A 53,852-nucleotide genomic window follows, 5' to 3' on the forward strand; every position below is an offset into this window, starting at 1 on the left:
GGCGGTGCCGATGGTGGCGCCGACCGCCTCATACGCGCCGTCGGGCTGGCTGGCGCTTACGCCGGCGCCGGCCTGCATGACCACCTTGTGGCCCTGGGCCACGTATTTCTTCACGGTCTCCGGCGTTGCGGCAACGCGCGCCTCCCCCGCCCGCGTCTCAGTCGGGATCCCTATCTGCATTTCAATCTCCTTTGTTCCCGTGCATTCCGTGCGTCGGGGGTGGACGGGCAACCTGTGTGCCGGGCGCCGCATGCCGGATCAACGGCAAGGCGCGGCGCCGGTTTTTGGCGGTACAGCTCAGCGGGGCACTTCCCCTTCCAGCGTGACGCGGTTCAGTACACGATCGGCATTGCCATAGTCGTGCACGGCGTAGTGCATGGTGCAGCGGTTGTCCCACATCACCACATCGCCCTCCTGCCACATATGGCGGTAGACGTTGTCCGGCGTCACCGAGTGCTCATACAGGAAGTCGAGCAGCGGGCGGCTCTCCGCTTCGGTCATGCCTTCGATGCACTGCGCGGTGTCGGGGTGGCCGACATAGAGCGCCTTGCGCCCGGTCTCCGGGTGCGTGCGCACGATCGGGTGCACCGCTGTCGGCACCTTGTCCGAACCCGTCATTTTGGCCAGCCGCGCGCCCGAGAAGCGGGCCCGCAGCCCGTCGATCATGCGCTGCATCGCCGGCGACAGGCGGTCGTACGAGACGTACTGGTTGCACCACATGGTGTCGCCACCGATGGGGATGGTGACGGCCGACAGGATGGAGATCTTCGGCGGCACCTCGGTATAGATCGAGTCGGAATGCCAGGCCTCGGTCGAGGCGGTTTCCTTCGGGATCCTGGTGACCTGCGCCAGTTCCGGGAACTCGGTCAGGCCCTTGAGCAGCGGGTTGCCCTGCACCGGCTTGCCCCAGCGCCGGGCGAACGCGACCTGCGCGGCCGGCTGCAGCTGCTGGCCGCGGAACACCAGCACGCCATGCTCCAGGAATGCCCGGTGCAGGACCTCGAAGCTGGCGTCGTCGAGCGGCTGGTTCAGGTCGACACCGGTCACGGCTGCGGCCACGGAGCCGGTCAGCGGCTTGATCTGGATTGTCATCATGTCTCCTCTTATCTATCGCTTCTCTGTGGAATCAGTCGACCAGCAACACGATCTTGCCGACGTGCTGGTCTTGCTTCATGTATGCATGCGCGGCGTCGATGTCGGTCATGGCAAAGGTCCGGTCGATCGGCAGCCGCACGCGGCCCGCGCGCAAAAAGGGCAGCATGTCGCGCGCGCAGGCCTGGATGCATTCCAGCCGCTCCTGTTCCGTGCGCGTGCGGAAGGTCACGCCGATCAGCTGCAGGCGCTTGAGCCAGAGCTGCGCCAGGTCGATCTGGGCGGTCGCCGAGCCCAGCCGCGCGATATTCACCAGGCGGCCCTTGACCGCCAGGCTCTTCATGTTGGCCTCGAACACCGGGCCGCCGACGGTATCGATGATGATGTCGACGCCCTTGTTGTCGGTGGCCTGCAAGACGGCCTCGACCTGGTCGTCCTGCGAGGCGTCGATGCCGACATCCACGCCAAACTGGATGATCTTGTCGAGCTTGGCCGCCGAGCGCGAGGACGCGATCACGGGCCGGGCGCCCATCAGCGAGGCGATCTGGATCGTCGCCATCGCCACGCCGCCCGAGGCGCCGTTGACCAGCACCGACTCGCCCGCCACCAGGCGGCCGTTGGTAACCAGAGCGTCATGCGCGGTGATAAAGACGTTGGGGAACGCCGCGGCATCGATCCACGACATGCCGTCCGGCACCGGGATCAGCGCCAACGGATCGGCCACCACATACTCCGCCTGGCAGCCGCGGCCGTGGCCCATCACGCGGTCGCCCTTGCGCCAGCCGCTGACGCCTTCACCGACTTCGGCGATCTCGCCGGCAAATTCGACGCCGGTGGTGATGGTGTTGCCCGAGCGCAGTTCCTTCGCCTGGTTGATCTCGCCACGGTTGAGGCCGGCAGCGCGCACCCTCACCAGTACCTGCCCCGCTGCCGCCACCGGCACGGGGATAGCCTGCACTTCGACCTTGCCGCCCTCGGGGCCCGGCACTACACGGACTGCCTTCACTGTTGTCTCCTTATCCTGTCTCTCGACGTGTCTCTTGCTGTGTCTGAACTTGCTATGCGCGTCCCAGCGCCGTCGCGCGGATCAGCGACAGCAGTTCCAGCGCCCGTTCGGCAGCAGCTTCTCCACCCGGATGGTTGCCGCGCACAAACGGCGCCCGCGTGTCCTCGATGGCGGCCAGCGCGTGCAGCGGCTTCTCCGCCGCCACCGCCAGCCGCCGGAATTCATTGACCGTCAGCAGGTAGGTGTGGAACACATCCGCCTGCGGCGGCGTCGCGCCCAGCTTGTGCAGCAGCGCGTTCAGCCAGTGCGTGCCCGCCAGCATCGCGCCTTCGATAGTCATCTCGTAGTCGGCGCTGGTGCACTTCTGCAGCGACGCCTCGAGACTGCGCGCCATCGCCATGTGCTGCTCAATGTCCATGGCGGTCTCCTTCCAGGCGCGCTTCCAATAAGTCCAGGCAGCGGCGCAGCGCGGCATCGCAACCCTCGGCAATCTCGGCGGTGGGTGCCAACCCTTCGCGCAGACAGGGATCACGGTAGTGCTCGATGTGCTCCATCGCTTCCATCATCCCGGCGATATCGGCAGGCACCAGCCCCTCCACTTTCGGGCGGCCGACATGCAGTACGTCGCCGAGCGGCCGGAACGCCGGCTTCAGGCTGCCGTCGGGCTGCGGCACCAGGTAGACGCCGGGTTGCGTGGGGAACCGGTCGTCGTCCAGCGTGATGCCGGCCTGGTGCAGTGCTGCATTGACGGCATGGGTGCCAGCGGTCATGCCTGCCCAGAACCACAGGCCGAAGTCCTGCAGCGGATCCAGGCGTGCGCGCAGGACCTGCAGCTTCGCGATCTTCTCCTTGTGTGACATGACGTTCATGTCCGCCTTCTCCATTGATTCACTGCGTCAATGCTCCGGCGCAAACAACATCGCCGTTGTCATGACGATAGACAGCGGCCGGACTGATGTCAACAAACTTCTATATAGGACTTCAACTGTAGGAGTAGTGGTTTTCTCTGAGTTCCGCTGTTTTATCCTTGACTATATGGCAGCCGACTCCCTACATTTGACCTCAACACCTATACAGGAGTTGATCAATGCCCCGAGCCATCGTACTGAACCCGGCCGACAATGTGGCCACCCTGCTGGACGCCGGCCAGGCCGGCGAAGCCTGCGCACTGGAAGGCGAGCGACAAGGCAGGCTGGTGCTGCTGCAAGACGTGCCGTTCGGCCACAAGATCTGCATCGCCGACACGGCCGAGGGACAAACCATCGTGAAGTACGGCCAGGTCATCGGCCGCGCCAGCCGCGCGGTGCGCGCCGGAGAACACATGCATGTTCACAACATCGAGTCGGCGCGTGCCCGCGGCGACCTGCAAAAGGGGTAATGCAGATGACAGCAACCTTCCTCGGATACCCGCGCGAGAACGGCGCGGTCGGTGTGCGCAACTGGGTCGCGGTGGTCTCCGTGATGGACAACTGCAATCCGGTCACCCGCACCATTGCCCGCACCGTGGGCGGCTGCATCCCGGTCACGACGCTGTTCGTGCGCGGACAGTTCGGCGCCGACCTGGATTTCGCATTCGAGTCGCTGGCCGGCCTGGGCCGCAATCCCAATATCGCCGCGGTGCTGCTGGTGGGCCTGGAGGAATCGTCGACGGAAGAAGTCGCGCGCCGCATCCGCAGCACCGGCAAGCCGGTCGAATGCGTGCACCTGCAGCCCGACGGCACGGTCGCATGCATTGCCGAAGGCACGCGCAAGGCCAGCCGTCTGTCGCTGGCCGCGTCGAAGGCGCGCCGCGTGCCATGCCCGGTGTCGTCGCTGGTGATCGGCGTCGAGTGCGGCGGTTCTGACACCACTTCCGGGCTGAGCTGCAACCCCGTGATCGGCCGCATGGCGGACATGGTGGTCGCCGGCGGCGGCACCGTGATCATTTCCGAGACCTCGGAGTTCATCGGCGCCGAGCACCTGTTCGCCGAGCGCGCGGCTGATGGCCGGGTGCGCGAGGCCTTCGTCACGGCGGTGCGCAACATGGAAGACCTGGCGATCTCGCGCGGGGTCGACATGCGCGAGGACCAGCCTTCGCCCGACAACAAGCGCGGCGGCCTGACCACGGTCGAGGAAAAGGCGCTGGGCGCGATGGCCAAGGCCGGCACCAGCCCGCTGGTGGGCGTGCTGCGCTACGGCGAGGCGCCGCAGAAGAAGGGGCTGCATTTCATGGACGCGCCGGCCGCGGCAGTGGAAAATCTGACTGCGCTGGCTGCCGGCGGATGCCAGCTCACCTTCTTCGGCACGGGGGTGGGCAATCCGATCGGCAGCATGGTGGCACCGACCGTCAAGGTGTGCGGCAACGTCAATACCCTGCACACCATGGCCGACAACATTGACTTCGACGTCAGCGGAGTCCTGCAGAACGGGGACAAGATCTCCGACCTCGGCGAGCAGCTGTTTGGCTATGCGATGGACGTCGCATCCGGCACGCGGCTGACCAGCGAGGTGCTCGATATCCGGGAGACCGCGGTCAGTCGATTCGCACTGAGCCTCTGAACAACCATGACCAAACTTAGCAGCGTCTCCGACGCGATCATCCGCTCCATCGAATCCGGCGACCTGCGCGAGGGCGACCGCCTGCCCTCCGAGGGCGAGCTCGCCAGCTTCCATGGAGTCAGCGTCGGCACGGTCCAGAAGGCATTGGCACGGCTGACGCATTCCGGACTGATCACGCGCGAACAGGGACGGGGCACCTTTGTTTCCGGGACGCGCGTGGCGCCGGCGGATGTCCGTTACCTGCGCTTCCGCGATGAACAGGGCAACGAACTGCCGTCCTACGTCCATGCGCGCTCGGTAAAGCGGATCAAGCGCAAGGGTCCGTGGTCGGAGTTCCTCGCCGGTGACGGCTACGTGCGCATCGAGCGCGTGATCAGCGTCGGCGGCCGCTTCGACCTCTACAGCGAGTTCTGGCTGCGCGAGGAAGACTTCGCGCAACTCGGCGGGCTGGACCGCGATGCCCTGGAGAAGAACCTGCGCGAGCTGATCGGCCAGCGCCTGTCGCTGCCGACGCTGCGCGTGGACCAGTGGATCCGCTTCGGCCCGGCCCCGGCCGTGGCCGCGCAGGAACTTGGTCTGGACCCCGAGGCGCCGGCATTCATCATGGAGTTGCGTGGCTACACGCTGCGCGACCAGCCGCTCTACTACCAGTCGGTCTACGCCGCCCCGTTCGCGGAGCGCCTGATGATCGTGCGGGAGAAATCGACATGAGTATCCGCTGGAACACTGACAGCCTCGCGCGCTGGACTGCCGCCGTGTTTGAGTCATGCGGCGTGGCGCCAGACCAGGCGACCCAAGCCGCCGCCGCGCTGGTGCGCAGCGAGCTGCGCGGCTACAAGACGCATGGCCTGACGCGGGTCCCCTCCTACGTCGAACGCCTGCGTGCCGGCGATTTCAACCCACGCCCCGAGATGTCGCACAAGACCTTCCCGGGCGGCGTCGTGCTCGACGCCGACGGCGCCATGGGCCAGATCGCGGGCCCGCGCGCCGTGCAACTCGGACTGGAGGCGCTGCAGTCGAGCGCGTCGGTGCTGGTTGCGGTGCAATCGTGCGGCCATCTCGGCGCACTCGGTATCCCGGCATTGCTGGCCGCCGAGGCCGGGGCCTTCTGCATGGTCGGCCAGCGCACGCCGCCCGTGCTGGGCATGGAAGGCTTTGCCCGCGCCGCGATCGGGCACAACCCCATTGCCTTCGGCTGCCCGTTGCCGGGTGCGGCACCGATCGTGTTCGACGTGGCCTGCAGCGTTGCCGCACGCGGCCATATCCTGCTGGCCGCCCGTGAAGGCAAGCCGATTCCCGCGGGCTGGGCGCTCGACGCCGACGGCCACCCGACCACCGATGCGCAACGCGCGCTGGAAGGCTCGCTGCTGCCCACTGGCGGGCACAAGGGCATCGGCATCGCCATGATGGTGGAGTGCCTGGCCGGCGCCATGGCCGCCACCGCGGACTCGCTTTCCCCGGCGCGCAACACTGTCAGCGGCGCCGGCGCGGTCGGCCGCCAGGGCGGTTTTGTGTGGCTGGTCAAGCCGGACGCCTTTGCCGGCAAGGAGCTGTTCGCCGACTACATGGCGCAGTGGACCGGCAACTATCTTGCCGCCGGCGGCGCCGACGCCCGGCTACCCGGACACCGTGGCGAAGCGCTCGAGCGCGAAGGCCGCGAGCAAGGCATCACCCTGCCCGACGCGGTCGTCCGGGCACTGGATACGCTCGGCCGGGAACTCGGCATCCCCCTCCCCGGCTAGCGCCGCTTCCGTCACCAGTATTGCCAGGAATCCGGGTGCCAACGCACGCCGGCAGCCCCCGCTCAACCCTGTTTGCCTGAAATCGCCCCTATGAATGCTCCAATTCTCCCCGACGCGGCCCGGCAGGCCCTGCGAGCCGTGTCGATCGACGACAAGTACGCGCTGGACTCCGGCCGTGCCTACATGAGCGGCGTGCAGGCGCTGGTGCGCCTGCCGCTGCTGCAGCGCAAGCGCGATGCCGCGGCCGGCCACAACACCGCCGCCTTTATTTCCGGCTACCGCGGTTCACCCCTGGGCACCTATGACCAGGCGCTGTGGCAGGCAAAGAAGCATCTTGCCGACAACCACGTGGTCTTCAAACCCGGCGTCAACGAGGAACTCGGCGCCACGGCGGTCTGGGGCTCGCAGCAACTGGAGTTCGATACCGCCAGCAAGCGCTACGACGGCGTGTTCGGCATCTGGTATGGCAAGGGCCCCGGCGTCGACCGCAGCGGCGATGCGCTCAAGCATGCCAACCTCGCCGGCACCTCGCCGCTGGGCGGCGTGATCGCGCTCGCCGGCGATGACCACGTCTCCAAGAGCAGCACGCTGGCCCACCAGAGCGACCACACCTTCATGGCGTGCGGGCTGCCGGTGTTCTTCCCGTCCAATGTGCAGGACATCCTCGACCTGGGCGTGCATGCCCTGGCCATGAGCCGCTTCAGCGGGCTGTGGGCCGGCATGAAGACCGTGCAGGAGGTGGTGGAATCGGGCGCCTCCGTGACCACCGACTCGGATCGCGTGCACATCGTGCTGCCGGAAGACTTCACCCTGCCAGACGGCGGCCTGCATATCCGCTGGCCCGACGATCCGCTCGCGGCCGAGGCGCGCATGATGGAATTCAAGTGGCCGGCCGCGCTCGCCTATGTGCGCGCCAACCGCCTGAACCACAACGTGATCGAGGGATCCAACGACCGCCTTGGCATCATCGCCAGCGGCAAGGCCTACAGCGACACGCGCCAGGCCCTGCTCGACCTTGGGCTTGACGATGCCACCTGCCGCGCGCTCGGCGTCCGGCTGCACAAGGTCAGCGTGGTATGGCCGCTGGAGCCCGACAGCGTGCGCGACTTTGCGCGCGGGCTGCGCGAGATCCTGGTGGTCGAGGAAAAGCGTCCCGTGATCGAGCAGCAGTTGAAGGACGAGCTGTACCACTACCCACCCACCTCCCGCCCGGCCGTCTTTGGCAAGTACCACCACGCCGACGGCGCCGGCGGCGAATGGAGCCACCGCAAGCCGGCCGAGGACTGGCTGCTGCGCGCCAAGGCCGATCTCTCTCCCGCGCTGGTGGCCAAGGCCATCGCGCAGCGGCTCAAGGCGCTGGGCGTGCCGGCCGACGTGGCCGCGCGCATGGACGTGCGCCTGCAGGAAATCGACGCCAAGGAACGCGCCACCGCCCAGGGCGATGCGCGCGCCACCGACCGCCTCCCGTGGTTCTGCCCGGGCTGCCCGCACAACACCAGCACCCGCGTGCCGGAAGGCTCGGTCGCGACGGCTGGCATCGGCTGCCATGGCATGGTGGTGTGGATGGACCGCTCGACCACCTCATGGTCGCAGATGGGCGGCGAAGGCGTGCACTGGATGGGCCAGGCACCCTTCAGCAAGCGCACCCATATGTTCGCCAACCTGGGCGACGGCACCTACAACCACTCCGGCCTGCTGGCGGTGCGCCAGTCGATCCACGCCGGCGTGAACCTGACCTACAAGATCCTGTTCAACAGCGCCGTGGCCATGACCGGCGGCCAGCCGGTGGACGGCCAGCTCGATGTACCGGCGATGTCACGTGAACTGGCCGCTGAAGGCGCCCGGCAGATCATCGTTGTCACGGACGAGCCGGGCAAGTACAAGGGTGTCGACGACCTCGCAGCCGGCGTCACCGTGCGCCACCGCGACGAACTCGATACCGTGCAGCGCGAGCTGCGCGAGGTGTCCGGCGTGACCGTGATCATCTACGACCAGGCCTGCGCCACCAAGAAGCGCCGCGAGCGCAAGCGCGGCACCATGATCGATCCGGCCAGGCGCGTGGTCATCAACGAGCTGGTGTGCGAAGGTTGCGGCGATTGCTCCGTGCAAAGCAACTGCCTGGCGGTGCAGCCGGTCGAGACCGACTTCGGGCGCAAGCGCAAGGTCAACCAGGACACCTGCAACAAGGACTTCTCCTGCACCAAGGGCTTCTGCCCGAGCTTTGTCACGGTCGAAGGCGGCCAACTGAAGAAGCCCGCCACCACCGCGAGCGGCCGCGCCACGCCCCCGGCCATCCCGATGCCCACGCTGCCGGACGCCGGCAAGCCGCGGCGCATCGTGGTGGCGGGGATCGGCGGCACCGGCATCGTCACCATCGGCGGCGTGCTGGGCATGGCCGCCCACCTCGAAGGCAAGGGCGTGATCACCCAGGACGCGACCGGCATGGCGCAGATGGGCGGGGCCACCTGGAGCCACATCCAGATCGCCGCCAGCCCGGACGCCCTGCATGCGAGCCGCGTCGACATGGCAATGGCCGACCTGGTGATCGCCTGCGATACCGTGGTCGCGGCCAGCAAGACCTCGCTGGCCGCGATGTCGCCGGCACGGACCTATGTGGTGCTGAACAGCCATATCACCCCCACCGCGGCTTTTGTCCGCAACCCCGACTGGGATCCCCAGGTCGGCGAGGCCGTGGGCAGGATCGCCCAGTCCGTCGGCAAGGGCCAGCTCGCCGGCTTCGACGCCGAACAGGTGGCGAAGCAGCTGCTCGGCCAGTCGATCTACGCCAACCTGCTGCTGCTCGGCTATGCCTGGCAGAAAGGCAAGGTCCCGCTGTCGCACGCGGCCCTGATGCGCGCCATCGAACTCAACGGCGTGCAGGTCGACAGCAACAAGGCGGCCTTCGAATGGGGCCGGCTGTGCGCCCACGATATGTCGAAGATACCCGCGCAGCCGGCCGGCTCGCAGGTGATCCAGTTCGTGCGCAAGGTGCCGGTGGAGGAACTCATGAAGAAGCACGCCGAATTCCTGACCGGCTACCAGAACCGGACCTACGCGGCGCAATACGAGTCGTTTGTCGGACGCGTAAAGGCGGCGGAATCGGTCGTCGGCGGCACCCGGCTGACCGAAGCCGTGGCCCGCTCGCTGTTCAAGCTGATGGCCTATAAAGACGAATATGAGGTGGCTCGCCTGCATACCGGAGCCGCATTCCGCCAGCAGATCGCGTCGATGTTCGAAGGCAAGGTCCGGCTGGTGCACCACCTGGCCCCTCCCCTGTTTGCGCGGAAGAGCCAGGCCGGCGAACTGGTCAAGGGCACCTATGGCCCGTGGATGCGCACCGCATTCGGTGTACTGGCCCGCTTCAAGGGCCTGCGCGGCACGGCATTCGATCCTTTCGGCTACACCCTGGAGCGCAAGGAGGAGCGGGCCCTGATCGGTGAATACCGGCGCAGCGTGGAAGCCTTGCTGCCGGCACTTTCCGCGCAAAAGCTCGAGCTGGCGCTGGAGATTGCCCGGCTGCCGCAGGAGATCCGCGGCTACGGCCACGTCAAGGCGCGCAACCTGGCGGCCACGCGCACGCGCTGGGAGCGGCTGATGGCGCAATGGCATCAAGGGAGCGCAAAGCCGGGACAAATCAAAGCTACTGAAGCGGCATAAACCAAAGACTGAACCAACGAAAGCCCCGTCACCTTCACCGGGGCCCGTCAGAGACAGCGAGGAGACAACAGATGAAATCCGTATTGAACCGTTTTGGCCGTACCCTGGGCGCGATCGCATTGGCTGCCTGCGCCACCAGCGCGCTGGCACAAGGCGGATATCCCAACCGGCCAATCCGCATCATCGTGCCGTGGCCGGCAGGCGGCGGCGTCGATGCCGTCACCCGCACGGTGGCCGAGAAGATGACCGCCAGCCTCGGGCAGCAAGTCGTGGTCGACAACCGCCCCGGGGCGACCGGCAATATCGGCGCCGGCATGGGCGCCAAGGCGGCGCCGGATGGCTACACGCTGCTGGTCGCCAGCGCGCCGATGGCGATCAACGCCAGCCTGCATAAGAACCTGCCCTTCGACATGGGCAAGGACTTCGCGCCGCTGGGGCTGATGGCAAGCTCGCCGTACATGTTGGTGGTCAACCCGTCCGTGGGCGGCTCGGTCAAGGAACTGGTGGCACGGGCCAAGGCGGAGCCCGGCAAGCTCAGCTATGCCTCGCCCGGCCCGGGCACCCAGCAGAACGTGATCAGCGAGGTGTTCAAGGAAACCGCGCATATCAACGTCGTGCACGCGCCGTACAAGGGCGGACCCCAGGCGCTGACCGACATGGTGGGAGGCCATATCCACATGATGTTCCACGGCGTGCCGGCGGTGATGCCGTTCGTCAAGGGCGGCCAGCTCAAGGGCATCGCCGTGGCCAGCAAGCAGCGGCTGCCGTTGTTCCCCGACGTGCCGACCATGGCGGAAGCCGGCTTCCCGGGCATAGAAGCCAGCGAATGGTATGGCCTGGTCGCGCCTGCCGGCACGCCCAGGGAGATCGTTGCGCTGCTGAGCAAGGAAATCGACAAGGCGCTGAATGCGCCAGGTGTGCGCCAGCAGCTTGTCAGCAAGGGCTATGAGCCGGCCAGCCAGAGCTCTCCGGACCAGTTTGCGACGTTCATGGCGGCAGAGCAGAAGAAATGGGCGCTCGCCATCAAGCAGACCGGGTTCCGGCTGGAGTAGCCGGCGCGCGGCGCAACCAGCCTGGACCGTAACGGTTCAGGCTGGCTTGTCGACGTAGTCATCCACCGCACTGCCCACCGTGGGGTGGAAGTTCTTGTCGCCGATCGCTTCCATCAGCTCGAAGCGCTTGAGCTTGTCGCGCACCGGGTCCTTCATCTCGGCAAAATGCAGCGCGATGCCGCGCTCGCGCAGGATGCCGCTCAGTTCACGCAGCATGTCGGCCGAGGTGACGTCGACGCTGGTCACCGGTTCGGCCGCCACCACCACCCTGCGCACGGGTGTCGGCGATTCGTCGATCGCTTCCATCAGCCGCGCCTGGAACAGCTCGGCATTGGCGAAGAACAGCGGCGCATCCCAGCGGAACAGCAGCAGCCCGTCGATGCGCTCGGCATCCGGGTAGCGCTTGGTGTCGTGGTAGCCGCGCAGGCCCTCGACACGGCCGAGCACGGCATAGTGTGGCCGCCAGCCGTCCCAAAGGAATTCGATCACTGCAAGGACCACGGCCAGGATGATCCCCGGGATCGCCCCGAACACGGCAACCGCGGCAAAGCAGACCATCGACAGCCAGAACTCCCACTGCTGGATGCGGTAGATGCGCTTCAGGTCCGCGAACTCGAACAGGCCTATGGCCGCCGCGATCACCACCGCGGCCAGTGCGCTGTTTGGCAGGTACTGCAGCAGGTTGGGCGCGAACATCAGCAGCAGCGCCACGGCCAGTGCGCCCACGACTCCGGTGAGCTGGGTCTTCGCGCCCGCGGCTTCGGCCACCGGCGTACGGGACGCGCTGCTGCTGATCGGAAAGCCCTGGAAGAATCCCGCGGCCAGGTTGGCGGCGCCCAGGCCGACCATCTCCTGGTTCGGGTCGACCCGGGTGTTGGTGCGCGCGGCAAAGGTGCGCGACAGCACGCTGGTATCCGCGAACGAGATCAGCGCGACGGCAATGCCGCCCAGCAGGATCGCAACCAGGTCCGCGCCACTGACCCAGGGCACGACAAAGCCCGGCAGCCCTTGCGGGGTCTTGCCCAGCACTTTCACCCCGTTCTGGTCGAGATCGAACATGCTGACGGCCACCGTCGCGACGATCACGGCAATCAGGATGCCGGGCACGCGCTCGAAGCGCTTCAGCAACAGGATCAGCACCAGGCTGCCCGCGCCGACCGCAAAGCTGTACCAGTTGGTCTCGCCGCCCAGGATCGCCCGGCCGAGGCTGATCATCTCCCGCAGCGGGCCGGCGTCTTCGATCGAGATGGCGAACAGCTTGGGCAACTGGCTGACCAGCACGGTGAGCGCGATCCCGTTCATGTAGCCGTAGCGGATCGGCTTGGACAGCAATTCGGTAATGAACCCCAGCCGCAACAGCCCCATCACGATGCAGACCACGCCCGACACGATCGCCATCATGCTGGCCACCATGACCGCGCGCCCCGGATCGCCGCCGGAGACCTGCAACACCACCGCCAGGATTGGCGCCGCCAGCGCCGAATCCGGCCCCAGCACGAGGATCCGGCTCGGGCCAAGCAGGGCATACACCAGCAGCGGGACCATGGTGGCGTAGAGCCCGTAGACACCGGGCACGCCGGAGGCCTCGGCGTAGGCGATGCCGACCGGCACCAGCATGGTCGTGAGCACCAGACCGGCGGCGAGGTCTTTCGGCAGCCAGGCCGGCTGATAGTTCTTCAACACCAGCAGTCCCGGGAGCCAGCGCAACCATCCGGGTGCCTTGTCGACTTCGCGCTGCGCGGCGGGGGTCAGGTTCTGGGGCTGCATGGGTCGAGTTATGCCCTGGGCAGGCAAGGAGTATGCATCGACTATAGGAGGTCGCGCTTCGACAAATGTGCATCGAAGCAAAGAAAAAAGGATTTTGGATTGCGCTGGCGGCACCAGGCCGAGGCCCCCGCGAGCCGCTCCGATGCTGCATCGCAACACCTCCTCGTGCTGCCATGCTGCCTGCGCAGGTCTGCGCGCTGTCGACAACCATCAGGTTCTGACAATCCCGCGACGGGCACATATGATGGTTGTCTGGCGGGCATGCCCGTTATCCATCACCGGGGAGAGAACGATGCCGATATCCAAGAGATGCCTGGTAGCCGGCCTGGTGGCACTGGGCTGCGCCTCGGCGGCGCTGGCGCAGCGCGCATCGACCGAGGGTGCCGCGAGCGCCATATCGGATGCCGTTCAGGGCGGGACCAATCCCTATCGCCCCCCGTCGGCCGCCACCCAGGATCCCGAAGAGGCCGCACGCGCGAAGTGCGAGGAGCTGAAGGAGCAGTACAACGCCACATCAAAAAGGCGTTCGTACCATTCCGCCCCGGGCACGCAGAACGCGCAGGGCCGGACCATTCCCAAGATCGAACGCGACAAGACGCGCAAGCAACTGCAGCAGGCGTACCGCGACAATTGCACGTAGCCGGGATCTGTCTGAACGGCGTGGTGGAAGTGGCGGACGGTTCGCTGCAGGATGCAAATCGGAGCCTGCGCCCTGCCGGCCAACGTCAGCCCTTCAGTTCGATCAGCAGATCCTTCGCCGCCACGCGATCCCCCTGCTGAACATGGACTGCGGCGATCTCGCAGTCCCGCTCCGCCGCGATATGGGTTTCCATCTTCATCGCCTCCAGCGCCAGCAGCGTCGTGCCCGCGGCCACGCGCTGCCCCGGCTGCACCGCCACCGTCACGATCGAGCCCGGCATGGGCGCGGCGACATGCAGCGGATTGTCGGGTTCGGCAACCGGACGGCTATGGCGCGCTGCCGCCGCTTGCGTCGTGCTGCGCTGCTCGACCAGCGTGGTGCGCGACTGCCCGTTCAGCTCGAACTGGACCTTGATGACACCCTCTTCGGCATCGGGGTGCGTGCCTTGCAGCGAGACCAGCAGGGTCTTGCCGGCAGCGATGTCGATCGCCACTTCTTCCTGCGGCTGCAGGCCGTACAGGTATGCCGGCGTGGGTACCACCGAGGTGTCGCTGTAGTTGCGCACATGCGCGTGGTACTCGCCGGCCTGCTTCGGGTACATCAGGTACGAAGCCAGCTGGCGGTCGTCGAGCGGCTGCTCGCACGCCGCTTCGGCCGCGGCGCGCGCCGCGTCGAGGTCGACCGGCGGGATCTGGTCGCCGGGCCGGTACGGCACGGGCGGCTCGCCGCGCAGCACCTTGCGCGACAGTTCCGCGGGGAAGCCGTCCGGCGGAAAGCCCAGCTCGCCCTTGAACAGCGACACCACCGATTCAGGGAAGGCAGTCTCCCTGGCGGGATCGCACACATCGGCGGCGCTCAGGTCGTTGGCCACCATCATCAAGGCCAGGTCGCCGACCACCTTGGACGTCGGCGTCACCTTGACGATGTCGCCAAACATCTGGTTGACCTCGGCATAGGCCCGCGACACCTCGGTCCAGCGATGCTCGATGCCGAGCGAGCGCGCCTGCTCGCGCAGGTTGGTGTACTGGCCGCCGGGCATCTCGTGGCGGTACACGTCGGCGGTGCCGGCGCGGATTTCGGATTCGAACGGCGCGTAGTAGCGGCGCACCCCTTCCCAGTACATCGACGCCTCGTGCAGGCGCTCCAGGCTGAGGCCGGGATCGCGCTCGCTGCCGGCCAGGGCCGCGGCGATGCTCGACAGGTTGGGTTGCGAGGTCAGCCCGCTCATGGCGTCGAGCGCGCCGTCGACCGCATCGCAGCCGGCCTCGATCGCGGCCAGCGCCGAAGCGGCCGAGATGCCGCTGGTATCGTGAGTATGGAAATGCACCGGCAGCCCGGTCTCTTCCTTGAGCGCCCTGACCAGTGCCGCCGCGGCCTGCGGACGGCAGATGCCGGCCATGTCCTTGATGCCCAGCACGTGCACGCCGGCCTGCTTCAGCTCGCGCGCGATGCCTACGTAGTACTTCAGGTCGTATTTGGCGCGCGACTTGTCGAACAGGTCGCCGGTATAGCAGATCGCGCCTTCGCACAGCGCGCCGCTCTCGCCGACAGCATCGATCGCCACGCGCATGTTGCGCACCCAGTTCAGTGAATCGAACACGCGGAACACATCCACGCCGGCGCTGGCCGCCTGGCGCACGAAGAAACGCACCACGTTGTCCGCATAATTGGTGTAGCCAACCGCGTTGGAGCCGCGCAGCAGCATCTGGAACAGCACGTTGGGAACGCGCTCGCGCAGTTGCTCAAGGCGCTGCCACGGGTCTTCCTTGAGGAAGCGCAGCGCCACGTCGAAGGTGGCGCCGCCCCAGCACTCCAGCGAGAACAGCTGCGACAGTTCGCGCGCATAGAACGGCGCGATCGGCAGCATGTCGGCGGTGCGCATGCGCGTGGCGAACAGCGACTGGTGCGCGTCGCGCATGGTGGTATCGGTCAGCAGCACCTGCTTCTGCTCCAGCATCCAGCGCGAGAACTTCTCCGCGCCCAGCTCGCGCAGCCGGTCGCGCGTACCGTAGGGCAGCGCGCCGCCGGTGTCGAAGGCGGGCAGCACCGGTGCGGGCAGCGGCAGCGATGGCAGCGTGCGGCCGCTCATCTCCGGGTGCCCGTTGACGCTGACCTCGCCCAGGTAGCGCAGCAGCTTGGTGGCGCGGTCCAGGCGCTTGGTGAACGCCAGCAGTTCCGGCGTCAGGTCGATAAAGCGCGTGGTGACGTCGCCGGACCGGAACGAGGGATGGTTGATGACGTTCTCGAGGAACTGCAGGTTGGACGCGACGCCGCGGATGCGGAACTCGCGCAGCGCGCGGTCCATGCGCCGGATCGATTCGGGCGCGGTCGGCGCCCAGGTGGTGACCTTGACCAGCAGCGAATCGTAGTACGGCGTGATCACCGCGCCGCCGTAGGCGGTGCCGGCGTCCAGGCGCACGCCGAAGCCGGCCGCGCTGCGGTAGGCGGTGAGGCGGCCGTAGTCCGGCAGGAAGCCGTTCTCCGGGTCCTCGGTGGTGATCCGGCATTGCAGCGCGTGACCGTTGAGCGAAATCGCTTCCTGCACCGGCACGCCCGCGGCGCGCACGACGATCTCGCCGTTCTCATTGCGCGTGTTCTCGGTCATGCCGAGATGGCCGCCTTCGGTCACGCGGATCTGCGCCTTGACGATATCGATCCCGGTGACCATCTCCGTGACCGTGTGCTCGACCTGGATGCGCGGATTGACCTCGATGAAGTAGAACTGGCCGGAGTCGGCATCCATCAGGAACTCGACCGTACCGGCATGCGTGTAGCCGACCGCGCGCATCAGCCGCAGGGCCGATTCGCACAGCGCGGCCCGGCCGGCATCGTCGAGGTATGGCGCGGGCGCCCGCTCCACCACCTTCTGGTTGCGCCGCTGCACGGTACAGTCGCGCTCATAGAGATGCACGAGGTTGCCGTGCGTGTCGCCGAGCACCTGCACTTCGACATGGCGCGCGTTGCGCACCAGCTTCTCGACATACACCTCGTCGTTGCCGAACGCAGCCAGCGCCTCGCGCCGCGCCGCGGCGAGCGCCCCCTCAAGGTCCTGCTCGCTTTCCAGGACCCGCATGCCGCGTCCGCCGCCGCCCCAGCTTGCCTTGAGCATCAGCGGATAGCCGATGCCGGCGGCGAGGCGCTTGCTCGTGTCCAGGTCATGCGGCAGCGGATCGGTTGCCGGCATCACCGGCACGCCCGCGTCGATCGCCGCGTTGCGCGCCGCCACCTTGTTGCCAAGCTTGCGCATGACCTCGGGCGACGGGCCGATCCAGCGGATACCCGCGTCGATCACGGCCTGCGCGAAGTCCGGGTTCTCTGAAAGGAAGCCATAGCCCGGATGAATGGCGTCGACCTTCGCCTGCCTGGCAATGCGCAGGATATCGTCGATGTCGAGGTAAGCCGCCAGTGGCTTCTTGCCCTCGCCGACCAGGTAGCTCTCATCGGCCTTGAAGCGATGGAGCGCGAGCCGGTCTTCCTTCGAATAGATTGCCACCGTGCGCACGTTCATCTCGGCGGCCGCGCGCATCACGCGGATCGCGATCTCGGAACGGTTGGCAATCAGCAGGGAGCGGATAGGGGCGTAGTCCATGGGATGCAGGGAAGCGAACCAGCCGCGCGCAACCGCCACGGCAGGATCAGGTGATCGGGGATGCAGCACGGGCGCAAGGCTTGCCCGGGCTGCTAGTCGTATTGGGCAAATGGGACGTGCGAGTCCATCCAGTCATAGTGCGCCGATGCAGCGGCCCACGCCCAGTTGGCCCGCTTTGGCGACTGCTGGTCCCGATCGCCATGCTCGCTTCGGTTCTGGCCGGCAAGTGGCTGATCGCCGTCCCCGGCAAGCTCGCGGCTGTGCGCGCGGGCTCCGATTCTTCCGTAGTACATCGTGGTGCCTTCCTCATCAAGACCAGGTTCGCCTGCCCACGACGCAGCGCGATGCAGGGCGACGGCAGGTTTGCAGGCACGATGAAATACGCGCCCGTCCCGTCCTGCTGCCGCAAGAACCGGGCCACGGCCGGTTCAGGCACCATCCCTTTGATTTGGCAGAAGATTTTCTTCCGAGGCTGGCTTAACGAATTTCAGAAATGAAATTTTTCATTTCATGGGTGCCGCGGCCAATGCGCGATGCAGCACCTGTGCCTCGCGGCAACCGGGAGGGCCGGCGTGGGCAACGTGGCCAGGCTGACGACGCCCGCCCGGCCACGAATGCAGGCCTTCAGCAGGCCGCGGCCTGGGGCGAAGCCAGTGCGCAGTATGCGGGGGCGCCGGCCGTGGCAATGCGGGCGCAGTACGCCGGCTCTTCCGCCCTGGCGATACGTGCGCAATACGCGGGCTCTTCCGCCCTGGCCATGCGCGCGCAGTACGCAGGTTCGTCCGTCCTGGCGATGCGTGCACAGTACGCGGCCTCTTCCGCCTTGGCCATGCGTGCGCAGTACGCGGCCTCTTCCACCTTGGCCATGCGCGCGCAGTACGCCGGTGCCTCCGTCCTGGCAATGCGTGCGCAGTACGCGGGCTCGTCGGCCGCTGCCCGGGCACAATATGCGGCAGACGTCAGCGGGCTGCCGAATTCGCGCATGCTCAGCGCATCGCTCGCAGCGGCCATTTGCAGGAGGCGGGCCTCGTCCTCCGGACCGTCGATGCCAACGTAGGGGTCATGGTGAAGGACATAGCCGAAGATGCGCTCGCAATCGCTCGCATAGCGCCTGGTGTCCAGGATGTGGGCATGCCAGAAGGCATCCACCTGCTCGCTGGGGACGGCGGGCGTGTCCGGATGCTTCGCCGCCAGCTTGAGGAATTGCCGGTAGCCGCTCTCCGCCTGCTCCAGCGATTCCGGCGACCAATGCGCATGCTTCTGATGCAGCAGCTTGGCCTTCATCCTGGAAAAGTCCAGGGCGTCGATGGCCTGCCACATGATTTCAATAGTACGGTCCTGCATGATCTAGCTCCCTGTTATTGGACTGCTTAAGCACGCACCGGACTGACGGGCAGTCAGGCGCGCATCGGTTGCGGTCCATGCTCGAGAGCGGGACCGTTCTCCATGCGGCTGGCCAGGAAGGCAGTGATCTTCGCCGGCGGCAGCGGATGGCTGAAGTAGTAGCCCTGCACTTCGTCGCAGCCTTCGCGGCGCAGGAACTCGAGTTGCACCTCGTTTTCCACGCCTTCGGCGACCACTTCGAGGCCAAGCCGGTGGCCAAGGCCGATCACCGCGCTGGTAATCTGCGTGTCGCTGCGGCTTTCCGGTATGTAGCGGACAAAGCTGCCGTCGATCTTGACCGTATCGATCGGGAAGCGGCTCAGGTAGGCGAGCGAGGAGTAGCCAGTGCCGAAGTCGTCGATCGCCAGCCGGACACCGGTGCGCTTCAGGCGCGAGAGCCAGCTGGACGCCTGTTCGGCATCGCGCATGACCATGCTCTCGGTGAGTTCAAGCTCCAGCAGGTTGCCGGGCAGCCCGGCTTGCCGCAGGGCATCGATGATGGTCAGCCTGAGCGACTTGTCGGCGAACTGCCGTGCCGAAAGATTGACTGAAACACGCACCGGCGGCAGTCCCTGCGCGCGCCATGCGGCATTCTGCCGGCACGCTTCGCGCAGGGCCCAGGCACCGATCTCGACAATGGCGCCGCTCTGCTCCGCGAAGGGAATGAAATCTCCGGGCATGACCAGGCCGAGTTCCGGGTGGCGCCAGCGGATCAGTGCCTCGACCGCCGTGCACGCTCCCGACGCGAGCGCAATGCGCGGCTGGTAGTAGAGGATGAATTCGTCCTGCTCGAGCGCGCGGTGCAGGTGCGACTCCATGTCGATGCGCCGCTGCAGCGACGCGCTCATGCCCCGGCAGTAGAACTGGTAGCCGTTCTTGCCGAGCTGCTTGGCACCATACATGGCCAGGTCGGCATGCTTGAGCAGGGTCTGCCAGTCGCTGCCGTCCTCGGGGAAGGAACTGATGCCGATGCTTGCCGTCATGCGCAGTTCCGACTCGTTGACGACGAAGCCTGGCGCGAGCGCAGCCTGGATCCGGGCAATGGTCCGGTCCAGGATCGTCGAATCGCCCTTGGGGTCCAGCAGCACGACGAATTCATCGCCGCCGAAGCGGGTGATCAGCTCCACCTCCTCCAGGCTGCCGCGCAACCGGTCGGCCATCTCGCGCAGCACGATGTCGCCGGCATTGTGGCCGATGGTGTCGTTCACGACCTTGAATTCGTCCAGGTCCACGAAGATGACATGCAGGGCCTGGCCGCTGGCGCGGGCACGGGTCAGCGCCTGCTCGAACTCGGCCTTGAACATGAGGCGGTTGGGCAGCCCGGTAAGGGCATCGTGATTGGCGATGAAGCGCAGGTTTTCCTCGGCCTGGCGCCGCAGCAGGAAGTGCCCGGTCTGATTGGCAATGCCGCTCGCCATCGCGAGCGCATGCGTATCGGGGCTGCGCTTGCCGCGGGAATAGAGTTCGACCACGCCGAGGCTCACGTGGCCCCGGCTCAGCGGGAAGGCGAACACCGTCCGGATACCGCCCGCGTCGAGCCACCTGGCTTGCGGATGCCGGGCCATCGCGCTGCGGCTTGCATACCATTGCGGCGCCGGCAAGACCGCGGCGCCGGCCGGCCCTGCAGGGCGCTCGGCGAGCCACGGCTGCAGCGTCTTGACGCGGGCCAGGTAGACCGGCGGCAGCTTCAGCCCCTGGCTGTCATCGCCCGGCCAGAAGGCACCGGCCTCCCAGTCCATGCCTTCGAGCAGCGTGTGGACAATCCCCTCCAACACCTCGATCTCGCTGGTGGCGGTGGCCAGGTGCAGGGCAATCTGGTGTTCCTGCGTCCTGGCCTGCTCGGCGGACCTGCGCTGGCTGATGTCCTGCGCGGTGCCCCGCAGCACTGCGCTGTCCGCCGCTCCATGCGCGTGGCCGATCAGGTGCAGCCAGCCCCGGCGTCCGCGCCGCGACCGGTACGGGCACTCGAACTCGAACGGCTGGCGATCCTGCAGGGCTGTCCGCATCCTTTCCCGCAGCACGGCGCGATGGCCGGCGTCGATCGCCTGGAACAGCGCTTCCGGAGTCGGCTTGTCGCCGCGCAAGCCTAGCAGGCGCGCCATTTCCTGGGAAAAGTGCGCGATGTCCTGGTCCAGGTCGATGCGCCAGTCGCCCAGGTGGGCAATCTGCTGCGCCTCGGCAAGCGCGGCCTGGCTGTCGCGCAGGCTGTGCGTCATCTGGTCGGCCACGGCCACGGCGCGCGCGCGCGAACTCGACAACGCGTAGGCCAGCCACCCCAGCAGCACGCTGATGATCAGGCCGGAAATCACCACCAGCCCCGGCAGGTAGCGCTGCGGACCACTGATGGCCTTGGCATCGGCAGCAAACGCAATCACCCAGCGCCGTCCGCCGAAATTCCGCACCACGCTCTTGGCCAGGTCATGCTGGCCCGGGGCCGCCTGGGCGTCCGCCAGTGCGGTCGCGCCATGCGCGGCACTGGCGTGGACGGTGCTGCCGCCAGCAACCCGGCTGCGTTCCCTGGCCGCCAGGCCGGTCACGCTGTCATAGAGCAGGTTGGCTGCAGAGAGCGGAACCGCCGCCTGCGCGAAGTCTCCGGCATCATGCACGCGGAACCGGATCCGGCGCAGGTTCTCATTGCTGACCAGGTCCTTCAGCAGGTCGTCCACCCGGATCCCCGCGCCAACCGAGCCGACATAGGCGCGCCGGCGCGCTTCCACGGAATCCAGGTCGGGCACCTTGCGGTACACCGGCAGGCGCAGCGCGATGCCCACATGCGGGTTCTTTGCCTCGCTGAAGATCAGGCGCCCGCTGCTGACTGGCTGCCCGGTATCGCGCGCGCGTTCCAGCGCGGCCAGGCGGCGTGGCTCGGCGCCCATGTCGATGCCGATCGACGCCAGGTTGAGGGCGAGCGGTTCGACATAGGTCAGCACGAAATGCCCCGGCCGCTGGCCGGGAGGGCGGACGTTGAACGTCACGCCGGCCTCGCGCAGGATCGGATCGCTGCGCTGCCGGGCGACAAAGGCGTCGATCTCGGCCGCCGGCACGTAGGGCGCGTAGTTCAGCGTCTGGAAACCGGGATAGCGCTGCGGCAGGTTCAAGCCGCTGACGAAATCGCGAAACTCGCCGCGCGAGACATGGTCGCTGGCGCCGAACAGCGCCTGCATGGTCACCAGAACATCGGTATAGAGGCGGATCCGTGTATCGATCTGCTGGATCACGTCGCCGGTATCGTTCTCAAAACGCAGGCGGACGTCCTTCTCAAGCAGGTCGGTGCAGAACGCATAGACGACAGCCGTCGTCATCACGCCAAGCAGCAAGGTGCCCGCGGTGATGGTGCGCGACCCAAGGCGTCCAAGCGGGCGCAGCGCGCGCGCAAGCGTCTGGCGCAAGATTGTTTCCCCCCGGATGTCGATGGCAACCATGCGGCTGAACGGCCGTCACCAACGACTGATGCTAATAGTGCACTTATTGGCTGGGGTTCTATGCGAAACCCACGCTCTTATATGTCTTAACAATCTATAACAAGCGGCGAAAAACGGGCCCTGATTTTCGCGGCGCAAACCCCCAACTTAAGTGGGGTGGCAGTTCTGCGAGATATGGAAATGAACATTCAGGTTCAGCCCCAGGGTGGCAAGTGTCGCGCTGCGGTGCGCGTCATGGCTTGCCAGCCGGCGCGGCAGCGCGTCGGCATGGTCCAGGCAATGGATGATGAAGTACGTGTCGTCCGGGTCCATCGGTGCTGCTCCGCATGCTGCCGTCAAGAGGCTACGGGCACGGGCGGCGCGCTCGCGGCCGGCATCGGCGTCGAGGCCCAGGCCAGCATCTGCCACGCGCCCTGATGGCGCCTCCACACGCTGAGAAAGCGGTTGTCGAGCGTGCGCTCCGTCCCGTCGACCACGGCCCTGAGCAGGGCCTTGCCCTGCATCACGGCCATGTCGCCGTAGACCGCCTGCCCCACCTCCGCCAGGCTCGCTTGCAGGTAGCGCACCCGCCCGCTGCGGATCGAGCCAAGGTACTCCGCCTTGCTCTCGCGCAATGCCGAGGAGTGCGTATAGGAAAGCTCGTCGGCCAGCAGGGCATCGAGCGCAGCCAGGTCGCCGGACAGCATGGCGCGATAGCGCGCCTGATCGGCTTGCGTGAGTGCGGCAAGGTCCGCAGCTTCGCCCAATGCCATCGTCGTGGTCTCCAGGTCAGCCATGAAGGTAAGCCTTCACCAGGGTCTTGTCGTTCAGCAGCGCCTGCCATTCGCCGCGCCGGACTTCATGGATCACGCGCCCCACTGACAGCACGTAGGCGCGATCCGTCATGTCCGCGGCGATCGCCACGCTTTGTTCGACCAGCAAGATGCTCAGCCCGCGCGCGCGCAGCTGGTTCAGCACCGCCAGGATCTCCTTGACGATGCGGGGCGCCAGGCCGGTGGTGAGTTCATCCATGATCAGCAGGTCGGGCTGGAGCAACAGCGCGCGCGCGATCGCCACCATCTGCTGCTGCCCCCCGGACAGCAGCCCGACCGCGCTGTCGGCACGTTCGCGCAGCAGCGCAAACAGATCGCATACATCGTCATAGGTGTAGCGCAGCGCGCCGCCGCGGGCGCGCTTGCCGGCCTGCTCGGCCAGGCGCAGGTTGTCGCGCACCGACAGCTCGGCAAACAGGTTGCGGTTTTCCAGCACTACGCCGATGCCATGCCTGAAGCGGCGATGCCCGGGGACATGGCCGATCTCCGCCCCGTCCTTGACGATGCTGCCGGCCATCGGCCGGATCAGGCCGGCCAGCGTGCGCACCAGCGCGGTCTTGCCGGCGCCGTTGGCGCCCACCACCGCCACCGCCTCGCCCGGCGCGACCGTCATGTCGACATCGTGCAGCACCGGCACCGCGCCGTAACCGGCGCGCAGGCCTTTCACGTTGAGCATGGTCAGACTCCCAGATAGGCTTCACGCACGCGCGGATCGGCCTGCACCTCGTGCAGCGCCCCGCTGGCGATGATTTCACCGTAATAGAGGACATGGGCCGTACCGCAGATCGTCATCAGCCCCATGTCGTGCGAGACCAGCAGGATGGTCATGCCCTCCTGGTGCAGGCGCACGATCCATGCGCGCAGCAGTTCGATCTCTTCGCTGTTCAGCCCCGACGACGGCTCGTCCAGCAACAGCAGTTCCGGATTGCCGATGCAGGCACGCGCCAGTTCGACGATGCGCCGCTGGCCCGCCGGGAGGGTGCCGGCCCGGTGCTGCAGCAAGCGCTCCAGCCCGAATTTGCCGGCGCATGCCAGCGCGGCGTCGTGCATGGCCGCCAGCTCGCGGCGCGACGCCGGCGTGCGCAGCATCGCCTGCAGCACGCCAGCGTGGGTGGCCTTGTGGCAGCCTGCCATCAGGTTCTCGAGCACGGTCATGTGCTCGAACACCTGTGGCGTCTGGAAGGTGCGCACCAGGCCGGCGCGGCTGCGCTGCTGGACGGTGTCGGCGGTGATGTCCCGCCCCGCCAGCGACACCTTGCCCCCCTTCGGGCGCAGAAAGCCGGAGACGATATTGAAGCAGGTGGTCTTGCCGCTGCCGTTCGGACCGATCAGGCCGACGATATGGCCGGCCGGCACGTCGAAGCTGACATTGCGCAGCACCTCCAGCCCGCCGAAGCTGTGCGCGACCGCGTCGAGGCGCAGTAATGCCTGCGCCGGGCGCACGGCTTGTGGCGCCGCGCCAAAAGCAGGAACGGGATGGTTCATCAGACTTGCTCCGAAAAACCTCGCCCTTCAGGGCGGGGAGTGAAAGGAGTGCTGCCGGCAGCAAGCAATCCCAAATTGGAATGACCGGCATGCCTCTGGTCTATCGCTACCGGGTGAAGTCGCTGAACGGCCTGCTCAATCAGCAGAGCCGCGCGGTGAACTACGTCTGGAACTTCTGCAATGACACGCAGAAGCACGCGCTCAAATGGGGCAAGAAGTGGCCCACGGGTTTCGATCTGAACGTGCTGACGACCGGCAGCAGCAAGGAACTCCGTATCCATTCCGGCACAATCAACGCGGTTTGCGAGCAGTACGCCAAGTCGCGTAGCCAGCACCGCCGGCCGTGCCTGCGCTATCGCGGCCGCAAGTCGCTCGGTTGGGCACCGCTCAAGGGCCGGGATCTCAAGCGCTCGGGCGACGGATTCCGCTTTGCCGGCAACACGTTTCGCGTGTTCAGCTCCCGCCCCCTTCCCGAGGGCAAGATCAAGGACGGCACCAATTTCTCCCGCGATGCGCGAGGCAATTGGTTCCTGAACATCGTGATTGAAGTTGCCGACACCCAGGCCCGGCCCCCGGAACGCGGCGTCGGCATCGATCTTGGCTTGAAGGACCTTGCCACGCTGTCCACCGGCGAAAAGGTCGAGAATCCGCGCCACCTTGGCCGACTCGAGCAAGCGCTGGCCAAGGCGCAGCGTGCGCGCAAGAAACGACAGGCCACGAACCTCGACGCGCGCATCAAAAATGGGCGGCGTGACTTTCTGCACAAGCTCTCGCATCGCATCGTGCGGGACTTCGACTACATCGCGGTGGGGAATGTGAACGCCGCCGGCCTCGCCAAGACCGGCGTGGCGAAGTCCGTCCTCGATGCGGGCTGGTCGTCCTTCCGCACAATGCTCGCGTACAAGGCGATTGCGCATGGCGCGTGGTACGAGGAAGTCGACGAACGTTTCACCACCCAGGTTTGTTCTTCGTGCGACGCGATGCCGCCGGAGACGCCGAAAGGTATCGCAGACCTTGGAATATGGCAGTGGGTATGCAGTGGATGCGGTGCTGTACATGATCGCGATGTGAACGCTGCGCTAAATGTCCTTGCCCGATCGGGACATCGATCGCCTGCAGAGGGAAACTCCTCCCTTTAGGGAGGGGAGGATGTCAACTTGCCTCCTTCAGTCCGCGCATGCGCTGCAGCGCACCAGCGATGCCGCCCGTCATCCCGCCGGGCATCAGCGTGACCACCAGCACCAGCACCGCGCCGAACAGCACCTGGTGGAAATCCCCCAGCCCGCTCAGCAGTTCCGGCACGAGCGAGACGAACAGCGCACCAAGGATCACGCCATAGGTGGAGCGGGCACCCGCCACCACCGGCACCAGCAGAAACACGATGGAGCGCTCCACCGTAAAGCTCTGCACGCTGACGAACGACACATAGTGGGCAAACAAGGTCCCGGCCAGCGAGCCCAGCATGGCCGACAGCACGAACATCGAGGTCTTCAGCCGGTGCATGTCCACGCCCAGCACCTGCGCCGCCGGCGCGGCATCGCGCATCGCCCGCATGGCCAGGCCCGGGCGGCCCTTGACCAGGTTGTCGACCAGCCACAGCAGCACCGCGAGCAGCGGCCAGACGAAGTAGTAGTAGCGCTCCGGGGTGTCCAGCACATAGCCGAACCAGGACAGCTTGGGAATGCCGCCGATTCCCAGCGTGCCGCCGGTCAGCCAGTCCCACTCGAAGAACAGCACGTTGGCGATGCTTCCCACCGCCAGCGTCGCCAGCGCCAGGAAGAAGCCGCCCAGGCGCAGCACCGGCACGCCGATGGCCGCAGCCAGCGCGGCGCTGATGGCCAGCCCGGCGGCCGCACCGGCCAACGCCGGCCAGCCCAGCGCCGTGGTGCAGTACGCCGAGGCGTATGCGCCGATGCCGTAGAACGAGGCCTGCGCCAGGTTGACGATGCCGCACTGCCCCAGCAGCAGGCCCACGCCAAGGCCGCCCACGGCCAGGATGGCGGCGAAGTTGAGCAGGTCGACGTGGTGCCGCGACAGCAGCTGCCCGGCCGCCACCCACAGCAACACGCCAGCCAGGATGAACGCGCGTGACGGGTTCATGGTTATCCTCCCTTGCGCCCGGCCCGGCCCAGCACGCCGTTGGGCAGCAGAATCATGATGACGATCAGGATCGACAGCGCGATCACGTCGCGATAGCCAGACGGGAAACCCACCACCGCCAGCGATTCCGCCAGGCCGAGCAGCAGGCCTCCCGCCACGGCCCCGAGCGGATTGCCCAGGCCGCCGAGAATGGCCGCGGCAAAGCCCTTCAGCGTGAGGCCGATGCCCATCTGGTAGTTCATCGACAGCAGCGGCGTGACCAGCACGCCGGCGATCGCGCCGAACCCGCCGCCGAGCAGGAACGTGTACGTGCGCATGCGGCGCACGTTGATGCCGGTGGTGGTGGCGCCATCCGGATCGAGCGAGGCAGCGGTCATGGCCAGGCCCGCCAGGGTCCTGGTGTAGAACAGGCGCAGCGCACCGACCAGCAGCACCGCAATGCCGGTCAGTGCCAGCGCATGCACGGGCGTGGTAGCGCCGAACAGCTCCACCACCCCCTCCCCGCCGAGCGCCGGCAGCAGGTGCGAATCCCGGCCGCCGAAGTAGAGCGCCGCGGCCGACAGCGCAAAGGCCAGGCCAATGGTCAGCAGCAGGAAGCTCTCTTCGCCGGCGCCGCGGCGCAGCATCGGCCGCACGAACAGCACGTCGATGGCCAGGCCGCTGACGGCACCGGCGGCAATGCCGCCGGCAATCGACAACGCATATGGCAGGCCCAGCGCCTTCAGCGCGAACACCGCCACCAGCGCGCCGATCACCGCGAACTCGCCCTGCATCGCATTGACGATGCGCGTGCCCTTGAAGATGATGGCCATGCCCACGCCGATCAGCGCGTAGACAAAGCCATTGGTGATCCCGGACAGGATCGCCTGGAATACGAGGGTAGTGGACATACCAGCTCCTTTCCCGCGAGCGTCGCAGGCTATGGTTTGGCCTTGTAGGGCAGCCGCTCGAACCGGCCGTTCTGCAGCTTCGAGTACGTGAAGCCGGCCAGCGTCATGCCGCCCATGTCGGGCGCGGCGAAGTCGTAGCCGCTGGTGACGCCCTGGTAAGGCCGGCGCAACGCGCTGCACAGCTTGTCGCCCGGCGCATCGGCACCGGCCGCCTTCAGGCCCGCGGCCAGGGCCATGACCGCATCCCAGCCCACCGCCGAGAAATGCTTGGGCAGCTTGCCGTACTCCTTGCGGAAGGCCTCGACGAATTCCTTCTGTCCCGGCAGCGGGTCTTCGGACACGATGAACTCGGGATGGATGATGTTGTCCGCGGCCTCGCCCATGGCCTTGACGGTCTCGTAGGTAGCCGTGCCATGCACGGAGATGACGGGAACGCCGACCTTCAGCTGGCGCACGTTGCGGAACGGCGCGGGCGAGGTCGAGATGACGATGATGGCATCCGGCTTGGCCGCCTTGATCTTGGCCGCCTGCGTGGTGACATCGGTGGCGGCGATCTCGAACTTCTCCACCTGTATGAAGCTGACGCCGTACTCGCGATCCAGCGTCTTCAGGCTGGTCCATACCACCTGCCCGTAGCCCGAGTCATGCAGCACGCCGACGCGCTTCAGGCCGTTGTCGCGCGCATAGGCCAGCACGGCACGCGCGTTGAGCTCCTGCGACGGCGTCAGGTGGAACACGCAATGGCGTTCGCGCTCCACCGCGGGCCCCAGTCCCGAGAACGAGAACAGTGGCACCTTCTGCGCCTGTGTGATGCCGCCGATGGCAACCGTCTGGGCAATGCCCGATGGCCCGACGATGGCGCGAACCTTGTGCGTATGGAGCAGCGCGTTCGCCTTGGCGACGGCGGAATCCGGGCTGGAGCCGTCGTCTTCGACAATCATTTCCAGCGGCCGCCCGCCAATACCCCCACGGGCATTGACGACCTTCTGCGCCAGCAGCGCGCCTTCGCGCTCGGCCTGGCCCACGGCGGCAAGGCCGCCGGTGATCGAGAACAGGCCGCCGATGCGGACCGGTTCGGCGCCGGGCGTGCCCTGGGCCAGCACCGGCGGCATCGCCAGGACCAGGGCAAGCCCGGCGGCGGCAAACAGGGCGCGCGGCGCCCGGGTGATCGGGTTGTGGTTCATGTCTCCGTCCTTGTTGTAGGTATCGGGTTGGCCCGATTACACTGCGCCGGGCACGCCTGCCCACTCGAGCACATCGGCCAGCGCGGCGATGTCGAGATGGCCCTGCCGGCGCTGCTGCATCAGCGCCAGGTATTGCCGCACCAGCGACGACATCGGCAGCGCGACCGCGTTGTCGCGGGCCACCGCCAATGCCAGGTCGAGGTCCTTCACCACCAGCGAGATCGGGCCGACGGCGGCGTAGTCGCGCTGCTTGAGCTGCTCTGCCTTGGTGCGGTAGTGGGCGCTGCCGACGATGCTGTCGTTGATCGCATCGACCATCAGCGCGCGGTCCAGCCCGGCGCGCGCGCCGAAGGCCAGCCCCTCGCCGATCACCGCGGTGCTCATGAACACCATCATGTTGATCATCAGCTTGATGACGCGGGCCTCGTCCGCGCCGCCCACGTATGACTGGCGCGCGGTCAGGCACGCGAGGACGGGCTGCACCGCGTCGAAGGCCGGCCGCGGCCCGGATACGAAACAGCTCAGCTGCGCGCTCGCCGCCAGCGATACCGTGCCCGACACCGGCGCGCGCAGAAAAGCGGCGCCGCGCCGCGCGAGCGCGGCAGCCACCTCTGCCGAGGCATCGGGCGAGACCGTGCTCATGTCGACAAAGACCTTGTCCGCCGTCGCGGCGCCGGCAACGCCGCCGGAGGCCAGGAACAGGTCGCGCAGCCCGCCATCGTCAAAGATCGTTGAGAACACCACATCCGAGTCCGCCACCAGTGCCTGCGCGGCAGGCGCCACTGCCGCCCCTGCGGCGGCCACCGCCTCGCACTGCGCCGGCACGCGGTCAAAGACCGTGAGCCGGTAGCCGGCTTTCAGCAGGTTCAGGCACATCGGTCGGCCCATGGCACCAACGCCGATCCATCCAAGCCGCGGTGATTGCACCGCGTGCGCGTTGCTTGTGTTGATCATGGCCCGCCCCCCTACTCGACCCTGACGCCGGACAGCTCGACCAGCTTGCGCGTCTGGCGCGTCTGCGTCTCGATGTACTGCGAGAACTGCGCCGGGCTCAGCTTCATCGGCACCATCCCCTGCGCGGCGAAGTGCTTCTCGACGAAGTCCTTGTCGTCCAGGATCTCGCGGATGGTGGCGTTCAGCTTGTCGACCACCGCGCGCGGCACCTTGGCCGGGGCCAGCACGCCGTAGACGGCCGAGATGTCCATGTCCTTGTAGCCGGCCTCGGCAAAGGTGGGCACCTGCGGCAGCGCGCGCGTGCGCTTGTCGCCGCTGACGGCGAGCACCTTGAGTTTCTTTGCCGCAACAAAGCTCTGGATCGTCGGCAGCGCCGGGAAGGTCATCAGGATCTGGCCGCCGACGACGTCTGCCACCGCCGGCGCCGAGCCCTTGTACGGCACGTGGACCAGGTCGGTGCCGGCCAGCTTGTTGAACAGCGCGCCCATCAGGTGCGGCTGGCTGCCGCTGCCGAACGAGCCGTAGCTGAGGGCTTGCGGACGGCCCTTGGCATATGCGGCCAGGTCCTTGACGCTGTCCACCGGCAGGCTGCCCGAGACGGCCATGACGAGCGGCACGTAGCCGATCGTCGCCACCGGGGCAAAGTCGCGCGCGACGTTGTACGACACCGACGGCAGCACCACCGGGTTGAGCACGAAGGTGGCATCGTTGGTCAGCAGCAGCGTGTAGCCGTCGGGCTGCGCCTTGGCCACCGCGTCGGCGCCGATCACGGTATTGGCGCCGCTCTTGTTTTCCACCACCACCGGCTGGCCCAGCTTCTCGGACATGCGCTGCGCCAGTTGCCTGGCGATGATGTCGGTGGTTCCGCCCGGTGCGTAAGGCACCACCATGCGGATCGGCTGCGCGGGATAGGTCTGCGCCAGTGCGGCGCCCGTGCCTGCCAGGCAGGCCAGGCCGAAGGCTGCGGCACGCAGCGCGTGGGTCGTATGAAATTGCCAGGACATAGGGTCTCCATCCATTGTCTGTGTCGACGGTGCCGGCTCGGACGGCCGGCTGCCGTCAGGGGATCATTCAGTCAAAGAGCCAGGGCTCCAATTGCCGCCGCGCCTGCTCGTAATCCCGGATCTGCCCGGCATGGCGCAGCGCCAGCGCGATATCGTCCAGGCCGTTCAGCAGGCAGTGCTGCTTGAACGGATCCAGCGTGAAGGCAATGGCCTCGCCCGACGGCGTCACCACCTGCAGCGCGGCCAGGTCCACCTGCAGCCGGTAGCCCGGCGTGGCCGCGGTCTCGGCGAACAGGCGCTCGACCACGTCCGGCGCCGCCACGATCGGCAGCAGGCCGTTCTTCAGGCAGTTGTTGTAGAAGATGTCGGCAAAGCTGGGCGCGATCAGCGCGCGCAGGCCGAAGTCCTCCAGCGCCCACGGCGCATGCTCGCGCGATGAGCCGCAACCGAAGTTCTCGCGCGCCAGCAGGATCGAGGCGCCGCGGTAGCGCGGCTGGTTCAGCACGAAATCCGGGTTGAGGGGCCGGCTGCTGCAGTCCTGCCCGGGCTCGCCGTGGTCCAGGTAGCGCCAGTCGTCGAACAGGTAGGGGCCGAAGCCGCTGCGCCGGATCGACTTCAGGAACTGCTTGGGCAGGATGGCGTCGGTATCGACATTGGCTCGGTCCAGCGGCGCCACCAGGCCATCCAGGGTGGTAAAGGCTCTCATTGCTCGGTTTCCTCCGGTGGTCTACAGCGAGCGCACATCGATGAAGTGGCCCGCCACCGCGGCTGCGGCCGCCATCTGCGGGCTGACCAGGTGGGTGCGCCCGCCCGGCCCCTGCCTGCCTTCGAAGTTGCGGTTGGAAGTGGAAGCGCAGCGTTCGCCGGCCGCCAGGCGGTCATCGTTCATGCCCAGGCACATCGAGCAGCCCGGTTCGCGCCATTCGAAGCCGGCGGCGATGAACACCTGGTCCAGCCCCTCGGCCTCGGCCTGCGACTTGACCAGCCCGGAGCCCGGTACCACCAGCGCCTGCCTGATGCGCGGCGAGACATGGCGCCCGCGCAGCACCGCCGCCGCGGCGCGCAGGTCTTCCAGGCGCGCATTGGTGCATGAGCCGATGAATACCTTGTCCAGCGCGACCGCCTCGATCGGCGTATTCGGCAGCAGGCCCATGTAGTCCAGCGCCTGCTCGATGCTCTTGCGCCGCACCGGGTCGCGCTCGTCGCGCGGATCGGGAATGCGCTCGCCGACGGCCACCACCATTTCCGGCGAGGTGCCCCAGGTCACGTGCGGGCGGATCGCGGTGGCATCCAGCTCCACCACGGCATCGAAGGCGGCGCCCGGATCGCTGCGCAGCGTGCGCCAGTAGCCGGTGGCGGCGTCCCACATCGCACCGGCCGGTGCTTGCGGGCGGCCGTCCAGGTAGGCCAGCGTGGTTTCATCCACCGCCACCATGCCGGCGCGCGCGCCCGCTTCGATCGCCATGTTGCACACGGTCATGCGCGCCTCCATGCTGAGGCCGCGGATCGTGCTGCCGGCAAACTCGATCACGTGGCCGGTGGCGCCGGCGGTGCCGATGCGGCCGATCAGCGCCAGCGCGATGTCCTTGGCGGACACGCCACGGGGCAGCTCGCCGTCCACCCGCACCAGCATCGACCTGGGCTTCTTCATCCACAGGCATTGCGCGGCCAGCACCTGCTCCACTTCGGAGGTGCCGATGCCGAACGCAAACGCTGCGAACGCGCCGTGTGTTGACGTGTGCGAGTCGCCGCAGGCAATGCTCATGCCGGGCAAGGTGGCGCCGCGCTCCGGACCGACCACGTGCAGGATGCCCTGGCGCGGATCGTCCATGCCGAAGTTGACGATGCCGGTGTCTGCGCAGTTCTGGTCCAGGGCCTCGACCTGCGCGCGGCTGACGGGATCGGCAATGCCCAGCTTGCGCGCGGTGGTCGGCACGTTGTGGTCGGCCGTTGCCAGCACGGAAGCGGCGCGCCACACCTTGCGCGCGTTCAGGCGCAGGCCTTCGAAGGCCTGCGGGCTGGTCACCTCGTTGACCAGGTGGCGGTCGATATAGATCAGCGCGGGTCCGTCCGGCTCCTGGTGGATCACGTGGCTGGCCCAGAGCTTGTCGAGCAGGCTCGCCGGGCGGTCGGGTTCAGTCATGGGGGTCTCTCCTTGTATTTCTCGTGGCGGACGCGGGTTACCTTGCGCCCACCCACTCAGGCACCGGATGCAGCTCGGTGGTCTTGCCGGCCTTGACCACCTGCCCGGAAATATCGTGTCCGACCAGCGCCGGCAGCTCGCGCGCCGCGCCGAGCAGCCGGTCCAGGTCGACACCGGTGTCGATGCCGGAAGACTCCAGCATGTGCACCAGGTCTTCCGTGCAGATGTTGCCGGTCGCGCCCGGCGCAAAGGGGCAGCCGCCCAGCCCGCCCAGCGACGCATCGAAACTGTCCACGCCCGCCGCCAGGCCGGCCAGCACATTGGCCAGGCCCATGCCGCGCGTGTTGTGGAAATGCAGGGTCAGCGGCACGCCCGGGAACCAGCGCAGGAACGCCTCGACCAGCTTGCTCACCTGGCGCGGGTCGGCCATGCCGGTGGTATCGGCCAGCGTGATGCTGTCCATGCCCAGTTCCAGGTAGCGGCCCGCGGCCCACTTCACCCGTTCCGGCGCGATCTCGCCTTCGAACGGGCAGCCGAACGCGGTCGCCACGCAGCCGCTGACGGCCAGCTCGGCCGACTGCGCCAGCTGCATCACGCCGCGGAACTGCTCCAGCGACTGGTCGCAGGTCATGCGCATGTTGGCCAGGTTGTGCGTCTCGCTGGCGGACATCACCAGGTTGATCTCGTCGAGGTCGCACTCCAGTGCGCGCTCGCAGCCGCGCGCATTGGGCACCAGCGCGGTGTAGACCACGTCCCGTTGGCGGCGGATGCCTTTCGCGACCGCCTCTGCATCGCGCAGGTTCGGGATCGCCTTGGGCGAGACAAACGAGGTGATCTCGATCCTGGCCAGGCCGCTTTCCGAGAGGCGGTCGATCAGCGCGATCTTCTGTTCGGTGGGGACGAATTCCGGCTCGATCTGGAAGCCGTCGCGCACGGACACTTCATTGATGCGCACGCGCCGGGGGGCGTTAGGAAGCCACATGGTTCTTTCCTTTTCGTTGGGGCGGGCTCAGACCACGCCGGCGGCGCGCAGCGCGCGCAGCTCGTCGCCGGCAATGCCGATGCCCGCCAGGATCTCTTCGGTGTGCTGGCCCAGTTCGGGGCCGATCCACCTGGTGCGCCCCGGGGTCCCGCTGAGCTTGGGCACGATGCCGGACAGCTCCACCGGCGAGCCATCCGGCAACTGGTGCGGCTCGATCATGTCGCGCGCGCGGTAGTGCGCGTCGCTGCTGATCTCCGCTGCGGTGTAGATCTTTCCGCAGGGCACGGCCGCGGCTTCCAGCGTTGCCAGCACTGTGTCGAGGTCATGCGCGGAGGTCCACGCGGTGATGGCGTCGTCGAGCATGGCGTTGTGCTGCACGCGCCCGTCGTTGTGCGCCAGGCGCGGGTCCTGGCCCAGGTCGTCGCGGCCGATGGCGGCCATGAAGCGCCGGAAGATGGCGTCGCCGTTGCCGGCAATGATCACGTACTGGCCATCCTGGCACGGATACGTATTCGACGGCGAGATGCCCGGCAGGCTGGCGCCCGAACGCTCGCGCACATGGCCGAACTTGGCGTACTCCGGCACCAGGCTCTCCATCACGGCAAAGACCGACTCATAGAGCGCCACGTCGACAAACTGCCCTTCGCCCTGGTTGGCGCGCAGGTGGTGCATGGCCAGCAAGGCGCCGATGACGCCATACAGCGATGCCAGCGTGTCGCCGATGCTCACGCCCGAGCGCACCGGCGGCCGGTCGGGATAGCCGCTGACATAGCGCAGCCCGCCCATCGATTCCGCAATCGCGGCAAAGCCGGGGCGGTCCTTGTAGGGTCCGGTCTGGCCGTAGCCGGAGATGCGCACCATGACCAGCGCGGGGTTCACCTTGCGCAGGTCCTCCCAGCCCAGGCCCCATTTCTCGAGCGTGCCGGGGCGGAAGTTCTCGATCACGATATCGGCTTCGGTGACCAGCTTGCGCACGATCTCCTGGCCCTGCGCCGAACGCAGGTCCAGCGTCAGCGACTTCTTGTTGCGGCTCTGGCTATACCACCAGAGCGAGGTGCCTTCATACAGCTTGCGCCACTTGCGCAGCGGGTCGCCGTCCTTGGGCGATTCGATCTTCAGCACTTCGGCGCCGAACTGCGCGAGCAGTCCGCCCGCATACGGGCCTGCGATCAGCGAGCCGAGTTCGATCACGCGGACGCCCTGCAGCGGCATCGTTCCGTTGTTCGCTTCGTTAGCCATGGCGGTTTGCTGCTCCTGTGGATACGGTGGTCTGTGATGCAAGATTGGAAGAACCCGCGCGCGCGGTAAAGCAACCATTGGCGAGCCCGCCATCGCGAAAAACGATGGCAGCGCTGGCGCGCTATTCATCCTCGCGCAGCCGGTCCACCAGCAGCCGCGCCACCGCGGACAGGCCCTCATACGCACGCACGCCGATCACCAGCTGGCGCGCGGCCCACGCTTCATCGAGCGCGACGGTGCGGATGCCAAGGGTCTGCTGGTAAGGCCCGGCACTGGACCTGGGCAGGATTCCCAGGCCCAGTCCCGCCTGCACCATCAGGCACAGCGCGTCGTAGCCGGGCACGTGGATGCGCGGCTTGAACACGCGGCCGGCCTCGCTGGCAGCCTTGGCCAGCTGCAGGTGGATCTGGCTGCCTGCGTGCAGGCTGACGAAGTCGTAGTCGAAGGCCTCGCGGATGGTCACCGAGTGCCGCCCGGCCAGCGGATGCGCGCCGGGCACCACCACGACCAGTTCGTCGCGCCGGTAGGGGAACGTCTCCAGCTCCGCACCCACCGCGCCCGCGGTGAAGATGCCGATGTCCGCGGCGTTCTCGGCCACCGCGCGCACGATGGCGGTGCTGACGCGCTCTTCCAGGTGCACGTCGATCAGCGGGTACTCGGCCAGGAACGACTTGAGCTGCGCCGGCAGGAACTGCGTGATGGCCGAGATATTGGCCATCACCCTCACCTGCCCGCGCAAGCCGCCGCCGTAGTCGCGCATGCGCACCAGGATGTCATCGAGGTTGTGCAGCACGCCGCGCGCCAGGTGCGCCAGCTCCATCCCGGCCATGGTCGGCTGCACGCCCTTGTTGCTGCGCATCAGCAAGGCCGTGCCCAGCCCCTGCTCCAGTTCGCTCACGCGCTTGCTGACCGCGGCCGCGGCAAGGTGCGCGTGCTCCGCCGCCGCGGCGATGGAGCCGGTTTCGGCCACGGCGACAAACAGGCGCAGCGAAGTGGGGTCGAGTCTCATGATGCGATGTCTCCCGGATCCGGTGGCCTGCGATGGCCCCGGCCCTTGTGTTGCATGCGGTCCGTTGCGGCTAAAATACGGCCATGACCTCCGCCGCCAAACCGTCCGCCCCCGTCGACAACGACGCTCCGCCGAAGCTCGAGGAAGGCCACCGCGACTACGTCGCGGCGCTGGCGCGGGGCCTGGCGGTGATCCAGGCCTTTACCGAGACCACGCCGGAACTGACGCTGAGCGAAGTGGCGCAGGCCACCGGCATGACGCCCGCGACCGCGCGCCGCGCGCTGCTGACGCTGCGGGCGCTGGGCTATATCGGCGCCAACGGCCGCCGCTTCGTGCTGCTGCCCAAGGTGCTGTCGCTGGGCGCCGCCTTCCTCAGCTCGATGAACCTGCGCGACATCGTGCAGCCGTTCCTGCAGGAGGTGGCCGAGCGCTTCCGCGATTCGGTCTCGCTTGCCATCCTCGACGGCGACAGCGTGGTCTACCTGGCGCATGTGCCCAGCCGCCGGCGCATCGCCTTCCGGGCTTCGGTGGGTTACCGGCTGCCGGTCCATTGCACCTCCCTTGGCCTGGCCATGCTGGCGCACGCGCCCAAGGCCCAGCAGAACAAGATCCTCGACAAGGCGCCATTCCAGAAATTCACCCCGCTGACACTCAGCGATGCCGACGCGCTGCGCGCGGCGCTGGCACGCGCGCTCGAGCAGGGCTATGCCATCCAGGACAGCCAGCTGGAGCTGGGCGTGCTGTCGATCGCCGTGCCGGTGCGTGACCCGCAACAGCGCGTGATCGCCGCCATCAACTGCTCCACCGAAACCGAGCGCACCAGCCCGGACGAACTGGTCGCCACCCGGCTGCCGGCGCTGCGCGAAGCCGCCGCGTCGATCGAGGCGGCGATCCGGCGCGCACCGGCGCTGGCGCACTCCATTACCGCCGCCTCCTGAGCGGCCTCGCGCGCCGGCTTACTGCGCCGTTTCAGGCTGCAGCACGATATCCAGGTTGACCAGCTGGTAGCCGTCGCGCTCCGGGTGCGGCAGCGCGTCGACGATGTGGTCGTCGATGGTTGAGAAGATGCAGTCGACCGGATTGGCCGGATCACCGGCGAAATACAGCTGCGACGTCAGGTTCCGGTAGCCTGGCTGCATCACCCGGTAGTGGATGTGCGGCGCGCGCTGCCGGTTGCGGCCCAGCCGCTTCATCAGCACGCCCACTTCGGTATCCTCGCGGCCGATGATGTAGCCACCCGGGCGGATGGTGAACACCTGGAAGCTGCCATCGGCCTCGCAACGCAGCTTGCCGCGCAGGTTGTCTTCCGACTGCGAGTCATCTTCGTTCTCATAGCGGCCGAACTGGTTGGGCTGCCATACGATCATCATCGCGCCCGGTACCGGCTTGCCGGTGGCGGCATCCAGCACGCGGCCGCGCACCTCCAGCCGCTGGCCAGGCTCGTCGTCGGTGGCGATATGGCATGGGTTGGAGCCTTCGGCGATCTCGTCCTTGGGGAACGGACCGGTCACGTTCTGCGGCGTGGCGTGGTCATCGGTGCGTGCCAGGTCCAGCGCGCGCATGGTCAGGCCCATCATGTCGCACAGCATGATCAGTTCATCCTGCTGGGCCACCTTGCCTATCCAGGTGGCGATCCGGTAGAGCTGCCGGTCGGTCAGCTTCAGTTCGTCCAGCATGGCGTGGAAGTGCTTCAGCGCCACGCGGAACTGCGCCTGCAGGACCGGGTCCGCGCCGGGCGCATCGCTGCACATGGCATCGAAGGCGCGTTGCAGGGTGTAGTTGTCGGGGTTGTTCATCGCTGTCTCCGGTGATTCTGTGTCAGTGGCTGGCGGCGGCCATGTCGATGGCGCGGGCGAACAGGGTTCCATCCGCTTTCAGCTTGTGCTTGGCCGGCTTGTGCGTAGGGGTGTGCGGAATGGCATCCACGGCGACGACATAGCGCGGCAGCTTGTGCACGGCCAGCCGGTCCCGAGCCCAGGCGAGCAACTCGCCCGGCTCGACCAACTGCCCGGGGCGGAACTGCACCGCCAGCAGGATCTCTTCTTCGCCCAGGTCCGCCGGCACGCCGATGGCCGCCGCTTCCTCGACTGCGGGGTGCTCGCCGAAGATCCGGTCGAGCTCGGCACCGGACACGTTCTCGCCCTTGCAGCGGATCACGTCCTTCTTGCGCGCGACGAACACGTAGTAGCCATCGCTGTCCTGGCGCACCAGGTCGCCGGTGGCGAACCACCCGTCGCGGAACGCGGCCTCGGTCTGCACGGCGTCGCGGTAGTAGCCCTGCATCAGCGTCGGGGTGCGGATCAGCAGTTCGCCCGCGGCGCCGGGTGCCACGTCGTGGCCGTCGTCATCGACGATGCGCGCCTCGGGCACCGGCACGGCCGGGTCCGGGTGCGGCGAGATCAGGCCCATGGTGCCGAGCTTGTGCGGGCCGTTGAACGGATTGGCGATGACGCCGGGGATTTCCGTCATGCCGTAGCACTCGATCAGGCGCGGCACGTGGAATTCCTGCTTCATCACCCGCACCATCTCCTGGGTCTGCGGCGCAATGAACATCTTGGTAATGCGATGGCCCGGCACGAATTCCGCGCGCGGGCGCCGCGCCAGGATGCTGCCGGCGGCGGCCACCAGGTTGACCTCGGTCGCGCCGCTCTCGGCCGCGAAGCGCCAGAACGACGACGCCGAGAAACGGCGCATCAGCACCAGGCAGCCGCCGCAGGCCAGCGCCCCGCCCACCGAATACATCAACGCATTGATATGGAACAGCGGCATCACGCACATCACGCGCTCGTCCGGCTGCAAGTGCAGGCGGCCGACAAAGGCCTCGGCGGTCAGCACGTAGCCGCGATGGCTGTGCATGGCGCCCTTGGGAAAGCCGGTGGTGCCTGAGGTGTAGATGATCAGGGCGGTGCTGCGGTCGCTGTCGACGCCCGGGGCTGCGTTGGCCGGCTGCGCCGCATGCGCCGCGATCGATGCGGCCAGCGTCGGCACGCCGTGATCGCCATCCTCGTTGGCGCGCAGCCAGACGTCACCGCCCAGGTCCGCGGCCACGGCGGCGCCGGTCGCCAGCGTGCCGGGCGCGCACACCAGGCCGCACACCTGCGCGTGCCGGAATACGTACAGCGCCTCGTCGAGCCGGTACTCGGGATTGGCCGGCACCATGGTCGCGCCGATACGGGCCAGCGCGAACATCAGCACCACGGTGGACGGATGGTTGGTCGAGAGCACGCCGACACGGTCGCCGGGTCCGACTTGCATCGCCTGCGCCAGCCAGTCCGCGGTGAGGCCGATCCGTTGGTCGAGCTGGCGATAGCTCCAAGTCTCGCCCTCGAACACAAGCGCCGGCTTGTCCGGGTGCGCCGCCACGCGGGCGGCAAGGAAGCCGGTGAGCGTGGCATCGTGGGCGCGGTACTGCCTGAGCACATCGAGCGGCGCCACCAGCGCGTCGCCGGCAGGGAGTACGGGCGGCTTCATGATGCTTGCGCCGGCGCGGCGCTGTAAGTGATGGCGTGTTCGGCGGCGTCGGCCAGGATAAAGCCGATGGGTTGCGCGCGCTCTTCCTGCAGGTGGGCGATCAGGCTCGCCACGCGGGCCAGCATCGGTACGCCCTTGAGCGCGCTGGCGGGATAGCCGGCATCGAGCAGCACCGCGGGGATCGCGCCCGACACATTGAGCGGCAAGGCCTTGCTGTAGTGCTCGGGGACCGCCGCGGCCACCGCCTCGAGCGCGGCGACGTGGTCGCCCGCGATGCCGAGTTCACGCGCGAATGCCAGCAGGCGGTGCGCGCGCGGATCGCCCTGCTTGTGCGTGGGGTGGCCGAAGCCCGGCAGCGGCTGTCGCGCCTGCCGCAAGGCCCGCACCACCGCGTGCGCGCTGTCTGCCAGCGTGCCGGCGTCCCGGCCGGCCAGCACTTGCGCCAGCATCTGCCCGGCGGTTTCCGAGGCCCCCAGGATCACCGAGCCGCAGCCCAGCACGCCCGCGGCCACCGCGCCCTGCAGGGCGTCGGGGGCGGCGGCGAGCGTCATGCGCGCGGCCTGCACCGACGGCACCAGTCCGTGTTCGGCAATGGCGACCAGGCAGGCATCGGTGATGGCCACCAGCTTTTCGCCCGGCTGGCGGCCGGTAAGCAGGAACAGAAAGTAGGCCGTAAAGCCGATCTTGCCGATCAGTTCCTGGCTGAGATCCTTGCCATGCACCGACACCCCGTGGAGTTCCACATGGGCAATGGCGGTGTGGCCGGTGCGTTTGGCATCCGTCACGTTGTCTCCTATTTTTGCGCTACGCGCAATCTAATGCGTTATACGAATTATTCTAGGGCGTGCCACAGTGCATTGCAAGGTCGGGAATACCTGCACCGGGAGCCAGCCGGCACTGCGCCAGGCGCAGCGCCGGCACATCATCAGGCACGGTCCGACGGATCGGTCTCGCCGATCCGGGCGAGCGCGCCATCGGTGAAGGGATCGACCTCGCGTACCGCGCCGTCCAGATACGGATCGGCCTTGCGCGCTGCGACCTTGCGGAACTGCTCGTCCACCAGCCGGCCCGGCTGCGAACGCTGCGCCGACCCGGCCGAGGGGATCGAGCCATGTGCCGCACGTGCGCCATCTGTATAGACATCGGGCGACCGCACCGCGGCCTGGGCCGCCGAAGCCATCACCAGCACCACTGCTGCGCCAAACATTGCCGTTTTCATCACTTGCTCCTGTTAAGCATCGAAGAGAAGAGCGCCGGTTCTGGCCGGGGTCTGGGGTCCAGCCCTTCAGCGCGTCGCCCATGGTGGCAAATATAATTAAAACCGTACCGTATGGTATTCTTAAATTCGAAATGAGTCGTTCTGATTTATTGAAGCCATGAGCTTGTCACATGGGGAAACGCAGCAGCCTGCCGGCTTTTGGTAGACTGCGCAGGGCCCCCGGCATGGGGTGCGCCGCCACGCCTGCACCAGATGAACTCTCCAGAAAGCGCTTCCCCCCCTGTGGTCCACCACCCGCCCGTGCGCATCACGCGCCGCGGCGAAGAGAAACGCGCGCTGATCCTGAGCACCGCCGCGGACATGTTCCTGGAACATGGCTATGACGGCGTCAGCCTGGATGACATCGTCAAGGCGTGCGGCGGCTCCAAGACCAACGTGTACAGCTATTTCGGCGGCAAGGACGGACTCTTCGTCGCGGTGGTGGAGCGGCTATGCGACCGCTTCCTGGAGAAGACAGAGAAAGGACTGGACCTGTCGCGCTGCAACGCCGCGCAGGGCCTGCACAGGATTGCGCACAGCTTCCTGCATTCGCTGCTGGAAGAACGGCACCTGGCGTTCCTGCGGCTGATCTTTGCGGAGTCGCGGCGCTTTCCGGCGCTGGGCAATGCCTGGTACACGCGCGGCCCGGAGGCAACGTGCGCCTATATCGCGGCCTTCCTGTCCGCGCAGCAGGCCAACGGCATCCGTCTTGCGGCAAGTCCCGAGGCCAGCGCCCGGCTCTTCCACGGCATGGTGCTGGCCAGCGTGCTGCACCGGACGCTGGCAACCGGCATGCGGCCGGACGAAAGCGAGACCGGTGCGCTGATCAACAACGCCATCGCCGTGATCGTGCCGCAGGACTGAAATCGCAGCGCGGATCGCTCATCGCGCCGGGATGTCCGAGATGCCTTGAATGCGCGATCCTCTGGCACAAGGCATCTGATGGGCCAGAAAAACAAAAACCCCGGAAGACCGCGATCTTCCGGGGTTTCGCCGCCATGACTGGCGGAGACGGAGGGATTCGAACCCTCGATCCAGGTTTTGGCCCGGATGCTCCCTTAGCAGGGGAGTGCCTTCGACCTCTCGGCCACGTCTCCCAAACTTGCGTTGTGTGAGGGAGCCACACAACGAAGCGCGTATTCTAGCGGCGCCGCACGTGTTGGTCAACGAAAAATCGATCACTCAACACAAAAATCGCGGCCCCGCCAGAAGTGTTCACGAACGGATCACGCCTGTTCCAGTTCGAAGGCCTTGTGCAGCGCGCGCACGGCCAGTTCCATGTACTTCTCGTCGATCAGCACCGAGATCTTGATTTCCGAGGTGGAGATCATCTGGATGTTGATGCCCTCTTCCGACAGGGTGCGGAACATCTTGCTGGCGATGCCCACGTGCGAGCGCATGCCCACGCCCACCACCGACACCTTCGATACCTTCGGGTCGCCCGACACGCTGCCGGCGCCGATATGCGACTTCACGCCGTCGTTCAGGATGGCCAGCGCGCGCTGGTACTCGCCGCGCGGCACGGTGAAGGTGAAGTCGGTCTTGCCGTCGACGGACTGGTTCTGGATGATCATGTCGACGTCGATGTTGGCGTCGGCGACCGGGCCCAGGATCTGGTAGGCGATGCCCGGCTTGTCCGGCACGCCCAGAACGGTGATCTTGGCTTCGTCACGGGCAAAGGCGATGCCGGAGATGACGGCTGCTTCCATGGTGGAGTCTTCCTCAAAAGTGATCAGCGTGCCCGAGTGCATTTCCTGCTCGAGCGGCATAAGCGGGTCGGTCAGCGACGACAGCACGCGAGTCTTCACGCGGTACTTGCCGGCGAACTCCACGGAGCGGATCTGCAGCACCTTGGAGCCGAGGCTGGCCATTTCCAGCATTTCTTCGAAGGTGATCTGGTCCAGGCGGCGGGCGTCTTCGACCACGCGCGGGTCGGTGGTGTACACGCCGTCGACGTCGGTGTAGATCAGGCACTCGTCGGCTTCGATCGCGGCGGCGATGGCCACGGCCGAGGTGTCCGAGCCGCCACGGCCGAGGGTGGTGATGTTGCCGTCGTCGTCGATGCCCTGGAAGCCGGTGATCACGACCACGCGGCCGGCGTCGAGGTCGGCCAGGATGCGCTCGTCGTCGATCGATTCGATACGGGCCTTGGTATAGGCCGAGTCGGTCTTCACCGGCACTTGCCAGCCGGTGTAGCTGACCGCGTCAATGTCTTCGCCGTGCAGCGCGATGGCCAGCAGTGCCACGCTGGCCTGTTCGCCGGTCGAGGCGAGCATGTCCAGCTCACGCGGATTGGGCTGCGGCGAAATTTCCTTGGCGAGTCCCAACAGGCGATTGGTCTCGCCCGACATGGCCGAAGGCACCACGACTACGCGGTGACCGGCGCGGTGCCATTTGGCCACGCGCTTGGCGACATTCTTGATGCGTTCCGTGGAACCCATCGAAGTGCCGCCGTATTTGTGAACGATGAGAGCCATCTTCTTGTCGACGCCAGCGATTATGCAAAGCCCTTGAAAATACACGAACAAGCCCTGTCAGGCAAGGCGGGAGCGGGATTCGGCTGCAGAGCGGGAGTGATGCCGACGGCGATCCGGCCGCTTCAGTGCGGCGGCATCGCCACTGCCGGCGGCCGCGGATGCCACTCGACGCGCCAGCGCGGCGCCGCCGGGGCGTCCGGCCAGCGGCGGTGCATGCCGAGGCCGGCGGCCAGCACCAGGGTATCGCCAGACCACAGCAGCGGCAGCCAGGCGCGGCGCCAGGCCGGGATGCCGGCTTCCTGGCAGGCTTGCTTCAGGGCCCGGGCCGGACCGCCCGGGCGCAGCACGATACGCTCGCCGCCACTGCGGGCGGCCAGGCGCAAGGGCTGGCGCAGCGCCGCTTCGGGCACGCCGAAGGTGTCATCGCGGAAGAAATGGAGTTCGCCGCGCCAGGCGGGCACGACGATACGGGCCTCGCCGCGCCAGTCCAGCATCACGGGTGCCGGCGCGGCAATCGGTGGCGGCGTGCAGGCCAGCACGCGGTCGCGGAAGCGGCGCAGGACCAGCCCTTCATGCGCGATCGCGGGCTCGCCGCCAGCGTGGGCGACCAGTTGCTCGCGCATCGCCGCCAGCCTGGCGGTGGACGGCGCGCGCACGCCGAGGTCGCGCAGCCAGAAGCGCAGCACGGCATCGGCATGTGCCACGGGCAAGGCGCGCAGCCCTGCCAGGTCGAGTTCGGCAAGCGTGTCGGCATCGCGGCCGGGGCGTGCCAGCGCCGCCAGCGAGGCGGCTGCCAGTTCATCGATCAGTGCGCCTGCCTGGGCGAAATGCGCTGCCGCCTGCACCACGTTGGCCGACAACGCCGGAAAGGCCGCGACCAGCGCCGGCAGGTGCGCGCGCAAGGCATTGCGCGCATAGCGCTCATCGGCATTGGACGGGTCGTCGACCCATTGCAGCGCGTTGGCCGCGCAGTAGGCCTCGATCTCGGCGCGGGCCACATCCAGCCAGGGGCGCAGCAGCGTCACGCCGCTGCGCTCGTCGAGCGGGCGCAGCCCTGGCATGCCGGCCATGCCGGCCACGCCGGCGCCGCGGAACAGCCGCAGCAGCACGGTCTCAACCTGGTCGTCCTGGTGGTGGGCAAACAGCAGCAGGCGCGCGCCGCTATCGGCGCACATCGCCGCCAGCGCGGCGTAGCGCGCGCGGCGCGCGGCCGCTTCCACGCCCTCGCCCACTTCGGGCTGCACCGACACCCGCCGCACGAAATAGCCGACCTGCCACTGCGCGCACAGCGCGGCGCAGAAGCGGTCCCAGTCGTCCGCATCCGCCTGCAGGCCGTGGTGGACATGCAGCGCCACCACGCGCGCGCCAACGCCCCACTCCGCCGCGGCCGCACGGGCGGCATGCAGCAGCGCGACCGAATCGCGTCCGCCCGACAGGGCCACCGCGATCGTCGCCGCGCCCGTGCCGCCGCCAGAAACAACAAAGGCCGCACCGGCCTGGAGGGCCTGTGCGACCTTGTCGGTCAGCCGGGCGGACGGGTCAGTCCTGGGTGCCGGTTTCCTTGAACTTGCCATAGGCGAGCAGGCGCTCGTAGCGGCGGGCCTGCAGCTCCTTCACGCTCATGCCCTGGAACTGGCGCAGCGACTCGGCCAGCGAGCGCTTGAGCATCGCCGCCATGCCCTTGTAGTCACGGTGCGCGCCGCCCAGCGGCTCGCTCACGATCTTGTCGATCAGGCCCAGCGCCTTCAGGCGGTGCGCGGTCAGGCCCAGCGCCTCGGCGGCTTCCGGTGCCTTCTCGGCGGTCTTCCACAGGATCGAGGCGCAGCCTTCCGGCGAGATCACCGCGTAGGTGGCGAACTGCAGCATCTGCACCACGTCGCCCACGGCAATCGCCAGCGCGCCGCCCGAACCGCCTTCACCGATGATGGTGGCGATCAGGGGCACCTTCAGGCCGGCCATCACGTACAGGTTGTGGCCGATGGCTTCGGACTGGCCGCGCTCTTCGGCGTCGATGCCGGGGAATGCGCCCGGGGTGTCGACGAAGGTGAAGATCGGCAGGCCGAACTTGTCCGCCAGCTCCATCAGGCGCTTGGCCTTGCGGTAGCCCTCGGGCTTGGGCATGCCGAAATTGCGCATGGCGCGCTCTTTCGTATCACGGCCCTTCTGGTGGCCGATGACCATGCACGCCTGGCCGTTGAAGCGCGCCAGGCCGCCGATGATCGAAAGATCGTCGGCAAAGGTGCGGTCGCCGTGCAGCTCGTGGAAATCGGTAAAGATCTCGCGCACGTAGTCCAGCGTATAGGGACGCTGGGGGTGGCGGGCGATTTGCGCAACCTGCCACGGGGTCAGGTTGGCGTAGATGTCTTTGGTCAGCTGCTGGCTCTTGCCAGCCAGCCGCGAAATCTCTTCGGAAATATCAACAGCCGAATCGTCCTGCACAAAGCGCAGTTCTTCGATCTTTGCCTCGAGTTCGGCAATGGGCTGCTCAAAATCCAGGAAGGTGGTTTTCATAAAATCACACGTACCTGTCTGTGAAGGGGCGCATTCTACCGGAATTTGGTCGCTATCTTAGCGCCTGCCAGATAGCCCGGACTGCACCTGCCACTAAATTTTCTTGCTGCAATGCCTAATACGTCACTGGGAGCGGGTCAAGACTGCGCCACATATACCACGTGGCCACGGTTCGCCAGGGCTCCCAGTTGGCCGCCACCTCGCGCGCCTCGCTGCGCGTGACCGGCTCGCCGCTGAAGTAATTGGCGGAGATCGCGTTGATCAGGCCGATGTCATCGAGGGGCAGCACGTTGGGCCGCATCAGGTTGAACATCAGGAACATCTCGGCGGTCCAGCGGCCGATGCCGCGTATCTGCGTCAGCTCCGCAATTACCGCTTCGTCGTCCATCTGCGCCCATTCGCCGACATGCACCGTGCCCGCCTTGAAATGGTCGGCCAGGTCGACCAGGTATTCCCCCTTGCGCTTCGACAGGCCGCAACCGGCCAGCTTCTCGGGACCGGCGCGCAGGAACTGTGCCGGGGTCAGCCTGGGGCACAGGGCATGCAGCCGCTCCCACACCGACTGTGCCGCCTTGACCGAGATCTGCTGGCCCACCACCGCGCGCGCCAGCGTGACGAACGGATCCCCGCGCGACACCAGGTGCGCCGGGCCGTAGGTCGGGATCATCTTGCGCAGGATGCGGTCGCGCTTCATCAGGTCGGCGCAGGCCTCGTCCCAGTAGGCGGGGCGCACCGCGTCGATGACGGTTTCGACCGGCAGCGGCACCGCATCCGCTTCGGGCAGCACGGCATTGGCGTTGCGCGTATCCCTGGCCGTGTCCTTGCCGTCAGGCAGTGGCGCCTCCTTGGCGCCAGCCTTGCCCGGGCGCGGACCGGCCGCCTTCACCCGGCCCCTCGTGGCGGGAGGCGTGGCGATGGCGGGCTTGCGCGCGGCAGCGTTCAAGCACGCCTCCACTCGGTGGCACCGCCCGGCTTGTCTTCCAGCACGATGCCAGCTTCCAGCAGTTGCGCACGGATGCGGTCCGCTTCGGCAAAGTTGCGCTCCACCTTGGCGGTCTTGCGCGCGGCGATCAGGGTCTCGATCTGTTCCGGCGAGATGCCGTCGTCGGACCTGCCGCCTTGCAGGAAGGTATGCGGATCGCGCTCGAGCAGGCCCAGCGTGCCTGCCAGCCCCTTGAGCTGGCGCGCAGCCGCGGTCGAGCCGGTGCGGTTGATCTCGCTGGCCAGATCGAACAGTACCGACATCGCAATCGGCGTGTTGAAGTCGTCGCCCATGGCCTCGGCAAAGCGCCTGGCGTGCGGCTCGTCCCAGTCCACCGCGCAGCCGCCCGGCTGGCTGTCCTTGAGCGCCGTGTACAGGCGTGTCAGGGCGTGACGCGCATCGTCCAGGTGCGCGTCGCTGTAGTTCAGCGGGCTGCGGTAGTGCGCGCGCAGGATGAAGAAGCGCACGACCTCGGCGTCGTACGACTTCAGGACCTCGCGGATGGTGAAGAAATTGCCAAGCGACTTGGACATTTTTTCGTCGTTGATGCGCACGAAGCCGTTGTGCATCCACATGTTGACGAAGGGCTTGCCGCTGGCGCCTTCAGACTGCGCAATCTCGTTCTCGTGGTGCGGGAACTGCAGGTCTGCCCCGCCGCCATGGATGTCGAAATGCTCGCCCAGCAGCGTGCAGCTCATGGCGGAGCATTCAATGTGCCAGCCCGGGCGGCCGGCGCCCCACTTCGAGTCCCACTTGCTCTCGGGCGGCTCGCTGGCCTTGGCGGACTTCCAAAGCACGAAGTCGAGCGGGTCCTGCTTGGCGTCGTTGGCGCTGACACGCTCGCCGGCGCGCAGGTCTTCCAGCGACTTGCCCGAGAGCTTGCCGTAGCCGGCGAACTTGCGCACCGAATAGTTCACGTCGCCGTCGCTGGCCTGGTAGGCCAGGCCCTTGGCTTCCAGCTTGCCGATCATGTCGAGCATCTGCGGCACGTAGTCGGTGGCGCGCGGCTCGTGGTCGGGGCGGATCACGCCCAGCGCGGCGGCATCCTCGTGCATGTACTGGATGAAGCGCGTGGTCAGCTCGCCGATGGTCTCGCCGTTCTCGGCCGCGCGGCGGATGATCTTGTCGTCGATGTCGGTGATGTTCTGCACATACGTCACCTCGTAGCCGGCGGCACGCAGCCAGCGGTGCACCATGTCGAACACCACCATCACGCGAGCGTGGCCAACGTGACAATAGTCGTACACCGTCATGCCGCACACATACATGCGGACCTTGCCGGGTTCGATTGGCACGAATGGCTGTTTCTCACGCGCGAGCGTGTTGTAGATGTTCAGAAGCTGCATGAAACGAAGTGAGTGGTGAGAGGAGACTGCCGGGGTTCGCACAGCAGGCAGCACGGGCAGTGGCGCCGGTTGCCCGGCGCCTGGCAGGCCGCCGGCGGCAACGCGGCCACTGGCGCAATTCCGTCGCGCCCCATATCTTACCGGAAGGCGCTGCGCTGGTTGCCTCCGGCACGGCGCCGCCAGCGCCGCGCGAGATGCCGCGCCCGCTGCCCCGATGTCATCGCCTTCGTGCCGGACTTGCCGCTTTGCTAGAATGCCGCGGAGTATAACGGACCTGTCCTCAATGAGCCTGCCGCTGCCCTCCCCGTCTTCTGCCATGTTCGCCGCCCCCGCGCGCCGACGCGGCCATCGCGCCGTACTGCCCCTGCTGGCCCTGGCCGCCGCGCTGGCGGCCCCTGCCTACGCGCAGAACGGCCCGCTGTCGCTGGCCGCGCCGACGACGCCGGTCGGCGGCATCCAGTCGACCGATCCTGGCATGAGCGAGGCCCAGCAGGCCGCCAACGCGCGCCGCTACGACGAAGCCATCAAGGGCTTCGACCGCGTGCTGGCCGCCAACCCGCGCAATGCGCAGGCACGCTTCCAGCGCGCCTGGGCCCTGGCCCAGTCCGGCCGCGAGGACGCCGCCATCCAGGCCTTTGCCGAAATGGCGCAGGAGTTCCCGGAACTGCCCGAGCCCCACAACAACCTGGCGCTGCTCTACGCCAAGCGCGGCGACCTGAAGCGCGCCGAGGCCGAGTTGCTGCTGGCCACCGAAGTCAAGCCGGGCTTTGCCATCGGCTATACCAACCTGGGCGACGTCTACCGCCGCCTGGCCGAGCAGGCCTACACCGAAGCGCTGCGCCGCAATCCGGGCGATACCCGCGCCAGTGCCGGCCTGCGCCAGCTGAACCCTGATGCCGCGGCGCCGGCCAAGCCGGCGGCGCCCGCCGGCACCGGCCGCAAGGCGACGCCAACGCAGCGCCAGGCACCTGCCAGCGCCCCTGCCGCCAACTAACGGCCACTCATTCCAAGGTCCGGGCGCGGCGCGCCCGGACCATGTGCATCATCCAGACATACCGGAGTTCCTTCATGATCCGTTCCCGCCGCATCGTCCTGGCCGGCCTGACCGCAGGCGCCCTGGCACTGTACTCGTTCAGCGCGCTGGCTCAGCAGGCCGCCGAGCGCGTCCAGTTCGTCACCAGTGCCGGCAAGTTCACCGTCGAGCTCTACCCCGAGGCCGCGCCCAAGACCGTCGCGAACTTCCTGGAATATGTGAAGAGCGGCTTCTACAGTGGCACCATCTTCCATCGCGTGATCAATGGCTTCATGGTGCAGGGCGGCGGCTTCGACCGCGACATGAAGGAAAAGCCCACCCGTGCTCCGATCCCGCTGGAAGCCCGCGGCGGCCTGAAGAACAAGGCCGGCACGGTGGCCATGGCACGCACCAGCGACCCCAACTCGGCCACCGCGCAGTTCTTCGTCAATGTGGTGGATAATCCGAATCTCGACTACCCGCAGCCGGACGGCAACGGCTACGCAGTGTTCGGCAAGGTGGTGGAAGGCATGGAGACGATCGACAAGATCAAGAGCGTGCCGACCACGGCCTACGGCCCCATGCGCAATGTGCCGGCCGCGCCGATCGTGATCGAGTCGGCCACCGTCGTCAAATAACACTACCGAACAGAGGAAATCCCATGTCCAAGGTCCAGCTCCACACCAACCAGGGTGTCATCACCATTGAACTCGACGCCGAAAAGGCCCCGAAGTCGGTCGAGAACTTCCTGTCGTACGTGCGCAAGGGCCACTACGACAACACCATCTTCCACCGCGTGATCAAGAACTTCATGATCCAGGGCGGCGGCTTCGAGCCCGGCATGAAGCAAAAGGGCACCGACGCCCCGATCGAGAACGAAGCCGGCAACGGCCTGAAGAACGACCGCTACACCGTGGCCATGGCGCGCACCAACGCCCCGCACTCGGCCACCGCGCAGTTCTTCATCAACGTGGTCGACAACGACTTCCTGAACTTCTCCTCGCCCACGCCGCAGGGCTTCGGCTATGCCGTGTTCGGCAAGGTCGTGGAAGGCACCGACGTGGTCGACCAGATCAAGGGCGTGCGCACCGGCAGCTCGGGCTTCCACCAGGACGTGCCGCTGGAAGACGTGGTGATCGAGAAGGCCGTCATCGTCGAGTAAGCCGATGCCTGACGATTGCGGTTCCGTGCGCATCCACGTGCCGGCATTCCCCTTCCGACACCGCGCATGACCGCAATCCCCCACACGCCGGTGGCCGGTCCCTTCGAGGCACAGGCGCCGGCGTGGTTCATTTCAGACCTGCACCTGACGCCCGGCATGCCCCGCACGCTGGCGGCCTTCGAGCGCACGCTCGAGCGCGCCGCGCAGCACGCGCGCACGCTGTTCATCCTGGGCGACTTCTTTGAATTCTGGATCGGCGACGAAGAAACCGACTCGCCCTTCGCGCAGCGCGTGACCGCAGCCCTGCGCGCACTGGCAGCGCGCGGCGTGGCTGTGTACCTGATGCACGGCAACCGCGACTTCCTGCTGGGCCAGCGCTTCGCCAGCGCTGCCGGTGCCAGCCTGCTGCCCGACCCCGCCGTGATCCACTGTGCCGGCCAGCGCGTGGTGCTGAGCCACGGCGACATGCTGTGCATCGACGACGAACGCTATAACCGCTTCCGCCGCTGGACCCGCAAGCGCTGGGTGCAACGCGTGTTCCTGGCACTGCCGCTGAGCGCGCGTCTGTCGATCGCCCGCAAGCTGCGGGCAGACAGTGAAGGCAACCGCGCCAGGCAGTTGAGCGCGGGAGCGGCCGTTCCGGTGATTTATGGTGACGTGGCGCCCGCGGCCGCGGCCGAGTTGCTCGGCGCCGCCGGTGCGTCGCTGCTGGTGCATGGACACACGCACCGCCCGGCACGGCATGAGGAAGCCGCCGGCGTGCGCTGGGTACTCACTGACTGGGACCTGGACGGCGCCCATCCGCGCGCCGCGGTGCTGCAACTGGATCGCGACGGCTTCCGCCTGTTGCCGCAGACCGACTAAGCGGCAGCGCCGGCCCGGCCCCTTTCCCGCTCACTTCATCAGCCTGCGCAGTTCGCTCGCATCGAAGGGATCGTTCGGCGTATTCTCCAGGTGTTCGCCAAGCCGGTCGAGCGCGGCCAGCACCGCCTCGATGCGGTCGTGCTGGCGCCCCGCATTGTCGATCAGGCTCTTGAGCGCCAGCGACACCGGATCGTCCGCATTGGGCGTGATGCCATAGGCCGAGAACTCCTGCTTGGCACCCTGCTGCGCCGATGGCGCATCCGGCAGGATGATGCGGGCCGGGATGCCCACGGCGGTCGCGCCCGGCGGCACCGGCTTGAGCACCACCGCGTTGGAGCCCACGCGCGCGCCGTCGCCCACCACGAATCCGCCCAGCACCTTGGCGCCCGCGCTCACCACCACGTTGGCGCCCAGCGTGGGGTGCCGCTTCTGGCCCTTGTACAGCGAGGTGCCGCCCAGCGTCACGCCCTGGTAGATGGTGCAGTCATCGCCGATCTCGGCGGTCTCGCCGATCACCACGCCCATGCCGTGGTCGATGAACACGCGCCGGCCCAGCTTGACCGCCGGATGGATTTCGATGCCGGTGAAAAACCGCGCCCAGTGCGAGATCCAACGCCCCAGCCAGTGGAAGCCCGCGTTCCAGCATCGATGCGCAAAGCGGTGGAACACCACGGCATGCAGGCCGGGGTAGCAGGTCAGCACTTCCAGGCGGCTGCGCGCGGCGGGATCGCGCAGCATGATGGTGTCGATATCTTCCTTCAGGCGAGAGAACATCTTGGTCGTGTCGTGTTGCCGCGCCGTGCGCCGCGCCACGCGGGCTGGTGCCCGGGGCAGGGTCGCCGGCGAGGTCAGTGGCCGGTGGGGACGGGATCAGGGAGTGTAAGTGATTTGCCGGGCCCGCTTGGGGTACCGGTGTTTGGCCCCTGATCCGTCAGGGACATTGCGGCGATGCTGCGATCAACATCGCCCGGGCCTGCGCAAACCCGCAGCCGCGGGGCGACAGCACGCGCGCTTGCCGCGCGTGCCTGCCTCGCCCTGCATCGAATCGCTCCGGTTTGCTGCCACTGTCCTTGCTCCTGTCACCGGTCCTTGTGCGGGCCCGGCTGGTTCTGCGCGGCGATCAGCATATGCTTGGCGATGCCGCGCAGGATATTCACTTCCTCGCGCTCCAGGCCGCTGCGTGCCAGCAGCCGGCGCAGCCGGGTCATCAGCCTGCGCGGGTTGGACGGATCGAGAAAACCGATTGCCTCCAGGCCCGTCTGCAGATGGCCGAACATGGCCTCGACCTGCTCGGCCGTGGCCGGCTCACCAGCATAGCCGATATTGGCGCCGGCGTCCGGGGCCGCCTCCAGCAGCGCCAGCCGCATCTCGTAGGCGATGAGCTGCACTGCCTGCGCCAGGTTGAGCGAGGTATAGGCGGGGTTGGCGGGAATATGGGTGACTGCGTTGCAGCGCTCGACCACTTCATTGGGCAGGCCATAGCGCTCGTTGCCGAACACGAAGGCAACGCCGCCGCTGCCGGACAGCGTCTGGCGCGCACGTTCCGCTGCAGCGCGCGGCAGCAGCCGCGGCGGGCCGAATTCGCGGTGGCGCGCGGTCATCGCCACGGTCAGCGCGGCGCCGGCCAGCGCCGCGTCGACCTGATCGACGATGAGCGCGCCTGCCAGCACATCGTCGGCGCCGCTGGCCATGGCGACGGCGTCGGAGTGCCGCAGCACATCCGGCTCGCGTGGCGAGACCAGCACCAGGCTGCCAAAGCCCATGGTCTTGATCGCGCGCGCCACCGAGCCCACGTTGCCCGGGTGGCTGGTTTCGACCAGCACGAAGCGCACGCGGCCAAAAGCGTTGCCGCCGGTATCACCGCTGTTGCCATCGGCAGCGGGCTGGCTCGTATCAATTGCCGGGTTCATATACAATTCGGGGTTCTTCTTTGGCGCGGCGCCAGGTTTTTGCTTGCTCGCGAGACTCTCGCGGCACATTTGCAGCAGAACCGGCGACGCCCGACGTTCTTCTACAATCCGTTGTGTTGTCAGCTGCCCATGAGCGGGCGTGCGGCGCTTTTGCGCCCCGCCGCGTCGTCGTGGCCGGCCTGGAGAGATTCATGCATCCGATGCTCAATATCGCCATCAAGGCGGCCCGCAAGGCGGGATCCATCATCAACCGCGCGTCGCTCGACGTCGATCTGGTGCGCGTCTCGCGCAAGCAACACAACGATTTTGTCACCGAGGTGGACCGCGCCGCCGAAGCCGCGGTGATCGAGATCCTGCGCACGGCCTACCCGGAACACGGCATTCTAGCGGAAGAATCCGGCCAGTCCTGGGCCGAGGGTGAAGACTCCCACGAGTACACCTGGGTCATCGACCCGCTGGACGGCACCACCAACTTTATCCACGGCTTCCCGCAATACGCGGTCTCGATCGCCCAGCTGCACCGCGGCACGCCCGTGCAGGCCGTGGTCTACGACCCGACCCGCGACGAGCTCTTCACCGCCAGCAAGGGCGCCGGCGCCTTCCTGAACAACCGCCGCATCCGCGTTACGCGCCGCGACAAGCTGGCCGACTGCCTGATCGGCACCGGCTTCCCGTTCCGCGACCTGGAAGGCCTGGACGAATACATGGAATTGTTCGCGCTGATGACCCGCAACTGCGCCGGCCTGCGCCGCCCGGGCGCCGCCGCGCTGGACCTGGCCTATGTGGCCTGCGGCCGCCTGGACGGCTTCTTCGAGCGCGGCCTGCAGCCGTGGGACATGGCTGCAGGCATGCTGCTGATCACCGAATCGGGCGGCCTGGTCGGCAACTACGCCGGCGAGCCGCGCCAGATGGAACAGGGCGAAGTGCTGGCCGGCAATCCCAAGGCGTTCGCCCAGATGGTGCGCCTGCTGTCGCCGTTCTCGCTCGACAACGCCAAGCCCGCCGCCTGACACCGGCACATGGCCTGACGGCCAGATCAGCCACACCCCGACGCCCGCCGCACCCCGGCGGGCTTTTTGCATGGTGCGCCCCGCGTGCCACCGCACCCAGCACTGCAGACCTTTCTCATTCCCGAGACGGCCATGATCCTCGTCAAGGTCGCCCCACCC

General features: G+C 67.4%; 49 protein-coding genes, 1 tRNA gene and 1 pseudogene. 16 read left to right on the forward strand and 35 right to left on the reverse strand.

What is annotated here, in order from left to right; genetic code table 11:
• The 5 genes and pseudogenes from AC3WRI_RS23220 to AC3WRI_RS23240 all read right to left on the reverse strand — a co-directional run.
• Positions 1 to 180: pseudogene (locus AC3WRI_RS23220) on the reverse strand (NAD(P)(+) transhydrogenase (Re/Si-specific) subunit alpha); the annotation flags it as partial.
• A 117-nt stretch (positions 181 to 297) separates the two neighbouring features.
• Positions 298 to 1,092 (reverse strand): TauD/TfdA dioxygenase family protein, encoded by a 795-nt coding sequence (locus tag AC3WRI_RS23225; RefSeq protein ID WP_492294179.1) that lies wholly within the window; start codon positions 1,090 to 1,092, stop codon positions 298 to 300.
• 34 nt (positions 1,093 to 1,126) lie between these two features.
• A complete protein-coding gene (locus AC3WRI_RS23230; protein WP_011614967.1) occupies positions 1,127 to 2,098 on the reverse strand; it encodes a zinc-binding dehydrogenase in 972 nt (323 codons plus the stop codon).
• 52 nt (positions 2,099 to 2,150) lie between these two features.
• Positions 2,151 to 2,516 carry a hypothetical protein gene (locus AC3WRI_RS23235; protein WP_492294158.1) on the reverse strand — a complete coding sequence of 122 codons (366 nt, stop codon included), beginning with the start codon at positions 2,514 to 2,516 and terminating at the stop codon, positions 2,151 to 2,153.
• A complete protein-coding gene (locus tag AC3WRI_RS23240) occupies positions 2,506 to 2,967 on the reverse strand; it encodes a hypothetical protein (protein ID WP_492294160.1) in 462 nt (153 codons plus the stop codon). The genes AC3WRI_RS23235 and AC3WRI_RS23240 overlap by 11 nt, the downstream gene beginning before the upstream one ends.
• Before the next feature lie 218 nt (positions 2,968 to 3,185).
• On the opposite strand from AC3WRI_RS23240, the gene AC3WRI_RS23245 reads away from it, so the two are divergent.
• The 6 genes from AC3WRI_RS23245 to AC3WRI_RS23270 all read left to right on the forward strand — a co-directional run bounded on the left by AC3WRI_RS23245 (position 3,186) and on the right by AC3WRI_RS23270 (position 11,087).
• Positions 3,186 to 3,476 carry a UxaA family hydrolase gene (locus AC3WRI_RS23245; protein WP_011614964.1) on the forward strand — a complete coding sequence of 97 codons (291 nt, stop codon included), beginning with the start codon at positions 3,186 to 3,188 and terminating at the stop codon, positions 3,474 to 3,476.
• Between the two features lie 5 nt (positions 3,477 to 3,481).
• A complete protein-coding gene (locus AC3WRI_RS23250; protein WP_041687679.1) occupies positions 3,482 to 4,636 on the forward strand; it encodes a UxaA family hydrolase in 1,155 nt (384 codons plus the stop codon).
• Between the two features lie 6 nt (positions 4,637 to 4,642).
• Complete coding sequence (locus tag AC3WRI_RS23255) at positions 4,643 to 5,347, forward strand: GntR family transcriptional regulator (protein ID WP_011614962.1); 705 nt, start codon at positions 4,643 to 4,645, stop codon at positions 5,345 to 5,347.
• A complete protein-coding gene (locus AC3WRI_RS23260) occupies positions 5,344 to 6,378 on the forward strand; it encodes an Ldh family oxidoreductase (protein WP_492294162.1) in 1,035 nt (344 codons plus the stop codon). The genes AC3WRI_RS23255 and AC3WRI_RS23260 overlap by 4 nt, the downstream gene beginning before the upstream one ends.
• Before the next feature lie 90 nt (positions 6,379 to 6,468).
• Positions 6,469 to 10,035 (forward strand): indolepyruvate ferredoxin oxidoreductase family protein, encoded by a 3,567-nt coding sequence (locus AC3WRI_RS23265; protein WP_011614960.1) that lies wholly within the window; start codon positions 6,469 to 6,471, stop codon positions 10,033 to 10,035.
• Between the two features lie 71 nt (positions 10,036 to 10,106).
• Positions 10,107 to 11,087, forward strand: coding sequence for a tripartite tricarboxylate transporter substrate binding protein (locus AC3WRI_RS23270; RefSeq protein WP_011614959.1), 981 nt, complete (start codon positions 10,107 to 10,109; stop codon positions 11,085 to 11,087).
• 36 nt (positions 11,088 to 11,123) lie between these two features.
• On the opposite strand, the gene AC3WRI_RS23275 is transcribed toward AC3WRI_RS23270, so the two are convergent.
• The gene (locus AC3WRI_RS23275; protein ID WP_010808932.1) at positions 11,124 to 12,854 is read right to left on the reverse strand and encodes a SulP family inorganic anion transporter; all 1,731 of its coding nucleotides are present in this window, start codon (positions 12,852 to 12,854) and stop codon (positions 11,124 to 11,126) included.
• 142 nt (positions 12,855 to 12,996) lie between these two features.
• Here AC3WRI_RS23275 and AC3WRI_RS23280 point away from each other — a divergent pair, with 142 nt between their 5' ends.
• Complete coding sequence (locus AC3WRI_RS23280; RefSeq protein WP_439668698.1) at positions 12,997 to 13,494, forward strand: hypothetical protein; 498 nt, start codon at positions 12,997 to 12,999, stop codon at positions 13,492 to 13,494.
• Between the two features lie 85 nt (positions 13,495 to 13,579).
• Here the strand turns inward: AC3WRI_RS23280 and AC3WRI_RS23285 are convergent, their stop codons facing one another.
• A complete protein-coding gene (locus AC3WRI_RS23285; protein ID WP_492294163.1) occupies positions 13,580 to 17,083 on the reverse strand; it encodes a pyruvate carboxylase in 3,504 nt (1,167 codons plus the stop codon).
• A 200-nt stretch (positions 17,084 to 17,283) separates the two neighbouring features.
• On the opposite strand from AC3WRI_RS23285, the gene AC3WRI_RS23290 reads away from it, so the two are divergent.
• Positions 17,284 to 17,580, forward strand: coding sequence for a hypothetical protein (locus AC3WRI_RS23290; protein WP_439671542.1), 297 nt, complete (start codon positions 17,284 to 17,286; stop codon positions 17,578 to 17,580).
• A gap of 127 nt (positions 17,581 to 17,707) precedes the next feature.
• Here AC3WRI_RS23290 and AC3WRI_RS23295 read toward each other — a convergent pair whose 3' ends face one another.
• From AC3WRI_RS23295 to AC3WRI_RS23320, 6 genes are all read right to left on the reverse strand, one after another.
• Positions 17,708 to 18,427 carry a glycine-rich domain-containing protein gene (locus AC3WRI_RS23295; protein WP_439671541.1) on the reverse strand — a complete coding sequence of 240 codons (720 nt, stop codon included), beginning with the start codon at positions 18,425 to 18,427 and terminating at the stop codon, positions 17,708 to 17,710.
• Between the two features lie 53 nt (positions 18,428 to 18,480).
• On the reverse strand, positions 18,481 to 21,888 hold the full coding sequence (locus tag AC3WRI_RS23300) for a bifunctional diguanylate cyclase/phosphodiesterase (RefSeq protein ID WP_492294166.1): 3,408 nt from the start codon (positions 21,886 to 21,888) through the stop codon (positions 18,481 to 18,483).
• 147 nt (positions 21,889 to 22,035) lie between these two features.
• Positions 22,036 to 22,200 carry a YciI family protein gene (locus tag AC3WRI_RS23305; protein ID WP_492294168.1) on the reverse strand — a complete coding sequence of 55 codons (165 nt, stop codon included), beginning with the start codon at positions 22,198 to 22,200 and terminating at the stop codon, positions 22,036 to 22,038.
• Between the two features lie 23 nt (positions 22,201 to 22,223).
• The gene (locus AC3WRI_RS23310; protein WP_454750149.1) at positions 22,224 to 22,664 is read right to left on the reverse strand and encodes a nuclear transport factor 2 family protein; all 441 of its coding nucleotides are present in this window, start codon (positions 22,662 to 22,664) and stop codon (positions 22,224 to 22,226) included.
• On the reverse strand, positions 22,657 to 23,376 hold the full coding sequence (locus AC3WRI_RS23315; protein ID WP_010808940.1) for an ABC transporter ATP-binding protein: 720 nt from the start codon (positions 23,374 to 23,376) through the stop codon (positions 22,657 to 22,659). The genes AC3WRI_RS23310 and AC3WRI_RS23315 overlap by 8 nt, the downstream gene beginning before the upstream one ends.
• A 2-nt stretch (positions 23,377 to 23,378) precedes the next feature.
• Positions 23,379 to 24,185, reverse strand: coding sequence for an ABC transporter ATP-binding protein (locus AC3WRI_RS23320; RefSeq protein WP_010808941.1), 807 nt, complete (start codon positions 24,183 to 24,185; stop codon positions 23,379 to 23,381).
• An 89-nt stretch (positions 24,186 to 24,274) separates the two neighbouring features.
• On the opposite strand from AC3WRI_RS23320, the gene AC3WRI_RS23325 reads away from it, so the two are divergent.
• On the forward strand, positions 24,275 to 25,324 hold the full coding sequence (locus AC3WRI_RS23325) for an RNA-guided endonuclease InsQ/TnpB family protein (protein ID WP_492294169.1): 1,050 nt from the start codon (positions 24,275 to 24,277) through the stop codon (positions 25,322 to 25,324).
• Positions 25,325 to 25,337: 13 nt separating this feature from the next.
• Here the strand turns inward: AC3WRI_RS23325 and AC3WRI_RS23330 are convergent, their stop codons facing one another.
• The 10 genes from AC3WRI_RS23330 to AC3WRI_RS23375 form a co-directional block, all read right to left on the reverse strand.
• The gene (locus AC3WRI_RS23330) at positions 25,338 to 26,285 is read right to left on the reverse strand and encodes a branched-chain amino acid ABC transporter permease (protein ID WP_011614950.1); all 948 of its coding nucleotides are present in this window, start codon (positions 26,283 to 26,285) and stop codon (positions 25,338 to 25,340) included.
• A gap of 2 nt (positions 26,286 to 26,287) precedes the next feature.
• Positions 26,288 to 27,175 (reverse strand): branched-chain amino acid ABC transporter permease, encoded by an 888-nt coding sequence (locus tag AC3WRI_RS23335; protein WP_492294171.1) that lies wholly within the window; start codon positions 27,173 to 27,175, stop codon positions 26,288 to 26,290.
• A 29-nt stretch (positions 27,176 to 27,204) separates the two neighbouring features.
• Positions 27,205 to 28,359: an ABC transporter substrate-binding protein gene (locus AC3WRI_RS23340; protein WP_492294173.1), complete on the reverse strand. Its 1,155-nt coding sequence runs from the start codon at positions 28,357 to 28,359 to the stop codon at positions 27,205 to 27,207.
• Positions 28,360 to 28,395: 36 nt separating this feature from the next.
• On the reverse strand, positions 28,396 to 29,313 hold the full coding sequence (locus AC3WRI_RS23345; RefSeq protein ID WP_439668694.1) for an NAD(P)-dependent oxidoreductase: 918 nt from the start codon (positions 29,311 to 29,313) through the stop codon (positions 28,396 to 28,398).
• A gap of 11 nt (positions 29,314 to 29,324) precedes the next feature.
• A complete protein-coding gene (locus tag AC3WRI_RS23350; protein ID WP_010808947.1) occupies positions 29,325 to 30,317 on the reverse strand; it encodes a Bug family tripartite tricarboxylate transporter substrate binding protein in 993 nt (330 codons plus the stop codon).
• A gap of 67 nt (positions 30,318 to 30,384) precedes the next feature.
• Entirely contained in the window at positions 30,385 to 31,023 is a 639-nt protein-coding gene (leuD, locus tag AC3WRI_RS23355) for a 3-isopropylmalate dehydratase small subunit (protein WP_011614948.1), read from the reverse strand.
• 21 nt (positions 31,024 to 31,044) lie between these two features.
• Complete coding sequence (gene leuC / locus AC3WRI_RS23360; RefSeq protein WP_010808949.1) at positions 31,045 to 32,460, reverse strand: 3-isopropylmalate dehydratase large subunit; 1,416 nt, start codon at positions 32,458 to 32,460, stop codon at positions 31,045 to 31,047.
• A 37-nt stretch (positions 32,461 to 32,497) separates the two neighbouring features.
• Positions 32,498 to 33,442, reverse strand: coding sequence for a hydroxymethylglutaryl-CoA lyase (locus tag AC3WRI_RS23365; protein WP_439668692.1), 945 nt, complete (start codon positions 33,440 to 33,442; stop codon positions 32,498 to 32,500).
• 27 nt (positions 33,443 to 33,469) lie between these two features.
• Positions 33,470 to 34,681 carry a CaiB/BaiF CoA transferase family protein gene (locus AC3WRI_RS23370; RefSeq protein ID WP_010808951.1) on the reverse strand — a complete coding sequence of 404 codons (1,212 nt, stop codon included), beginning with the start codon at positions 34,679 to 34,681 and terminating at the stop codon, positions 33,470 to 33,472.
• 121 nt (positions 34,682 to 34,802) lie between these two features.
• Entirely contained in the window at positions 34,803 to 35,690 is an 888-nt protein-coding gene (locus AC3WRI_RS23375) for a LysR family transcriptional regulator (RefSeq protein WP_010808952.1), read from the reverse strand.
• An 83-nt stretch (positions 35,691 to 35,773) separates the two neighbouring features.
• Between AC3WRI_RS23375 and AC3WRI_RS23380 the strand changes: the two genes are divergently transcribed.
• Positions 35,774 to 36,628, forward strand: a complete 855-nt coding sequence (locus AC3WRI_RS23380) for an IclR family transcriptional regulator domain-containing protein (RefSeq protein WP_492294175.1) — start codon at positions 35,774 to 35,776, stop codon at positions 36,626 to 36,628.
• Positions 36,629 to 36,646: 18 nt separating this feature from the next.
• Here the strand turns inward: AC3WRI_RS23380 and AC3WRI_RS23385 are convergent, their stop codons facing one another.
• From AC3WRI_RS23385 to AC3WRI_RS23400, 4 genes are all read right to left on the reverse strand, one after another.
• A complete protein-coding gene (locus AC3WRI_RS23385; protein WP_011614945.1) occupies positions 36,647 to 37,486 on the reverse strand; it encodes a dioxygenase family protein in 840 nt (279 codons plus the stop codon).
• 22 nt (positions 37,487 to 37,508) lie between these two features.
• Entirely contained in the window at positions 37,509 to 39,161 is a 1,653-nt protein-coding gene (locus AC3WRI_RS23390) for a class I adenylate-forming enzyme family protein (protein ID WP_439668690.1), read from the reverse strand.
• A complete protein-coding gene (locus tag AC3WRI_RS23395; protein WP_492294177.1) occupies positions 39,158 to 39,946 on the reverse strand; it encodes a citryl-CoA lyase in 789 nt (262 codons plus the stop codon). Before AC3WRI_RS23395 ends, AC3WRI_RS23390 begins: the two co-directional genes overlap by 4 nt.
• Before the next feature lie 140 nt (positions 39,947 to 40,086).
• Positions 40,087 to 40,380 (reverse strand): hypothetical protein, encoded by a 294-nt coding sequence (locus tag AC3WRI_RS23400; protein WP_011614942.1) that lies wholly within the window; start codon positions 40,378 to 40,380, stop codon positions 40,087 to 40,089.
• Positions 40,381 to 40,632: 252 nt separating this feature from the next.
• Between AC3WRI_RS23400 and AC3WRI_RS23405 the strand changes: the two genes are divergently transcribed.
• The gene (locus AC3WRI_RS23405; RefSeq protein ID WP_051398466.1) at positions 40,633 to 41,283 is read left to right on the forward strand and encodes a TetR/AcrR family transcriptional regulator; all 651 of its coding nucleotides are present in this window, start codon (positions 40,633 to 40,635) and stop codon (positions 41,281 to 41,283) included.
• Between the two features lie 139 nt (positions 41,284 to 41,422).
• Here the strand turns inward: AC3WRI_RS23405 and AC3WRI_RS23410 are convergent.
• The 6 genes from AC3WRI_RS23410 to cysS form a co-directional block, all read right to left on the reverse strand.
• Positions 41,423 to 41,516: transfer RNA gene (locus AC3WRI_RS23410), tRNA-Ser, on the reverse strand.
• A gap of 129 nt (positions 41,517 to 41,645) precedes the next feature.
• Complete coding sequence (locus AC3WRI_RS23415) at positions 41,646 to 42,896, reverse strand: aspartate kinase (RefSeq protein ID WP_010808959.1); 1,251 nt, start codon at positions 42,894 to 42,896, stop codon at positions 41,646 to 41,648.
• 122 nt (positions 42,897 to 43,018) lie between these two features.
• A complete protein-coding gene (gene tilS, locus AC3WRI_RS23420) occupies positions 43,019 to 44,470 on the reverse strand; it encodes a tRNA lysidine(34) synthetase TilS (RefSeq protein WP_369597125.1) in 1,452 nt (483 codons plus the stop codon).
• A complete protein-coding gene (locus AC3WRI_RS23425; RefSeq protein ID WP_010808961.1) occupies positions 44,436 to 45,407 on the reverse strand; it encodes an acetyl-CoA carboxylase carboxyltransferase subunit alpha in 972 nt (323 codons plus the stop codon). Before AC3WRI_RS23425 ends, tilS begins: the two co-directional genes overlap by 35 nt.
• A gap of 115 nt (positions 45,408 to 45,522) precedes the next feature.
• A complete protein-coding gene (locus AC3WRI_RS23430; RefSeq protein ID WP_058696899.1) occupies positions 45,523 to 46,350 on the reverse strand; it encodes a DNA-3-methyladenine glycosylase family protein in 828 nt (275 codons plus the stop codon).
• A complete protein-coding gene (gene cysS / locus AC3WRI_RS23435) occupies positions 46,347 to 47,735 on the reverse strand; it encodes a cysteine--tRNA ligase (RefSeq protein ID WP_011614939.1) in 1,389 nt (462 codons plus the stop codon). The genes AC3WRI_RS23430 and cysS overlap by 4 nt, the downstream gene beginning before the upstream one ends.
• A gap of 283 nt (positions 47,736 to 48,018) precedes the next feature.
• Between cysS and AC3WRI_RS23440 the strand changes: the two genes are divergently transcribed.
• The 4 genes from AC3WRI_RS23440 (at position 48,019) to AC3WRI_RS23455 (ending at position 50,773) form a co-directional block, all read left to right on the forward strand.
• Complete coding sequence (locus tag AC3WRI_RS23440) at positions 48,019 to 48,729, forward strand: tetratricopeptide repeat protein (RefSeq protein ID WP_439668688.1); 711 nt, start codon at positions 48,019 to 48,021, stop codon at positions 48,727 to 48,729.
• A gap of 74 nt (positions 48,730 to 48,803) precedes the next feature.
• Entirely contained in the window at positions 48,804 to 49,385 is a 582-nt protein-coding gene (locus AC3WRI_RS23445) for a peptidylprolyl isomerase (protein ID WP_058696901.1), read from the forward strand.
• Between the two features lie 23 nt (positions 49,386 to 49,408).
• Positions 49,409 to 49,909 (forward strand): peptidylprolyl isomerase, encoded by a 501-nt coding sequence (locus AC3WRI_RS23450; RefSeq protein WP_010808966.1) that lies wholly within the window; start codon positions 49,409 to 49,411, stop codon positions 49,907 to 49,909.
• Positions 49,910 to 49,975: 66 nt separating this feature from the next.
• Positions 49,976 to 50,773: a UDP-2,3-diacylglucosamine diphosphatase gene (locus tag AC3WRI_RS23455; protein WP_041687246.1), complete on the forward strand. Its 798-nt coding sequence runs from the start codon at positions 49,976 to 49,978 to the stop codon at positions 50,771 to 50,773.
• A 30-nt stretch (positions 50,774 to 50,803) separates the two neighbouring features.
• Here the strand turns inward: AC3WRI_RS23455 and cysE are convergent, their stop codons facing one another.
• Together cysE and AC3WRI_RS23465 are read right to left on the reverse strand one after the other, a co-directional pair.
• Positions 50,804 to 51,547 carry a serine O-acetyltransferase gene (gene cysE, locus AC3WRI_RS23460; protein WP_010808968.1) on the reverse strand — a complete coding sequence of 248 codons (744 nt, stop codon included), beginning with the start codon at positions 51,545 to 51,547 and terminating at the stop codon, positions 50,804 to 50,806.
• A gap of 305 nt (positions 51,548 to 51,852) precedes the next feature.
• Positions 51,853 to 52,683, reverse strand: coding sequence for an RNA methyltransferase (locus tag AC3WRI_RS23465; protein ID WP_371852234.1), 831 nt, complete (start codon positions 52,681 to 52,683; stop codon positions 51,853 to 51,855).
• A gap of 191 nt (positions 52,684 to 52,874) precedes the next feature.
• Between AC3WRI_RS23465 and AC3WRI_RS23470 the strand changes: the two genes are divergently transcribed.
• Positions 52,875 to 53,693 (forward strand): inositol monophosphatase family protein, encoded by an 819-nt coding sequence (locus tag AC3WRI_RS23470; RefSeq protein WP_010808970.1) that lies wholly within the window; start codon positions 52,875 to 52,877, stop codon positions 53,691 to 53,693.
• Positions 53,694 to 53,852: the final 159 nt, after the last annotated feature.

The organism is Cupriavidus sp. FW305-27, from assembly GCF_058787995.1.

Coding starts and splice junctions, on each gene's coding strand:
- AC3WRI_RS23455 (WP_041687246.1), top strand. CDS start 49,976: ATGACCGCAATCCCCCACACGCCGGTGGCCGGTCCCTTCGAGGCACAG.
- AC3WRI_RS23450 (WP_010808966.1), top strand. CDS start 49,409: ATGTCCAAGGTCCAGCTCCACACCAACCAGGGTGTCATCACCATTGAA.
- leuC (WP_010808949.1), bottom strand. CDS start 32,460: ATGACTGAACCCGACCGCCCGGCGAGCCTGCTCGACAAGCTCTGGGCC.
- leuD (WP_011614948.1), bottom strand. CDS start 31,023: ATGAGAGCCTTTACCACCCTGGATGGCCTGGTGGCGCCGCTGGACCGA.
- AC3WRI_RS23240 (WP_492294160.1), bottom strand. CDS start 2,967: ATGAACGTCATGTCACACAAGGAGAAGATCGCGAAGCTGCAGGTCCTG.
- AC3WRI_RS23270 (WP_011614959.1), top strand. CDS start 10,107: ATGAAATCCGTATTGAACCGTTTTGGCCGTACCCTGGGCGCGATCGCA.
- AC3WRI_RS23280 (WP_439668698.1), top strand. CDS start 12,997: ATGCTGCATCGCAACACCTCCTCGTGCTGCCATGCTGCCTGCGCAGGT.
- AC3WRI_RS23275 (WP_010808932.1), bottom strand. CDS start 12,854: ATGCAGCCCCAGAACCTGACCCCCGCCGCGCAGCGCGAAGTCGACAAG.
- AC3WRI_RS23390 (WP_439668690.1), bottom strand. CDS start 39,161: ATGAAGCCGCCCGTACTCCCTGCCGGCGACGCGCTGGTGGCGCCGCTC.
- AC3WRI_RS23350 (WP_010808947.1), bottom strand. CDS start 30,317: ATGTCCTGGCAATTTCATACGACCCACGCGCTGCGTGCCGCAGCCTTC.
- AC3WRI_RS23325 (WP_492294169.1), top strand. CDS start 24,275: ATGCCTCTGGTCTATCGCTACCGGGTGAAGTCGCTGAACGGCCTGCTC.
- AC3WRI_RS23415 (WP_010808959.1), bottom strand. CDS start 42,896: ATGGCTCTCATCGTTCACAAATACGGCGGCACTTCGATGGGTTCCACG.
- AC3WRI_RS23370 (WP_010808951.1), bottom strand. CDS start 34,681: ATGGCTAACGAAGCGAACAACGGAACGATGCCGCTGCAGGGCGTCCGC.
- AC3WRI_RS23365 (WP_439668692.1), bottom strand. CDS start 33,442: ATGTGGCTTCCTAACGCCCCCCGGCGCGTGCGCATCAATGAAGTGTCC.
- AC3WRI_RS23265 (WP_011614960.1), top strand. CDS start 6,469: ATGAATGCTCCAATTCTCCCCGACGCGGCCCGGCAGGCCCTGCGAGCC.
- AC3WRI_RS23470 (WP_010808970.1), top strand. CDS start 52,875: ATGCATCCGATGCTCAATATCGCCATCAAGGCGGCCCGCAAGGCGGGA.
- tilS (WP_369597125.1), bottom strand. CDS start 44,470: ATGGCAAGTTCAAGGAAACCGGCACCCAGGACTGACCCGTCCGCCCGG.
- AC3WRI_RS23300 (WP_492294166.1), bottom strand. CDS start 21,888: ATGGTTGCCATCGACATCCGGGGGGAAACAATCTTGCGCCAGACGCTT.
- AC3WRI_RS23345 (WP_439668694.1), bottom strand. CDS start 29,313: ATGATCAACACAAGCAACGCGCACGCGGTGCAATCACCGCGGCTTGGA.
- cysS (WP_011614939.1), bottom strand. CDS start 47,735: ATGCAGCTTCTGAACATCTACAACACGCTCGCGCGTGAGAAACAGCCA.
- AC3WRI_RS23290 (WP_439671542.1), top strand. CDS start 17,284: ATGCTCGCTTCGGTTCTGGCCGGCAAGTGGCTGATCGCCGTCCCCGGC.
- AC3WRI_RS23335 (WP_492294171.1), bottom strand. CDS start 27,175: ATGTCCACTACCCTCGTATTCCAGGCGATCCTGTCCGGGATCACCAAT.
- AC3WRI_RS23285 (WP_492294163.1), bottom strand. CDS start 17,083: ATGGACTACGCCCCTATCCGCTCCCTGCTGATTGCCAACCGTTCCGAG.
- AC3WRI_RS23235 (WP_492294158.1), bottom strand. CDS start 2,516: ATGGACATTGAGCAGCACATGGCGATGGCGCGCAGTCTCGAGGCGTCG.
- AC3WRI_RS23310 (WP_454750149.1), bottom strand. CDS start 22,664: ATGGCTGACCTGGAGACCACGACGATGGCATTGGGCGAAGCTGCGGAC.
- AC3WRI_RS23260 (WP_492294162.1), top strand. CDS start 5,344: ATGAGTATCCGCTGGAACACTGACAGCCTCGCGCGCTGGACTGCCGCC.
- AC3WRI_RS23375 (WP_010808952.1), bottom strand. CDS start 35,690: ATGAGACTCGACCCCACTTCGCTGCGCCTGTTTGTCGCCGTGGCCGAA.
- cysE (WP_010808968.1), bottom strand. CDS start 51,547: ATGTTCTCTCGCCTGAAGGAAGATATCGACACCATCATGCTGCGCGAT.
- AC3WRI_RS23330 (WP_011614950.1), bottom strand. CDS start 26,285: ATGAACCCGTCACGCGCGTTCATCCTGGCTGGCGTGTTGCTGTGGGTG.
- AC3WRI_RS23250 (WP_041687679.1), top strand. CDS start 3,482: ATGACAGCAACCTTCCTCGGATACCCGCGCGAGAACGGCGCGGTCGGT.
- AC3WRI_RS23385 (WP_011614945.1), bottom strand. CDS start 37,486: ATGAACAACCCCGACAACTACACCCTGCAACGCGCCTTCGATGCCATG.
- AC3WRI_RS23380 (WP_492294175.1), top strand. CDS start 35,774: ATGACCTCCGCCGCCAAACCGTCCGCCCCCGTCGACAACGACGCTCCG.
- AC3WRI_RS23245 (WP_011614964.1), top strand. CDS start 3,186: ATGCCCCGAGCCATCGTACTGAACCCGGCCGACAATGTGGCCACCCTG.
- AC3WRI_RS23255 (WP_011614962.1), top strand. CDS start 4,643: ATGACCAAACTTAGCAGCGTCTCCGACGCGATCATCCGCTCCATCGAA.
- AC3WRI_RS23465 (WP_371852234.1), bottom strand. CDS start 52,683: ATGAACCCGGCAATTGATACGAGCCAGCCCGCTGCCGATGGCAACAGC.
- AC3WRI_RS23315 (WP_010808940.1), bottom strand. CDS start 23,376: ATGCTCAACGTGAAAGGCCTGCGCGCCGGTTACGGCGCGGTGCCGGTG.
- AC3WRI_RS23400 (WP_011614942.1), bottom strand. CDS start 40,380: ATGAAAACGGCAATGTTTGGCGCAGCAGTGGTGCTGGTGATGGCTTCG.
- AC3WRI_RS23320 (WP_010808941.1), bottom strand. CDS start 24,185: ATGAACCATCCCGTTCCTGCTTTTGGCGCGGCGCCACAAGCCGTGCGC.
- AC3WRI_RS23340 (WP_492294173.1), bottom strand. CDS start 28,359: ATGAACCACAACCCGATCACCCGGGCGCCGCGCGCCCTGTTTGCCGCC.
- AC3WRI_RS23225 (WP_492294179.1), bottom strand. CDS start 1,092: ATGACAATCCAGATCAAGCCGCTGACCGGCTCCGTGGCCGCAGCCGTG.
- AC3WRI_RS23305 (WP_492294168.1), bottom strand. CDS start 22,200: ATGGACCCGGACGACACGTACTTCATCATCCATTGCCTGGACCATGCC.
- AC3WRI_RS23445 (WP_058696901.1), top strand. CDS start 48,804: ATGATCCGTTCCCGCCGCATCGTCCTGGCCGGCCTGACCGCAGGCGCC.
- AC3WRI_RS23425 (WP_010808961.1), bottom strand. CDS start 45,407: ATGAAAACCACCTTCCTGGATTTTGAGCAGCCCATTGCCGAACTCGAG.
- AC3WRI_RS23295 (WP_439671541.1), bottom strand. CDS start 18,427: ATGCAGGACCGTACTATTGAAATCATGTGGCAGGCCATCGACGCCCTG.
- AC3WRI_RS23440 (WP_439668688.1), top strand. CDS start 48,019: ATGAGCCTGCCGCTGCCCTCCCCGTCTTCTGCCATGTTCGCCGCCCCC.
- AC3WRI_RS23405 (WP_051398466.1), top strand. CDS start 40,633: ATGAACTCTCCAGAAAGCGCTTCCCCCCCTGTGGTCCACCACCCGCCC.